The organism is Candidatus Hydrogenedentota bacterium, from assembly GCA_016791475.1.
Taxonomy (GTDB): domain Bacteria; phylum Hydrogenedentota; class Hydrogenedentia; order Hydrogenedentales; family JAEUWI01; genus JAEUWI01.
On the sequence record JAEUWI010000031.1, the window covers coordinates 1 to 48,775 of the forward strand.

35 protein-coding genes and 1 pseudogene are annotated in these 48,775 nt (G+C 60.9%); 21 read left to right on the forward strand and 15 right to left on the reverse strand.

Annotated elements, in window-relative coordinates; all coding sequences use genetic code 11:
* The first annotated feature begins 1,348 nt into the window (after positions 1 to 1,348).
* Entirely contained in the window at positions 1,349 to 3,235 is a 1,887-nt protein-coding gene (gene thiC, locus JNK74_16605; GenBank protein MBL7647805.1) for a phosphomethylpyrimidine synthase ThiC, read from the forward strand.
* A gap of 394 nt (positions 3,236 to 3,629) precedes the next feature.
* On the opposite strand, the gene JNK74_16610 is transcribed toward thiC, so the two are convergent.
* The 4 genes and pseudogenes from JNK74_16610 to JNK74_16625 form a co-directional block, all read right to left on the reverse strand.
* Complete coding sequence (locus JNK74_16610) at positions 3,630 to 3,902, reverse strand: hypothetical protein (GenBank protein MBL7647806.1); 273 nt, start codon at positions 3,900 to 3,902, stop codon at positions 3,630 to 3,632.
* Between the two features lie 172 nt (positions 3,903 to 4,074).
* Positions 4,075 to 4,452: a hypothetical protein gene (locus JNK74_16615; GenBank protein MBL7647807.1), complete on the reverse strand. Its 378-nt coding sequence runs from the start codon at positions 4,450 to 4,452 to the stop codon at positions 4,075 to 4,077.
* Between the two features lie 232 nt (positions 4,453 to 4,684).
* Positions 4,685 to 5,293 carry a hypothetical protein gene (locus JNK74_16620; GenBank protein ID MBL7647808.1) on the reverse strand — a complete coding sequence of 203 codons (609 nt, stop codon included), beginning with the start codon at positions 5,291 to 5,293 and terminating at the stop codon, positions 4,685 to 4,687.
* A gap of 150 nt (positions 5,294 to 5,443) precedes the next feature.
* Positions 5,444 to 5,617 (reverse strand): annotated as a pseudogene (locus JNK74_16625) (type II secretion system protein).
* A gap of 251 nt (positions 5,618 to 5,868) precedes the next feature.
* Between JNK74_16625 and JNK74_16630 the strand changes: the two are divergent.
* The 7 genes from JNK74_16630 (at position 5,869) to JNK74_16660 (ending at position 12,171) form a co-directional block, all read left to right on the forward strand.
* Positions 5,869 to 6,618 carry a biotin--[acetyl-CoA-carboxylase] ligase gene (locus JNK74_16630; protein MBL7647809.1) on the forward strand — a complete coding sequence of 250 codons (750 nt, stop codon included), beginning with the start codon at positions 5,869 to 5,871 and terminating at the stop codon, positions 6,616 to 6,618.
* Positions 6,619 to 6,710: 92 nt separating this feature from the next.
* On the forward strand, positions 6,711 to 7,178 hold the full coding sequence (locus JNK74_16635; protein MBL7647810.1) for a DUF1569 domain-containing protein: 468 nt from the start codon (positions 6,711 to 6,713) through the stop codon (positions 7,176 to 7,178).
* A gap of 83 nt (positions 7,179 to 7,261) precedes the next feature.
* Positions 7,262 to 7,879: a L,D-transpeptidase family protein gene (locus JNK74_16640; GenBank protein ID MBL7647811.1), complete on the forward strand. Its 618-nt coding sequence runs from the start codon at positions 7,262 to 7,264 to the stop codon at positions 7,877 to 7,879.
* A gap of 86 nt (positions 7,880 to 7,965) precedes the next feature.
* Complete coding sequence (gene serB / locus JNK74_16645) at positions 7,966 to 9,189, forward strand: phosphoserine phosphatase SerB (protein MBL7647812.1); 1,224 nt, start codon at positions 7,966 to 7,968, stop codon at positions 9,187 to 9,189.
* Between the two features lie 74 nt (positions 9,190 to 9,263).
* On the forward strand, positions 9,264 to 10,118 hold the full coding sequence (locus JNK74_16650) for a hypothetical protein (GenBank protein ID MBL7647813.1): 855 nt from the start codon (positions 9,264 to 9,266) through the stop codon (positions 10,116 to 10,118).
* Positions 10,119 to 10,274: 156 nt separating this feature from the next.
* A complete protein-coding gene (gene dusB, locus JNK74_16655; protein MBL7647814.1) occupies positions 10,275 to 11,255 on the forward strand; it encodes a tRNA dihydrouridine synthase DusB in 981 nt (326 codons plus the stop codon).
* A gap of 85 nt (positions 11,256 to 11,340) precedes the next feature.
* Positions 11,341 to 12,171, forward strand: coding sequence for an alpha/beta hydrolase (locus JNK74_16660; protein ID MBL7647815.1), 831 nt, complete (start codon positions 11,341 to 11,343; stop codon positions 12,169 to 12,171).
* Between the two features lie 31 nt (positions 12,172 to 12,202).
* On the opposite strand, the gene JNK74_16665 is transcribed toward JNK74_16660, so the two are convergent.
* The 4 genes from JNK74_16665 to JNK74_16680 form a co-directional block, all read right to left on the reverse strand.
* Positions 12,203 to 13,411, reverse strand: a complete 1,209-nt coding sequence (locus tag JNK74_16665; GenBank protein MBL7647816.1) for a glycosyltransferase — start codon at positions 13,409 to 13,411, stop codon at positions 12,203 to 12,205.
* 24 nt (positions 13,412 to 13,435) lie between these two features.
* On the reverse strand, positions 13,436 to 15,229 hold the full coding sequence (locus tag JNK74_16670; GenBank protein ID MBL7647817.1) for an SLC13 family permease: 1,794 nt from the start codon (positions 15,227 to 15,229) through the stop codon (positions 13,436 to 13,438).
* Positions 15,230 to 15,384: 155 nt separating this feature from the next.
* The gene (locus JNK74_16675; GenBank protein MBL7647818.1) at positions 15,385 to 15,843 is read right to left on the reverse strand and encodes an Rrf2 family transcriptional regulator; all 459 of its coding nucleotides are present in this window, start codon (positions 15,841 to 15,843) and stop codon (positions 15,385 to 15,387) included.
* A gap of 84 nt (positions 15,844 to 15,927) precedes the next feature.
* Complete coding sequence (locus JNK74_16680) at positions 15,928 to 17,643, reverse strand: sodium:solute symporter family protein (GenBank protein ID MBL7647819.1); 1,716 nt, start codon at positions 17,641 to 17,643, stop codon at positions 15,928 to 15,930.
* 197 nt (positions 17,644 to 17,840) lie between these two features.
* On the opposite strand from JNK74_16680, the gene JNK74_16685 reads away from it, so the two are divergent.
* Entirely contained in the window at positions 17,841 to 18,170 is a 330-nt protein-coding gene (locus JNK74_16685) for a cupin domain-containing protein (GenBank protein MBL7647820.1), read from the forward strand.
* A 9-nt stretch (positions 18,171 to 18,179) separates the two neighbouring features.
* Here the strand turns inward: JNK74_16685 and JNK74_16690 are convergent, their stop codons facing one another.
* Positions 18,180 to 18,569, reverse strand: coding sequence for a DUF423 domain-containing protein (locus JNK74_16690; protein MBL7647821.1), 390 nt, complete (start codon positions 18,567 to 18,569; stop codon positions 18,180 to 18,182).
* 113 nt (positions 18,570 to 18,682) lie between these two features.
* The gene (locus tag JNK74_16695; protein MBL7647822.1) at positions 18,683 to 19,189 is read right to left on the reverse strand and encodes a BrxA/BrxB family bacilliredoxin; all 507 of its coding nucleotides are present in this window, start codon (positions 19,187 to 19,189) and stop codon (positions 18,683 to 18,685) included.
* Positions 19,190 to 19,409: 220 nt separating this feature from the next.
* Here JNK74_16695 and JNK74_16700 point away from each other — a divergent pair, with 220 nt between their 5' ends.
* Both JNK74_16700 and JNK74_16705 read left to right on the forward strand, forming a co-directional pair.
* Entirely contained in the window at positions 19,410 to 21,794 is a 2,385-nt protein-coding gene (locus tag JNK74_16700; protein MBL7647823.1) for a response regulator, read from the forward strand.
* Between the two features lie 22 nt (positions 21,795 to 21,816).
* Entirely contained in the window at positions 21,817 to 22,530 is a 714-nt protein-coding gene (locus tag JNK74_16705) for a ComEA family DNA-binding protein (GenBank protein MBL7647824.1), read from the forward strand.
* A 103-nt stretch (positions 22,531 to 22,633) separates the two neighbouring features.
* Here JNK74_16705 and JNK74_16710 read toward each other — a convergent pair whose 3' ends face one another.
* The 3 genes from JNK74_16710 to JNK74_16720 all read right to left on the reverse strand — a co-directional run bounded on the left by JNK74_16710 (position 22,634) and on the right by JNK74_16720 (position 25,589).
* Positions 22,634 to 23,350: a hypothetical protein gene (locus JNK74_16710; protein MBL7647825.1), complete on the reverse strand. Its 717-nt coding sequence runs from the start codon at positions 23,348 to 23,350 to the stop codon at positions 22,634 to 22,636.
* Positions 23,351 to 23,475: 125 nt separating this feature from the next.
* Positions 23,476 to 24,942, reverse strand: a complete 1,467-nt coding sequence (locus tag JNK74_16715) for a radical SAM protein (protein MBL7647826.1) — start codon at positions 24,940 to 24,942, stop codon at positions 23,476 to 23,478.
* A gap of 197 nt (positions 24,943 to 25,139) precedes the next feature.
* On the reverse strand, positions 25,140 to 25,589 hold the full coding sequence (locus JNK74_16720; protein ID MBL7647827.1) for an NUDIX hydrolase: 450 nt from the start codon (positions 25,587 to 25,589) through the stop codon (positions 25,140 to 25,142).
* 151 nt (positions 25,590 to 25,740) lie between these two features.
* Between JNK74_16720 and JNK74_16725 the strand changes: the two genes are divergently transcribed.
* From JNK74_16725 to JNK74_16745, 5 genes are all read left to right on the forward strand, one after another.
* Complete coding sequence (locus JNK74_16725; protein MBL7647828.1) at positions 25,741 to 26,829, forward strand: exo-alpha-sialidase; 1,089 nt, start codon at positions 25,741 to 25,743, stop codon at positions 26,827 to 26,829.
* A gap of 83 nt (positions 26,830 to 26,912) precedes the next feature.
* Positions 26,913 to 28,406, forward strand: coding sequence for a glycosyltransferase family 39 protein (locus JNK74_16730; GenBank protein MBL7647829.1), 1,494 nt, complete (start codon positions 26,913 to 26,915; stop codon positions 28,404 to 28,406).
* A 372-nt stretch (positions 28,407 to 28,778) separates the two neighbouring features.
* On the forward strand, positions 28,779 to 31,199 hold the full coding sequence (locus JNK74_16735) for a PAS domain S-box protein (protein MBL7647830.1): 2,421 nt from the start codon (positions 28,779 to 28,781) through the stop codon (positions 31,197 to 31,199).
* Positions 31,200 to 31,360: 161 nt separating this feature from the next.
* A complete protein-coding gene (locus JNK74_16740) occupies positions 31,361 to 33,586 on the forward strand; it encodes a hypothetical protein (protein ID MBL7647831.1) in 2,226 nt (741 codons plus the stop codon).
* Between the two features lie 881 nt (positions 33,587 to 34,467).
* The gene (locus JNK74_16745) at positions 34,468 to 36,489 is read left to right on the forward strand and encodes a response regulator (protein ID MBL7647832.1); all 2,022 of its coding nucleotides are present in this window, start codon (positions 34,468 to 34,470) and stop codon (positions 36,487 to 36,489) included.
* A 5-nt stretch (positions 36,490 to 36,494) separates the two neighbouring features.
* Here JNK74_16745 and JNK74_16750 read toward each other — a convergent pair whose 3' ends face one another.
* Entirely contained in the window at positions 36,495 to 37,829 is a 1,335-nt protein-coding gene (locus JNK74_16750) for a response regulator (GenBank protein ID MBL7647833.1), read from the reverse strand.
* Positions 37,830 to 38,148: 319 nt separating this feature from the next.
* Between JNK74_16750 and JNK74_16755 the strand changes: the two genes are divergently transcribed.
* The 4 genes from JNK74_16755 to JNK74_16770 all read left to right on the forward strand — a co-directional run bounded on the left by JNK74_16755 (position 38,149) and on the right by JNK74_16770 (position 42,815).
* Positions 38,149 to 39,615, forward strand: coding sequence for a sulfatase (locus tag JNK74_16755; protein MBL7647834.1), 1,467 nt, complete (start codon positions 38,149 to 38,151; stop codon positions 39,613 to 39,615).
* 64 nt (positions 39,616 to 39,679) lie between these two features.
* A complete protein-coding gene (locus JNK74_16760; protein ID MBL7647835.1) occupies positions 39,680 to 41,062 on the forward strand; it encodes a serine/threonine protein kinase in 1,383 nt (460 codons plus the stop codon).
* A 44-nt stretch (positions 41,063 to 41,106) separates the two neighbouring features.
* Positions 41,107 to 41,430: a rhodanese-like domain-containing protein gene (locus JNK74_16765; GenBank protein MBL7647836.1), complete on the forward strand. Its 324-nt coding sequence runs from the start codon at positions 41,107 to 41,109 to the stop codon at positions 41,428 to 41,430.
* A 146-nt stretch (positions 41,431 to 41,576) separates the two neighbouring features.
* The gene (locus JNK74_16770) at positions 41,577 to 42,815 is read left to right on the forward strand and encodes an ATP-binding protein (GenBank protein ID MBL7647837.1); all 1,239 of its coding nucleotides are present in this window, start codon (positions 41,577 to 41,579) and stop codon (positions 42,813 to 42,815) included.
* Between the two features lie 15 nt (positions 42,816 to 42,830).
* Here the strand turns inward: JNK74_16770 and JNK74_16775 are convergent, their stop codons facing one another.
* A complete protein-coding gene (locus JNK74_16775; protein MBL7647838.1) occupies positions 42,831 to 44,087 on the reverse strand; it encodes a GNAT family N-acetyltransferase in 1,257 nt (418 codons plus the stop codon).
* Positions 44,088 to 44,756: 669 nt separating this feature from the next.
* Here JNK74_16775 and JNK74_16780 point away from each other — a divergent pair.
* The coding region (locus JNK74_16780; protein MBL7647839.1) for a leucine-rich repeat domain-containing protein at positions 44,757 to 48,775 on the forward strand (4,019 nt) is incomplete at its 3' end.

Consider the following 48,775-nt stretch of genomic DNA (forward strand, 5'->3'; position numbering starts at 1 on the left):
TCGCTCCACCCTGGGCTACGATATGCCGCCACTTCGTGGCTAAGAAGAGAGCTTCTATAAACTCTTTCAGACTGCTATCGTTTGCAACTTAAGGGTAAAGACAAGAGTTCCGCTTGGGAATGCAGTGCCCGAAGCTCTGCTTCGAAATCGGGGCGGCGGATCCCATGGTCGTTTTCATGCTGCTTGTGGGACGGGTCGTGAACCCGAGGCGTGTGCTGCGTAACGGCGCGGCTGTGGAGCTCCGGTATATACAAGGTGTTGGACATCATCATGACCCCTCGCGTGGAATCTGGTCGACGCTACGCACCTGAAACACTAAACGCACCCCTTTGAAAGTACTATATTCGCGGGCGGAGAGTCTTCAAGGGTATCGTCAAGCGTTACGCTCTGTGGTCCAATTCCGGCGACTGCTTCGTCTTGCCAGGACGCCACCGGCGATACAGTCCGACGATCAGGAATGCTATGAGTACTCCTAAGAAGCCCCCCAACGCAGAAGAACTCCAGTGTCGGATTGACTCAGTCAGTGTCTTGCCCAGCCATATATAGTCGAGGCCCAAGGCGAGTAGCAGTGGGCCCAACGGTGCGGCCAATATCATCAGGATTGCGTGTCGCACATAGCTTCGATTCTGGTCCATGTTCCCTACCTCCGCGTAATGCCCGATTCAGTTGAATTTCCCTCAGACCCCCTATGATTGCATCCAGTCCGTTTGAGGTCAAGTCCTTACAATGGTCCCTGGATATTGAAGTTTCTGTCGTTTTAGGCTCGTTCCCAAGCTGAGCTCTTGTCTTTGCCCATATGTTTCGCGAGATAGGAGTCTATTGTTTTAGTCCCGAAGGGACGTCATATCGTCGTTCGCCGCGGCGAATGGAGCGAGGCACGAGCGAAGCCCTGGGTATTGTGGAGAAATTTCATTAGCCCCAGCGGGGCGGCATAGAAGAAGCGGGAAATCCATCCCCGGTCTACTGTGCCATCCCTTCGGGATTCAATGTTTTGGGGTCCGGTAACCCAGGGTTCCGCTCGTACCTCGCTCCATTCGCCGCGGCGAACGACGATATGCCGCCACTTCGTGGCTAATCCGATGCACTCCTGTATTCTGCTGCAGTGTCGTATCCTTAAGACCTTGTGGATAATGACAAGAGCTCCGCTTGGGAACGAGGGGCACCCTTCAAAATCCCCATAAACATTGACTCTCCCGCCCGCCGAGTGCCATCATTAGGGTCCCAGGCTGGGCAGCGGTGGAATACCCTGTCCAGACCACCTGTTCCCTTTACACATACACACGCCCGTCGGCCGCTAACTCAGCCGCCCTGTAGCGTTTACGCATACCCGAATCCGGAGGTTCCCCCCATGGCTGTTTCGCCCACTGACTACCAGGTTTTCGCCGAAGGCCAGGAAGAAGCCCGCATCACGCGCAAGCCCTTCCCGAACTCGAAAAAGATCTATGTGGAAGGCTCCGACCCGTCGATTCGGGTGCCCATGCGCGAAATCACGCTGTCGCCCACGCAGGCGGGGCGCAACAACGGCGTGGCGGGCATCAACCCGCCCGTGACGGTCTATGACACCTCCGGGCCCTACTCCGATCCCGAGATCGACATCGACGTCCGCAAGGGCCTCGACCCCGTTCGCCTGAAGTGGATCCTGGAGCGCGGCGATGTGGAGGAGTTGCCCTCCATCACGAGCCTCTACGGCCTGAAGCGCGAACAGGACCCCGCGCTGGAGAACCTGCGCTTCCATCGCTCGCGCAAGCCGCTGCGGGCGAAGGCGGGCCAGTGCGTCACCCAGATGCACTATGCCCGGCGCGGCATCATCACGCCGGAGATGGAATACATCGCGATTCGCGAGAACGAGCGCCACGAGCTGGCGCTGGAGATGCTCAAGGAGCAGCACCCCGGCCAGAACTGGGGCGCGAACACGCCCAAGGCCATCACGCCGGAATTCGTGCGCGATGAAGTGGCCCGGGGCCGCGCCATCATCCCCGCGAACATCAACCACCCCGAGCTGGAACCCATGATCATCGGGCGCAATTTCCTGGTGAAGATCAACGCGAATATCGGCAACTCCGCCGTCACCAGCTCCATCGAAGAAGAGGTGGAGAAGATGGTGTGGTCCATCCGCTGGGGCACGGACACCGTGATGGACCTGAGCACCGGCAAGAACATCCACGAGACCCGGGAATGGATCCTGCGCAATTCGCCCGTGCCCATTGGCACCGTGCCGATCTACCAGGCCCTGGAGAAGGTTGGGGGCGTGCCGGAAGATCTCACGTGGGACCTCTTCCGCGACACGCTCATCGAGCAGGCGGAGCAGGGCGTGGACTACTTCACGATCCACGCCGGCGTGCTGCTGCGCTTCGTGCCACTCACCGCCAGGCGCATGACGGGCATCGTAAGCCGCGGTGGATCCATCATGGCAAAGTGGTGCCTGGCCCACCACAAGGAAAACTTCCTCTACACCCACTGGGACGACATCTGCGACATCATGGCGGCCTACGACATCAGCTTCTCCATTGGCGACGGACTCCGTCCGGGTTCGCTCTATGACGCGAACGACGAAGCTCAGTTTGGCGAGCTCAAGGTGCAGGGCGAATTGACACAGCGCGCCTGGGCGAAGGATGTGCAGGTGATGAACGAAGGCCCCGGCCACGTCCCCATGCACATGATCAAGGAAAACATGGAAAAGCAGTTGGAGTGGTGCGGCGAAGCGCCTTTCTACACCCTCGGACCGCTTACCACCGATATCGCGCCGGGCTACGACCACATCACCTCCGGCATTGGCGCAGCCATGATCGGCTGGTACGGCACCGCCATGCTCTGCTACGTCACGCCGAAGGAACACCTCGGCCTGCCGAACAAAGACGACGTCCGCGAGGGCGTGGTGACCTACAAGATCGCCGCCCACGCCGCCGACCTGGCCAAGGGCCACCCCGGCGCGCAAATTCGCGACAATGCCCTGAGCAAGGCCCGCTTCGAGTTCCGCTGGGAGGACCAGTTCAACCTGTCGCTGGACCCGGAGAAGGCCAAGAGCTTCCACGACGAAACCCTGCCCGCCGAAGGCGCGAAAATCGCTCACTTCTGCTCCATGTGCGGACCCAAGTTCTGCTCCATGGAGATTACCCAGCAGGTGCGTGATTACGCCGCCAAACTCGGCCTGGCGGACGAGACGGCGGCCATTGAAGAAGGCATGCAGTCCAAGGCGGCGGAGTTCAAGGAAAAGGGCGGCGAGATTTACGCGTAAGGGTGTAAGGAATCGTCGCGATTGGCGCCTCACACTTGGGTCTCGTTACCGCGGTCGCTTCATACTCAACATTCGAACTCAGTCCGGCGTATGTCGCTCAGTCTGCTCTGGGAATATACGAATGGCGGTATCAGAAAGTCGAAAAGGTCTTTGCCAACCCGGGAGCTTACCCCCCTGGCCCCCCGCAAGCGGGGGGAACCCTACTCACCGAAGTGAACCTCTTGGCCCCCCCCGCTTGCGGGGGGGTAGGGGGGGTAGGAACCCGACACTATTTTCAACCACTTCGGGTGAGGCGAAGCCTCATGAATGACTGTCCCGCGAAGCGGAACGGTATGCATTCCCACGGCGGACCGTGGGAACGAGGCGTCGTTTTCACCACACTCGGGACGGCGTCTCAAGTCCATAGCGACACGATACTCCGCAGCACCACGAAGAGGCCCCTGCCCAACCAGAACAGCACCTCGACCAAATCGCCAAGCAGCCAGGTATTCCACCACCAATCCCACAGACACCCTTGTGCTTCGTTCCGCTCCCGCCGCTTGCCCTCCCGCTCCCAGCCGAGGGACGCTTCGGAGCGATAACCGCAGACGTCGCAATCGTCCACCACCCAGACATGGCGCGCGCCGCACTGGGGACAGCGGAATCCTTGACTGCTGCTCAGTGCCATTACAAGCTCTTACTCGTTCGAAGCAAAAAGGGCGCCCTTTCGGGCACCCGATGAACTTCTGAACTGGGTACAACGGCCTGGTTGGTGTAGTTGATGCGGCTCATGGGATGACGTTCCTCCACCGCGTATACCGCACACCTGCGTCGTTTATTCGACGAGATCGATGAGAAACTCAGTCTTCTGAAACCGTCTTGGCGGCTTTCTTCTTCGCGGGTTTTGCCGGCGCGTCGCTTTCTGCCTTGGGTTCCTTGGGCGCCTTCGGTGCCTTGGCGGGCTTGTCCGCCTTCTCCGCCTTGGCGGGTTTCTCGGTCTTGGGCTTCTTTTCCGCTTTAACGGGCGCGACTTCCTCTACGGAGCAATAGATGCTCTTCGTCGCTTCCAGCAGCGCGCCCAGCTTCACCAGACCGAGTTCGCTTGTGTCCACGCCCGCCTTGCCGGCCTTCTTCACGAAGCTCTCCCAGGCTTCGTGGTCCCACTCACCCTTGCGCTTGATAACAAAGTCCCCGGCAAGCGCCAGCACGTCGCGCACGATGTCTTTCTTTCCAGCCATGGTGTATTCTCCTCAAAATGGGGCGTGCCCGGTCCTTTTGCACGCGGTGTGGGGCGCGGCCCCTCGGCATATCGAAGCGGCCACGGGCGGACCCGGCGCCTGCACATCGTGTCCCCAACAACACCCCTTCAGGCACCGGAATCATAATAGCACGATAGGCCAGTCTTCTGACAAGCCTGTCAATAGATTACCGGGGACGGTCCGCGAAGGACCGTCCCCGGTGTTGCGCGGTTTACTGCAGCCAGCCGAAGGGTCCGGCCGTTTCGTCGTAGTTGTACTGAAATTCCGTATACGCCTTGGAAAGGGGGGATTTGCCGGGATACTTGATGAACTCCACATGGCCGTCCAGGTAGAGCACGTTGCCGCCGCCCGGCTTGTGGTTCATGTTGTTGGAGTTTTCAGAGTCGTCCCACATCACAAAAATGGTGCTCGCCGCCTCGGCGCTGCCGCCGGGATTGTTGATGTCCGTGATGAAGAAGCGCTCAAAGCCCTGGCGGATCAACTTGGAGCCGCCAAATTCCTGACTGATGTAGGCAGGGTCGTTGTTCACACCCCAGTTGGTCTGGATATTGGTGAGGATGAAGTTCTTCATGGCCAGCGTGAACGCGGGATTGAAGTCGCCGGTGGTGGGACTCGCGTTGAAGTCGCCCGCGTTGACGCGGGACGGGTCATTCAGCAGCAATTCGTCCGGCCAGTACCAGGCATAGTACAGATACGATTTGTTCTCGAGATCGCAGGCGTCGATGCCCTGTTTCGGGTCGTTGTTCAGGTTGAAGCGGCCGTCATACCAGTCGTCGCCGTCGGCATCCGAGGGGCAGCGCCAGATCAGCACGTCCGTCATGTATTCGGGATAGATCGACGGGCCGTCCGGGCACTGCTGAAACTTGGAAGAGTAGCGGCGATCACATTTTGAAAGGCCCGGCACGAGCGGAGCCCCATTGCGAAATTCGTCCCAGAGGTGGTTGGGGGGATACTTCTCGCCTTTGGATTCTGAAGAGTACATGTAGAAGATCGTACTCATCTGCTTGAGGTTATTCTGGCAACTGGCGCGCCGGGCCGCTTCACGGGCCCGTGCCAGGGCAGGCAGCAGTATGGCCGCCAGGATGCCGATGATGGCGATGACCACCAGCAGCTCGATCAGGGTAAAACCCTTTTTCCGCAACATGATTACTGTCTCCTTTGGATGTATTGCACGATGAAAGTTCGCGGGGTCCGGGGGGATACAGCGTTCCTGCGATAAGAGCACAGGTGCCAGACTACCCGCACGAAAAGCATAGGGGCAGCCTGTTAGCCCCGTGTGTGCCCCCGATTCGATTTCAAATGGGAAACAGGGCAGTGCGGCGCCTTCTCCCCGTGAAATCGTGCTATGATCCCGCCCGTGCAACTGCGGTCCCGTGACGCGCGAGGAGAGTCCCCATTTTTTCATCCACCATTCAGTTCCTGCCGGTCGAGTGGCACGATTCACTGCCTTCGACGAATACGTATCTAATTGAACGCGCAAAAAACGACCCGCAGACGCCCCACGGCGCCGTGGTCGCCGCGCGGGCCCAGACGGCGGGACGGGGACGGCAGCAGCGAAGCTGGATTGCCGCGCCAAACGAGAACATCACCGTGTCGTTCTTGTGGAACGCGCCGGTTGCCCAGGAATATGTGCCCTCCATGGCCCAGGCGATTTCGGTGGGCATCTGCGCGGCGCTGGAAGCCCATGCAGCACCCACCATCAAGTGGCCCAACGATGTGCTGGTCGGCGCTAAGAAGATCGCGGGCATTTTGTGCGAACGCGTGGTGGTCGACGGAAAAACCGTCATTGTCGCGGGAATAGGGCTGAACGTCAATATGGGCCGGGAAGGGGCGGAAGCCATCGAGCAGCCGGCCACCTCGATGGCACTGGAGACCGGGTCTGCGTTTGACACCGAGGCGGTGTTGCAGCGGCTGCTCGATGCACTCGTCGGGCCCCTGAACGCCTGGGCGGGCCAGGGATTTGCCGGTATTCGCGACGCCTACCTGCGGCGCAGCGCGGCGGTGGGAACGCCCTTGCGTGTTCGCGACGGAGAGAAGCACACGGCGGGAATTTTCCTGGGCTATTCGGAGCAGGGAGCCCTTGTGCTTCGACTGGACAACGGGGAGGAGCGTGTCTTCTATTCGGGCGATGTTTCGGGCTTATGATGTCGCGAGCTGTCGCGTGTAGTTTTTCCATGCACACCCGGACCTGATACCATGCCGACCAAGAGGCCCATTGCCCGCAAGGAGCTTTCCCTATGAAGACTTTTGATCGCCCATTCTCCGAGGCGCTGTTGTCTCGTCTTGAATCGCTGCGGGACGATGCCGAACCCCGATGGGGCAGCCTGACACGCGGTCAGCTTATCGCCCACCTCGCCAATGCACTGCGCTACACGATGGGCGAAGGCCCGGAGTTGCCCTTCAAGGGAAGCCTGATGTCCCGGACAGTTATCAAGTTCCTCATATTGAACGGTATCAAGGAGATTCCCCAGAATATCCGCCTGCCACGCCCCAAAGAGATTCCGAAGGAGCAGTGGTTTCAGGAAGGGGCGATGGAGACCCTGCGGGAGGCAGTCGACGCCTATTTCGCCGCCGAAACTGCGGGCAAACTGGTCACCCGGATTCATCCATTCTTCGGTCCGCTTAGCCCGGAGGAATGGCGCAAGCTTCACTACCGGCATTTCGTCCACCACCTGAAGCAATTTGGTATCGATGGAGGCCTGTAGTTTAGGCGGGGACACGTGACTATCATCGGATTATCAGTCGGTGCGCTCACGTCGGGGTTCTACTTCAACACAGGGAAAGCATCGTGCAACATATGTCGGGTAGAAAGACCGTCGGCGATCACCAGGCGGAGTTTGGCGATGCAGCGCGGGCGCGGATGAGACCCGCCTTCGAAGCGGCGGGTGTTGCGTATCCGCCAAACGCCGTGGTGCTGGTGGCCTATAAAGACGTCCATACGCTCACCCTTCACGGCGCCGATGCGTCCGGCGTGCAGCGGGTTATCGCCACCTATCCGGTGCTGGGGCTGAGCGGCGAATTGGGGCCCAAGTTGCGCGAGGGGGACCGCCAGGTGCCCGAGGGTGTCTATCGGATCGAGGGCGTCAACCCCAACAGCAACTACCACGTATCCCTGCGCCTGAACTACCCCAACAACTTCGACCTCCAGAAAGCCGCCGCCGATGGACGACGGGACGCGGGCAGCGACATCTACATTCACGGCGGAACGGCGTCCGTCGGGTGCCTGGCGATGGGGGACACCGCCATTGAAGAGTTATTCATCCTCGCGCTGGATTGTGGCATAGAAAAGTTTCGCGTGATAATCGCCCCATGCGATCTCCGCCTCAACCAGCCGCAAGTGGCGGGCGCTCCCGCATGGCTTCCGGAATTGTACAGGCAGCTCCAGGCCGCCATGAAAGGGCTCTAATCGCCCAGATTCTTGCAATATTCGGGCCTTCCCGCGTAGCATAGGGGTTGCAACCCACCTCCAAATCTCCAGCGCGAAGGCAACGCATGCACGAAATATTCCTGATCAGCGTCAACGGCGTGGATCGTCCCGGCGTAACCCATTCCCTCAGCACCATTCTCGCGGCCTATGACGTGACCATCCTCGACATTGGCCAGGCGGTCATCCACAAGATGCTCTCCCTGGGTATGCTCGTGCGCGTTCCGGAGGCGGCCCATTCGTCACCCATTCTCAAGGATCTTCTCTTCAAGGCCCATGAGCTGGGCATTCACATTCAGTTCGACCCTATCTCCCCCGAGGAATACGAACACTGGGTCAAGCAGCAGGGCAAGGCGCGCCACATCATCACGCTCCTCGGCGAGCGCCTCGAAGCGTCGCACATCGCGGCGGTCACCGAGGTGCTCGCGGCGCACGGCCTCAATATCGACATCATCCACCGCCTCTCGGGCCGTATCCCCCTTGAAGTGCAGGCCGAAACGCCCTATGCCTGCGTCGAAATGTCCGTACGCGGTATCGCCGACGACGCCGACGCGCTCCGCGCACGATTCCTCGAGCTTTCTCACGATACGGGCATCGACATTGCCTTCCAGGCCGACGACCTCTACCGTCGCCATCGCCGTCTGGTGGCCTTCGATATGGACTCGACCTTGATTCAGACGGAGGTTATCGACGAGCTCGCCCGGGCGGCCGGCGTGGGGGAGGAGGTCTCCGCGATCACCGAGTCGGCCATGCGCGGCGAGATGGACTTCAAGGAAAGCCTGCGCAAGCGACTGGCGCTGCTCAAGGGGCTGGACGTTTCCGTCATGGCGGAGATCGCCGAGCGCCTGCCCCTCTCCGACGGCGCGGAACGCCTCCTGAAGATGCTCAACCAACTCGGCTACAAGACCGCCATTATCTCCGGCGGCTTCACCTACTTCGGTGAGTACCTCCAGAAGAAACTTGGCGTGGACTATGTCTTCGCGAATGAACTGGAAATCGTGGACGGCAAACTCACCGGCGGCGTCGTCGGTGCGATTGTGGATGGCGAGAAGAAAGCCGAGTGCCTTCAGGCGCTCGCCGCCCGGGAGGGTATCAGTCTCCGGCAGGTGGTTGCCGTGGGCGACGGGGCGAATGACCTGCCCATGCTGCGCCTTGCCGGTCTGGGCATCGCATTCCGGGCTAAGCCGTTGGTGGTCCAGAGCGCGAAACACGCCCTGAGCACGGTGGGGCTCGACGGAATTCTCTACCTGATTGGCGTGCGCGATCGAGAAGCCACGACTATGGACAACTGACAACGAATTCGAAGGATTGCTCCGATCCGTCTGATCGGTCTGATCCGTCCGATTAGCCTTTCCAGGAGCCTGCCGTGATTGAGATTCCACTCTGGCTAAGCCTGCTGGCCATGGCGGCGGGGAGCTTGCCGGGCTTCTTCTACGGAAAGCGCCTGCACGCCCGCGGCTTCGACATTGCCGCACGAATCAGAGTTCGTGACTGTCCGCTGATTCCTGTCGCCCTCCTGCTTTTTGTGGTGGTTCACGTAGTCACTTCCACCGTGCTCGGAAAGCCCCAGATCGGCTGGCCCCTTCCCGTGTTCATAGAGTACCACCTCACCGCGACGCTGTGGGTGCTCAAGCTAACCTTTGTGACCTTCGGAATGAGTTCGGTGACCGTGGCAGGCATCCTTCAGGGACACGGCTCCCGCTGGACCCTCCTGATTTTCAGCATCGCGGCCATCGTGGCCGTGGAAGGTCTGGCGCGTTTCAGCGCTCGACCCAATCTTGAAGAAATGACCGTTCGCGAGTCGGACGGCGTCGTACTGCAGTCGAATCCCTCCACCTGCGCCGCCGCGGCCTCCGCCAACATCGCGCGTCACTTTGGCATCGACGCCACCGAGGCCCGCATGGTGGAGTTGCTCCATACCACCTGGGCGGGCACTTCACCCGCACAGATGGTCTATGGTTTCCGCGCTCTGGGACTGTACGCTACCAAAGTCCAGCACCTCGACCGCGATCTGGCGAAGGTCAACCCACCCGCCGTGCTGCTCGTCGATGTAGGCGATGAACCCGATGCCCACGCCGTGGCCTACATGGGGCGCAAGGGGGACCTATTCGAGATTTGGGACCCTGGCTCCGGTCGCGGCGAAGTGCCGCTGGGCACGATCCAGCAACGCTGGCGAGGGAGGGCGATTGAGGTGAGCCAGCCCGCCGGCAAGGCAAAGTAGGACAGATACGACGGATAGGACCGATAGAGCAAATCGGTCCTATCGGACCTATCCGTCGTATCGATCCAATTTGCCCACTGTCAACTTCGCCGGGCTTTCTGCTATAATTTCCTCACGCAGCCGCCAGCAAACCGCACTTAACCCCAAGTAATCGCCATGAAAATCGGTCCCATCGACATCGACAAGCCCCTTTGCCTCGCGCCCATGGAGGACGTCTCCGACGTGCCCTTCCGCCGAATCTGCAAGGAACAGGGCGCGGACCTTGTTTTTACCGAGTTCGCCAATTGCGAAGCGATTATTCGCAATGTGAAGTCGACCATGGAGAAAATGGAAGTGCATGAGGGCGAGCGCCCCGTAGCGATCCAGCTCTATGGCAGCGGGGAAGAGTCCCTGGAGCAGGCGGCGGCCATCGCCCAGGCGGCCGGTCCCGACTGGATCGATATCAACTGCGGTTGCTGGGTGAAGAAGATCGCCATGCGCGGCGACGGCGCGGGACTCCTGCGTGACCTGAAGAAGTTTCAGGCCGTCGTCGAATCCGTCATGCGCGGCACCGATCTGCCCGTCACCGTTAAGACCCGCCTCGGCTGGGACGAGAACAGCTTCGTCATTCTCGAAGTCGCCCAGATGCTCGAAGCCGTCGGGGTGCAGGCCCTTACCGTGCACTGCCGTACCCGGAAGCAGGGCTATACCGGCAGCGCCGACTGGGCCTGGCTCCCGCGCATCAAGGAAGCGAGCAAGATTCAGCTTATCGCGAACGGAGACATCGCCACGCCCGAAGATGCGAAGGCCTGCTTCGACCTCGGAGTCGATGGCGTGATGATTGGCCGCGGCGCCATCCACAGCCCCTGGATCTTTCGCTACATGCGCCACTATCTCAATACTGGTCAACACTTGCCCGAGCCCACGCTGGAGGAACGCATCACCATGTGCATCCGCCACCTGAAAGATTCCGTGGACTATCGCGGCGCGCGGGGTGTGCCGGCCTTCCGCCGCCACTATGCCGGTTACCTCAAGAACGTGCCCAATATCGCCAACCTCCGCAAGGACCTAATGGGACTGATGGAAGTAGAGCCCATCGTGGATCGACTCAATCGCTTTCTTGATGAGCACAACGCCGATACCGATCGGGCCGCGTGAAGAGGCCCATTGACGCGCCTGCATTTTGCAGGATCCCGCGTGGAACAGGGAGCGCTGATCCGCCATGGCTTTCGGACATCGTCGCATGATTCTCCTGCTCGCAAAGCTGATTTACCTTGCGCTCATTGCCCTGGTGCTGTTCAGCGCTGGACTGTACTTCGCCCAGGGGAAAATCATCTTCCTCGGCACGCGCGAGGTGGAGCGCGACCCCGGCGATGCGGGACTGGATTTTGAAGAGATCCGGCTGCCGGTGTCGGGCTATGAGACCCACGCCTGGTACGTCCCACTGCAGAATCATCGGGGGGTGGTTCTTTTTTCTCATGGCAACGCGGGCAATCTCTCCGGGCGACTCGAATCCATCGGCCTCCTTCGCAGCATGGGATTTTCTGTACTCGCCTACGACTACGGCGGCTATGGTTACAGCACCGGCACCCCGTCTGAAACTCGTTGCTATGCCGATATCCGGGCCATGTGGAACTATCTCGTCACAGCTAAACACATTCCCGAAAAAGAGATAGTGCTCTTCGGCCGATCACTCGGAGCCGCGCCTACGGCGGAATTGGCCCAGTCCGTCACGCCCGGCGCCGTCGTCCTCGAAAGCGCCTTTCTCTCTGTGCCCGATGTGGCAAAGAAGATGGCCATAGTCGGTCGCCTCACCTGGCTCATTCGCCATCGCTTTGAAAACAAAAACAAGATGGCGAAGTTCACCAGCCCCCTGTTGGTCATTCACAGCCCGGATGACGAGGTCATCCCGTTTGAGCATGGTCAACGCCTGTTTGAGCTGGCCCCTGAGCCCAAGACCTTTCTCGAAATCAGGGGCGACCACAATCTGGGCTTCGTCATATCAGAGTCCGTGTATCGACCGGGATGGGAAGCTTTCCTGGCCAGCGCGGGATTCCCGGCGGCGAAGAGCTAAATCCATAAGAACGCGACCAGCTACGGCGCTCTTACTCCCCATAGATGCCCTTAAGCAAGCCCGCTATCTCCTCCAGCCGATGCCGGTACGTATGCTCCCCGAGAATCCGCTTTCTCGCCCGCGCCACAATCTCTTTTCGCGCCTCGGGCCGCCCGGCAAACCATCGCAACTGCTCCCGGGCCTCCTCCAGCGTGTTGTACACCGCCACCTCGCTTTCCACATCAAACAGCTCCGCCAGTGACGCCTGATTGTCGGTCAGCAGGAACCCACCGGCACCAGGACAGTCAAAGACGCGCTGATTGACTGCCGAGGTCATCTGGATGCTCGTGGAATTCAGATTGACCCTGCAGTCGCGATAGAAGGGGGCCAGCTCCTCGTTGTAGCCAAGTCCCGGACCCCAGTTCATCGTGACGGCCCGCCAATCCTCGTCACCGCGCACCACCAGGCCCTCGGGAGCAAGTGCCTGTACCAAGTCTCTCCGAAGTCGGCGGGTCCCTTCGATGAAGAACACCAGTTCCGCGCGACGCAGGTCTTCCGCGTCAAAAGACGCCGCATGAGGGCCCAGCACAGCCTCCACACCCGCGGCAAAAAACGTGCGATTCACCCGCTCCTCAGCGAAGGCCTGATTTACCGCAGCCAGAAGGGCGGGACGCGCCCGCACCGCCTCCCACTCGCGTTCCGCGTAGTCCACCATGGAATGGGCGACAAAAGCCGGGGGATGACTCGACTCCGCTGCCGACGGAATCAGAAACACGCTCTCGTCCAGCGCCAGGGGCAGGGTCTTTACGGCGGCAAAGCCACACTTCGACAGATAGTCGCTATACGCGGCCTCCCAGGTCAGCGCCACGGCATAGTCCGACGCAAAATCCGAACGGCCCATCAGGATGGTCCGCGGATCATCCACAAACCAGGTGGCGTGCGGCACCTTAAGGTCCGCAAAAAAGCGCGCCAGCATACCATCGACATCCATGCCGCTGAGGTTGATGGAGAGAATGAAATCGGGACGCACTTCCACGAGCGTTTGAAAGAAGCCCTGAAGCAGCTCACGCGACATATGCCCCTGCATCGTGACCTGCGCCTTTGCCACCTGCCACCCGAGTCGCTCCGCCGCCGAAGCGCAGGCCTGGTCGATCCAGTAGTGGCTCTCCAGAATCAGTACCCGTACGGGCCGCCGGGCAAATTTGGCATAGGCCATGTGCTCGGCGAGAAAGGGGGAGATGTTCAGGCGCGGTGCGTTCATGGCGCTTATCTTAGCAGAGGCCCGCTAGAAACCCCATACCAGCGGGGCAATCGCCGTGACTACAATCAGCACCAGAAGGTTCAGCGGAACACCCAGCTTCAGATAATCCGAAAAGCAGTAGCCGCCGGGGCCATAGACCATGAGGTTCGTCTGATAGCCAAAGGGAGTCGCGAAGCTGGCCGAGGCCGCCAGCATGATGGCCACGATGAAAGGGGTCGGATTGACGTCCAGCGTTTCCACTGCGGACATCGTAATTGGGAAAACCAGCACGGCGGCGGCGTTGTTGGTGATCAATTCCGTGATGACGGACGTTACGGCAACGACAATGAAGAGCACCATCCAGGGGGAGCCGCCCGCCAGTCCGATCAGATACTCGGCCATGGTCCGGGCCGCGCCGCTCTGTTCAAGGGCCAGCCCCAGTCCCAACGCCGCGCCGATTACCAGCAGCACCGACCACTCAATGCTCCGCCGGGCTTCCTCTCCCGTGCAGCACCCGGTGAAGAGCATCAGTCCCGCCGCGATCAAGGATGCGTTCAACATGGACATGAGCTCGAAGGAGGCAAGTCCAATCATGCCTATCAGTATGGCGATGGCGATCCACGCCCGATGGTGGCGGCGCGGCACGGAGTCTTCAATGCTGCTGACAAGATAGAAATCGCGTGTGTTGCCGTGGCGCTCGGGGAAAGACGCATGGCTCTCCAGCAACAGGGTATCCCCCGCCTCCAGCACAATATCGCCCAGCCGGCCCTGAAGCCGGTCGCCGCCACGGGCCACCGCCAGCACCGCCGCCTCATAGTGTTCGCGAAATCGCCCCTCTCGAATGCTCTTGCCGACCAGCGGGCATGAAGGCGCGATCACCGCCTCCACGAGGCAGCGCTGGTCGCGCGGCGCCTGGAGCTTGAAGATTTCCTTGGTCGCAGGGAGGATTCCCGGCATCCGGTGGAGATCCGTTACGGAATCGAGAATGCCGACAAATACGAGGCCGTCATTGGCCTCCAGCACCTCCTCCGGGCCCACGGCCGGGAGAATTCGACCGCCCCGTTGAATCTCCGCCAGATAAAGTCCCGGCAGATGGCGCAGTCCCGCCTTTTCAATCGTCTTCCCAACCATCGGGCCGCCCGCCGCAACCATCACCTCCGCCGTGTAGCGTCTTGATTCGTCGCTCACGTTGATCACCGATTCTCGGGCGGGGAGCATCCGATCCGACACAAAGAAAACGTAGATGAGTCCGACTACCGCCACCGGCACGCCCACCCAGCCTATTTCGAAAAAGCCGATGGGGGTAAGATCGCCGGGGTACGCGGCCACCAGGCCATTGACTACCAGGTTTGTGCTCGTTCCAATGATTGTGCAGGTGCCGCCGAAGATTGTGGCATAGGAAAGGGGAAGTAGCAGCTTGGAGGCGGGGATTCCCGTGCGCTTGCTCAAGTCCTTTACGATGGGGATGAACATCGCCACCAGCGGCGTGTTGTTTAGAAAGCCGCTCAGTCCGGAAACCATGGGGAGGAGGCGCAGTTGCGCCTGCAGCACGGTGCGGGGATGGCCGAGCAAGGGACTCACCAGCCGGTCCAGCGCCCCGGTCGCGACCAGGCCCGCAACCACCACAAAGAGAAAGCCAACGGTCATCAGGCCCGAATTGCCAAAGCCCGCCACGGCGTCATCCGCCGTCGGAAGTTTATCCGTGCCCGTGAGCGCCTGCGCCGTCATCAGCACGCCGATGGCGGAGAACATCACCACCACCGGCGACGCGGTATTCCGGATCAGGGCCGTGAGCACACCGATCACCACAACAACCGTAAGCAGAGCTTCCCATCCCATGGCTCAGTTCCTCCCCAAAGTCTTCGAGGAAGAAGTAAACGGGACCGGCGGCCCATCGAAGAAAGGGTTCGGGAAATTCATTATGCCTGGATACCCTCGTGGGTTTTCCAATCGACCCCATCGGGGTCACGGAGACTCGGTTGATAAAAGCGGACCTAGATTCCCGCGGTGCCGCGGGCGGATTGGCCTTTGTGGGCCTCGTCCATTGCAAGATCATTGATCGTTTGTCCCTCCAGCACCTTCGCCATCTCATCGCGCACGCGCCGGGCAAAGGGACGTATCGCGCAGCTTTCCATGTCCACGCAACCTTCGCAGCACACCGGATTGCGCAGCCGTGCGCAGGTCGTCGGAGCGAAGGCGCCGTCCAGCGTGCGTACGACCGCCGCCAGCGAGATTGCCTCGGGTGCACGGGCCAGCCGGTAGCCACCCGCCGGGCCCCGCCGACTCAACAACAGCCCTTCCTTCCGAAGCTCCGTCAATATGCTCTCGAGAAACTTCGGTGGAATTGGCTCCACCGCGACAATATCGTCCACGGTGACGTAGGTGTCTTCGGCAAAGTGTTGTGCAAGTACGGCCATCGCCCGGAGTCCATAGCGCGCTTTGGAAGAGAACATGGCATAGTTTTCCTACCGGGATTATAGGGAAATGCCGCCACCGAAAGCAAATGCGAATAGATCACGCCGAAAAGGCGGCTCGAATCACTGCCACATGTACCAGAAGCCCAGGATCATGGCGCCCACGCAGGCCCACCCCACAACAAAGCCCACCACCGACTCCCGACTCGGCACGGGCAGATCGAAGCCGTAACCGCGATACAGCACGGCACGCTCGCCGCCTTCCGACTCGACCGGAACCGCGCACGCGGTCAAAATTCGTTCCCCCGGTTGCACGGGGGTTCGTATCAAGCGGTGGAAGCGATCAAGGCGCTCGGGATCGACGGGGGTTGAAAGTGCGCTCGCAACGAACCCGACGGCTGTTGCGGCGGACATATACGCCAGAATCTGCCACGGCAGATAGATGCCGGCCTTGCCATTCTCCACCCAGATAATGCGCCAGCCCTCGGCCTGTGGCAGGGCTTCCGCCCAGGCGACCACCCCCGGCAGGGTGGTGAGCCACCAGACCGTAAAGCCCGTGAGCGTGCTGGCCCAGGCGCCCGCCGCGGTGAAGGGACGCCAGACCAGGCCTATCCAGAAGGCAATGCCCATCATGGGCGCGATCATGAACCAGATTTCCAGCGCCTTGATGACGTTGGGCACCCAGAAGGCGAACAATATGCCGCCAACGACCACGATGACGCTGGTGATGCGACCGACGAGGAGATAGTGTGCGTCGTCGCGCCCCGTAACAAGTGGCCGGTAGATGTTTTGTGTGAAGAGCGCCGCGCTGGAGAGCATATAGGCATCGCAGGAACTCATGACCCCCGCCAGCATTGCCGCGACAAAGAGTCCCAACGCGCCCGGCAGCAACTCCGGCAGAAAAGCCTGGGCCAGATTGCCGTAGAGCTTGTCCGCATCGATGTCTTTCAGCGCCGTGCCATTGTTCATGTACCAGGCCACGCCCGCGATGGCCGTAACGCACCAAGCGATGGTGCAGGCGCGTTTCAGGAAGTTGCCGAACATCATACCGACGCGGCCTTCATATTCCGTCTTTCCCGAGCCGCAGATACCCATGATAAACGGTTGCGCCACGATTCCGACCAAGGCCTGGATTCCCATCATCACAACGAAAAAGAGGGTTACCTTGCCGGGGGCCACGAGGGAAAGCATGTTCGGGTCGTTGATGGTGGTCTTGATGCCTTCGATTCCTCCCGCCGCGTGCATCACAAAGGGCAGGAGCATGAAAGAGAAAATAACCGTCAGGGTCCCCTGAACCGCGTCGGTGACGATAGCGCCCGCCAATCCGCCCGCCGTGCCATAGAGCACAAACAGAAAGGCCGTGATCAGAATCGCCGCGTCGGCGTTGACCGCCTCCCCTGTGCACGCCTCAATCAGTGCCCCGGTTCCCTTGAGCAGCACGCCCGTTTTCACGGTCAGGCTGAAAATGCCCACCACAGCGAAGAGGCCCGCAACGCCGCGGTCGAAGCGCAGCGCGTAAACGTCCGCCGTGGTTACCGCGCGAAAGCGGCGAAAAAGCGGTGCGATAAGCCAGTAGAAAGGGGTTACGAAAAGCCAGGCCCACTGGTACCAGATGCCCGAGAGGCCGGTGCGCGCCGTGCCCGAGGCCACGCTCACCGCCTGATCCGAGGCGGTGCCGGTGCCGAAAGCATTCATCAGCATCATCGCCTTGCCGAACTTACGCGGCATGAAAAACTCGCCCGTCGATTTGCTCCCACGGCCCGCCCAGATTCCGAGCACGGTAACACCGACCAGATAGACCACCAAAACCGCCAGATCCGCTGGATGCAATCCCGACATGCCCGATTCCTCTCTCATCCCAGGGCCCGCACTTCACAGGCACGGCGCTGAATATACCACAGGGTGCGAGAAAGGTCTACCAGGCCGGGATGGACGCCGGGAATAAGCGCTGGTTGCGCGGGGTTAGTAAAGATGTATAATAAATGAATCAAAACAGCCGGAAGCGTCCGGCAGGCACACCGGAAGGAGCAAGGACCATGAACGAACCCTACACCCTGATCAAATCGCTGGCCGCGCAGGTCACCATTCCCGAAGACGGCATCCTCAGCAAACCCGTCTCCACCGACGAACACCTCCGCGCCACGCTCTTTGGGTTGAGCGCGGGACAGGAAATGTCCGAGCACACCACCACCATGGAGGCACTGCTTCAGATACTGGAAGGGGAGGCCGACATCACCTTGAACGATGATGCCCACCATGTTGGAGCGGGGGACTGGATCCGCATGGCGCCCAACCTGCGCCACAGCATCACGGCCACCACGCCCCTCAAGATGTTCCTGGTCGTGCTGCGCGATTCGAAAAGCTAAGGCGGGCCCTCACTCCGCGCTGAGCTGGCGCGCGCCCAGCATGGCGAAAATCCACCCCAGGATAAACGCAACGCCGCCGATGGGCGTGATCGCGCCGAGCCACTTAACCCCGGTTACCGAAAGCAGGTAGAGGCTCCCGGAGAACACCGCGATACCCACGATCCAGGCCCAGGCGGCGCGCCCGGCCCAGGGGCCGCCCCAGAGTCGTCCGGGGGCCAGGGTCAGGGCCAGCAGCGCCAGCCCATGGTAGAACTGGTAGCGCACGCCCACCTCAAAAATGGCCAGCATTTCCGGTGTAAGCCGTTCCTTAAGTCCATGGGCGCCAAAGGCGCCCAGCGCAACGGCCAGGCCACACAAAATACAGGCGGCCCGAAACAGATTCGCGGAACTCGATTTCATATTGGGTACTTCCCGTGGAGCGTTGATGGCGGGGCAACAAAAATGCGCGGTTGTGAGCAAGCCACAACCGCGCGAATACTTTCAGGCGTATGCACCGGCTGGGGCCGGGGGGATTAGTTGCCCTGATAGGGGCTGATGGAGGAGCCGCAGATTTCCACGTGCTCATTGGCGTCGAATACTTCCGGCGGCACGGATGGTCCCTTGCGGGTGCAGGTCTGCTTGAACACCTCGGTCAGGTTGTTCACGATGTCCATGGCGTTCATGCGTTCGATGTGGCGGCGTTCCAGCACGTGTATCGGGGCGCCATCCTTGAAAAGGGCGATGCAGGGCGAGGACGGGGCGATGCCCGTCATGTAGCCGCGCGCCTGGGCCACCGCTTCCTGGTCCATGCCGGCAAAGACCGTGACGAGCTCGTCGGGAATCAGATCGCCCTGGAGCGCCAGGGTCACCCCCGGACGGGCACCGCCCGCGGCACAGCCACACACGGAATTCACAACACACAGAACCGTGCCGGTCGGCTTTGTAAGCACTTCGTCAACCGCTTCGGGCGTGGTCAGGGGGCGTACACCCACATTGGCCAGTTCTTCCCACATCGGACGGACTTGTTCGGGATCATATATCGGGGGCATCGATTTACTCCTTAAGGTGAAATGCACGTTGCGCACGTTTCGACTCAGCTTCTGCCTGACGCATTATAGCACAGGCGCGGCGGCAACATCACGACCCCCGCGCGGTGGCAAAAACTGAAATCCGGGTGCCGGCGTTGCTACACTAGCGCTTCAGGTTCAGCGTCGGCCCGCGCAATAGCGCGTGGAGGCCGGGCAGGTCTCGGGAGTGTCCATGGAACAGCCAGCCGTCATTGTCGCCGAAGGAAAAGGGGGGCGGCGAAACAGCCTCCAGCGCATTCTGGAGGCCCAATTGCCCGACACCCTCGTCCTGGCGGTCACCTCGACGGAGGCGCTGCTGGCGCGCGCGCAAAGCGATGCGCGCCAGTGTCTGGTTATCGACGAGGACTTCTATGGGGCCCCCCATTCACCGGAATCACTGGCGGAAAAGCTCCGCGAGGCCCGATCAACCCATCCCGTGCTCTGGGTACTTGGGCGCGGGTCCGATCCCGGTGCCCGGGACGCCCTGTTCGGGAATGCCCGCGACGATTTTATTCTTCGGCCCATTCGCCCGGCGGAACTTTCCAGGCGTGTCGCCCGTATGCTGGCCATGACGAGCCGCGCCCCGGAATTGCAGCAGGCCAATCGCGTGCTGGCGGCCGTCGTGGAGGAGCGGAGCCACGATCTCTACGAAAGCGATGAGCGCTTCCGCCTGCTCTTCAACGCCTGCATCGACGGAGTTTGCACGGTCGCCCTGGGCGGCGACAAAGAGGGCGACCAGATCATTGAGGTGAACAGCCAACTCTGCCACGCCCTGAACTATCCGCGCGAAGAGATACTCGCCATGCTCCCCAAAGATCTAGTGGACCCCCATCATATCAAGGCGATGAACGCGCGTCTGCGCACGCTGGCGGTGGAGAAGCAATTCTACATCGAAACCATTCTGGTCACCCGCGACGGACAGAAGCTCCCCGCCGCAATCACAGCGCGGCACTTCTCCTTTTCCCGCCAGCCCTACATCATTTTTGTGGTGCATTTCCGGGCGCGGGGCGAAGCCGGCGCGCCCGGCAGCGATCTCGACGATGTCTACCGCACCTACGCCATGCAGACCGGTCAAGTCATGTACGAGTACACGATCCCGACGGACAAACTCCGCCTGAGCGGGGCCAGTCTCCAGATAACCGGGCTGTCTATTGACGTCATGGAATCCATGAACCGGGAAGCCTGTCTCGCGCTCATACACCCCGACGATCGAAAAGAACTGCTCCATCGCATCGCGAAGGCCGCATCCACCCTCGGTGAGTTCCACATGCAGTACCGGATTCGCCACACCTCGGGCGAATACCGCCATGTGGAGGACCTCGGCATTGTGGTGCCGGGGGAGTCCGGCGAGCCCATGAGCATCTGCGGCACCGTTAAGGATGTAACCGACCGCGTGCGGGCCGAGCAGGAGGAACGGATCATGGAGCAGGAGCTCCAGCATTCCAAACGGCTGGAGAGTCTCGGCGTGCTCGCCGGCGGCATCGCCCACGACTTCAATAACATCCTCGCCGCCATTATCGGCCTCACCGACATGTCGATTCAGGAGCTGACCGGGCCGCCCGATGTTGTCGAAGACCTGGAGGAGTCCCTCCGCGCCGCCCACCGCGCAAAGGATCTGGTCAAGCAGATCCTCGCCTTCAGTCGGCAGACCGGGGAGGAGCATACCCCCGTGTACCTTCACGCCGTGGTGCGCGAAGCCCTGGGACTCCTGCGCGCGTCCATTCCCACATCGATCAATATTATCGACAATGTGGATACCGACACCGGCATGGTGCGGGCCAATCCCACCCAGATGCATCAGGTCGTCATGAACTATTGCACCAACGGTGTTCAGGCCATGTCCGAGAAGGGCGGCACCCTGGAGGTCCGGCTCGAAAATGTGGAAATCACCCGCCGCTTCGCCGCCGCCCACCCCAAACTGCACCCCGGCCCCTATGTGAAGCTTACCGTGGCCGACAAGGGGCGGGGTATTGAGCCCGTCCATATGCGCCGGATATTCGATCCCTTCTACACGACCAAGGGGCCCGGCGAGGGCACCGGGATGGGACTCGCCATGGTCTACGGCATTGTGGCCGACCATGGTGGCGCGGTCTTCGTCGACAGCGTTCTCGGCCACGGCACCGAGTTCCACACGTACCTTCCCCGCATTGCCACCACCGATCACGCCGAGGCGGACTCGGTTGATTCGCCGGCCACCGGGCGGGAGTCCATTCTGGTGGTGGACGATGAACGGGCCATCCGCCGTTTTTGCCAGCGGTCCCTGACGCCGCTGGGATACCGGGTCCACAGTACGGGCGAGCCACAGGTGGCGCTGGCGGATTTCAAGCGCGATCCATCGGCCTACGATCTGGTAATCACCGACCAGCACATGCCCGGCATGACGGGGGATTCCCTGGCCCGGCGTCTGCGTAAAGTTCGGCCCGATATCCCCATTATTCTTTTTACGGGATTCAGCAGCGAAATCAGTGAAGAGACCGCGCGCGAGGCGGGCATCGAGGAAATCGTGCCCAAGCCCGTGCTGGCCTCTCAATTGACCATGGCCATCCGGCGAGTGCTGGAGACGGCGCACCGCGATTGACGACACATCGAGAGGGCGGATAGTGAACAAAAAAATGGTGGCCATGGTGGTAGCGACCATCGGGCTGACGCTTGTGGGCATCGCCGCATGGTGGCGCGCGCGGGGGGAGGAGTCCGTCCCGGATTCCGCGTCCGCGCAAGGTGAATCAGGCGAGTCCCTTTCGCCGCTCCCGGGGGAATCCCCGACGCCCCCGGCGGCTGCGCCCGCGAACGCGCCGCGCCTGCCCGCGGCGCTGGTTCTGGTCGAGATACAGGGTGCCGTTGCCGCGCCTGGCGTCTACAGCTTTCCGGGGGACGGAAGGGTTTTCGATGCGCTGCAGAAGGCCGGGGGCGCCCTGAACGGCGCGGAAATCAGGGATATCAATATCGCGGCCCGACTCGTGGATGGAAGCGTCCTTTCCATACCCTACCAGCAGCCGAGTGGCACCGCCTCATTGCCAACCGCATCGGATCTAAATCCCCCGGCCTACACACGTTCCGGATGGACGGGAATGGTCGAAGCCACCGCCACACCCGTCGGGGGAGTCGCTCCCGCATCGCCCTCCGCAAAAATAAATATCAACACGGCCTCCCAGGCCGAGTTGGAAACCTTGCCGGGTGTGGGGGAGAAAACCGCGGAGAAAATCATGCGACACCGGGAGTCTCAGCCCTTTACACAGGTGGATGACCTGGGTTACGTGCAGGGCATCGGCGAGAAACGTCTGGAGACCTTGCGCCCACACGTGACTGTGGAGTAGGTGGAGGGGAAGAAGCTTTTCCTCGGCCCGCGACTGTCCCCAAATAAAGCGCGCGGCCTTCGAAGGTCGAAGGCCGCGCGAAAAGAAGCTATCGTGTGGTGGCTTAGCGCCCCAGTTTCATCAGGTTGCCCCGGCCCATCTTGGTCTTCGGTGTGCCATAGTCAGCGCGGTCGCCAATGTAGTCCCGCTGCGCACTCTCCACCGCGGACTCGCGCGAATCGGCTTTCATTCGGGCCTTGGCGGCCTCATCCCGTGCCTGGCGCGTCTCTTTCGCGTCTTTCAGCCGAATAGCCACCTTCGTGTCGCCCTCAGGCGGATTGTTGTCAATCGCCTTCTGTACGGGGAAGAAATACCAACTGAAGAGGAAATCGCTCCCGTTCCGCGTGAACATATCCGCTTCGATCGCCTCGTTCAAGGCGCCGAGCGACTTGTAATGATTGCGGGGGGGGACGGGTGCGAAGACCAGACCGCGATAGGTGCTTTCACCCAGGGACATGGTGCCTCGGCGCACGCCACGGAGGCCCTGAACACTGCCGACCACCGGGGCGTGGAGATTGCCTTCCACGAACTGGTCGCCGGTATGGTAGAAGAGCGACTTGATGCCCTGATACACCCACTTGTAGGGGCGCAGCGCGGGTTCTTCCTCGTTGCCGAGCGGTCCGCGATAGTTGGACTTGGCGCCGCTCAGCTTGCGGTTCATGTGATAGTAGTCTCGAATAAACGCTGGATCAATCGGGCTGCCGATTCTCGTTTCGTCCGCATAACTCGCGGACGCGGAAAACGCGGCTGCAGCCAGTGCAATGATCGTAAGTACTCTCATGATCTACCTTCCTTGTTCCGTCACTTCTTCCCCAGGCTAAGTTATTTAACCATAGCGCTTATGGTACCCGATAGGCCCGCCAAAAGCAATGGGTTTTAGCATCTTCTGTTAACAGTTTAGGGGCGCTAGTTGTTGCCCGTAAATCCGACGAAGTTTTTACGACCATTTCCAAGAAAATACCCGAAAAAGCTCAATAGTCCGTGGTACTTCGCCTTCACATCGGACCAGGAACTGATATTGACGAACATCCGCCACATCTGCTCGGGGCGCAGATAGAACTTCCTCAGGCCCAGATCGACCAGCTCATTGATCTCGTCCTTGTCGAGCTGGGCCAGGCTGATCGTCGGGGCCTGCTCGTAGTCCGCCGTTACCCAGTCGCGCCAGTCCTCGGGAATCAGTGAGCCCGAGTCCCTGGCCCATTCGTAGTACGAAGTTCCCGGGTAGGCCACCACGCCGGTGAACTGGGCCGTGTCGATTTTCAGCTCTTGAGACATCTTGATCGTTCGCATCGCCGTTTCCCGGGTCTCTTCCGGGCCGCCGATCATGAAGCAGCCGTGGATCCGCAGCTTGGCCTTGGCGGCGTTTTCCGCGAAGGTGTACATCTGGTCCACCGTGGTGCCCTTCTTGACGTTGTTCAGGATCTTCTGGTCACCAAACTCGAAGCCTACACAAAGCATCCGGCAGCCGGAACGCTTCATGAGCCGCAGGGTCTCCAGATCGTTCAAGTCCACCCGGGCATTCGCGCTCCAGGAAAGCTTCAGGTCGCGGCGGATGATTTCCTCGCACAATTCAATCAATCGGTCCCGGGCAATCCGCATCGTCAGGGTGTCGTCTTCAAACATGACTTCCCGCAGTCCCGGAATGATTTTCTTGGCGTGCTCCATCTCGTCCACGACCCGCTTCACGCTGTGGGTGCGGTAGCGGTGGCCGTTCATCACCTGGGGGATCTGGCAGTAGGAGCATCGATAGCGACAGCCCCGGCCGGTGATCGCGGTCACAAAAGGGAACAGCTTCGCGCCGTCGATATAGTCTTTCATGTCCAGGTGATGCCAGGCGGGAAAGGGGAGCTCGTCCAGGTCCTCGATATAGGGCATATCGGGGTTTTCTTTATACGCGCCCCCGTCCATATACGAGACCCCTCTGCACTCCGTCACGGGAACACCATTGGCCAAGTCGCGCAGAATATAGTCGAACTCGTGGCGCGCCACGGCGTCCACGGCCCCCCTGGCCGCGCGCAGGGTCGACTCCGCCTCGGCGGACACGTGGGGGCCCACCATGACGTGCAAGCCACCCACCGCTTCTTTACACAGGCGGGCGGACTCAATATCGGCATAGATGGATGGGGTTGTGGCCTGGTAGACCGTCATGTCGGGCTGGAATGCCCTTAGATGCTTCTCGATGACCTCCGGTGTGGGCATGTTCTTGGCCTGGCTGTCGAGAAAGAGCAGCTCGTGGCCCGCTTGTTCCAGCACCGCCACCGCAGTGGCCAGATAATCGGGATGGCGCTGCACCCGGCCCCGCGAACGGGCGAACCAGCGTGCGGACTTGGTGAAGTCCTTGCCAAACATAGGGTTTAAGACCGCTACCCGCATGTACATGCACTCCTTGCGTGAATTCCCTCAATGAGGATCCGTGTTGCCGTAACGGTAACAATCCCTTGGGGTTAAGTATTTCCGGATCCGTCCGGAAGTCTGACTGCATTGCCCGCGCCAGTATAGCACATATTCCGCAACCGTACAGGCGAAATTAATGCCCACGCCGACGCCCGGGCCCGACCGGCGAGCGGGGCTCAATCTGTCCAGAGGTTCCCCAGGTATCCACTGTTCGGAGTGTTCCCTTCCGCAAGCACACCCCGCAGTACCGTGTGAATGACCGGCAGGAGGGCGATATGATCCAGACATTCCAGCGGGTGAAAGGCCGCCTCCACCACCCGTTCGTCTTCGCCCACGCGGGGACGGCCCCCAACGATTCGCGCGGCAAAGTAGAGGTTCACAATGTGGCGATGGCGGTCTTCCGGGATGCTGTCGTTAACCAGCAGGAGTGCGCCAATCTCGCAATCGATGCAGAGTTCTTCCCGAAGCTCTCGCCGCAGGGCCTCGGCGAGCGTTTCGCCGAAGTCCACGCCGCCGCCGGGCAACATCCAGTAGGTCTCGCCATCTTTCTCGTGCCGAACCAGCAGGAGTTGATGTTCTTCGACGATGACGGCGGCGACACGGATGCGGGGCAGGGGGTGGGTCATGGGGCAATCTCGGGGTCACACCCTTGGCTGTCGAGACGGTTGAATGTTTTTGAACTGGGCGCGGGGCCTACGTACTATAGGCGTATATCACGAGCCTAATTGAATAAATTCACGAAAAGCAACCTACCCAATGAGGATATCATTCATGCCAATGAAGCGACTGAAACGAATCCTGACGACGTCACTGGCCCTGTCCGTGCTGGCAGTGCCTCTGGCCGCCGACGCGGCGCCGAAAGGCCCCCTTGAATTTGCGGACGAGATCCGCGCCCACGGCGGCAACGTGAGTTTCGTATTTGGGGCCAAGCGGCCCTTCCCGCAGTGCCACGCCTCCACCGTGGCGGAAACGCCGGACGGCGGCCTCGTTGCGGCCTGGTTTGGCGGTACGGCGGAGAAGGATGACGACGTGGGCATCTGGATCTCCAATTACGACGGGGAAAGCTGGTCGCCCCCGGTGGCGGCGGCCAAGATCAACAACACGCCCCACTGGAACCCTGTGCTCTTTAAGGATGAAAACGGTGAAATTCACCTCTTCTTCAAGGTGGGCCCCGAAATTCCGACCTGGCAGACCTACTGGATGCACGGCAAGGATGGCAAAACCTGGAGCGCGGCGGAAGAGCTGGTGCCGGGCGATCACGGTGGTCGCGGTCCGGTGAAGAACAAGGCCATCATCCTTTCAGACGGAAGCTGGCTGGCACCCGCCTCCACCGAGCCCGGGAAATGGCTGGCCTTCGCTGATCGGTCGATTGATCACGGCAAAACCTGGGAGCGCTCGGCTGACTTCGTCTACAAATCGGAGTCGGAGAGGGACAAAGGGATTATTCAGCCGACATTCTGGGAATCGAAACCCGGTGTGGTTCACGCCCTGCTTCGCTCCACGAGCGGGAAGATCTGGCGTACCGATTCGGAGGACGGCGGCAAGACCTGGGTTCCGGTCTATGATTCGGGCCTCCCGAACAACAACAGCGGTATCGATGCCGTCCGCCTGAAGGACGGCCGGGTGCTCCTGGTCTACAATCATGTCGCCGGCAACTGGAAGGCCCGTACCCCATTGAATCTGGCGATTTCCAAGAACAACGGCAAGACCTGGAAGACCGTCGCCTATCTGGAGGCCGATCCGGACCTCAAGAGCGAATTCTCCTACCCCGCGATCATCCAGAAAGAGTCCGGAGACGTGGTCATCACCTATACGTATCAGCGCGAGCGGGTGCGCTGCTGGCAGGTGCCCCTCGCAGCCCTGTAAAATGTTGTCCCGAATCGAGTGAATCCCGAGAGGGGTGCTCCGGCATCCCTCTCGTACCTTTTTTTGAGAGACCACGTCCCGACATGTCCAGCCGAGTGCTTCAGAATCACGGCCCCTTCCTGCTCCTCCTGCTCACGGTCACCACCCTGCGCTTCGGGCTCATGGCGACGCTGGAATTGAATGAAGACGAAGCCTACTATTGGGAGTGGTCTCGCAACCTGGCCCTTTCCTATTACGATCAGGGGCCGGGCGTGGCCCTGGCCACGGTCCTCGGAACCTCGCTGTTGGGTCATACGGAGTTCGGCGTCCGTTTCGCATCCTTTCTGATCGGTATCGTAACCCTGTGCCTGGGATACGGGTTGACCGCTCGCGTGAGCCACGCTCCCAGGGCGGCCTTCTTCGCCGCACTGCTCCTCGCCTTTGTACCGATCCATTTCATCACCGGTCTGCTCATGCTGCACGACACGGTCATGTACTTCGGGTGGGTCGGCTTCGTTTACGCCTTCTGCCGCCACCTCGAATCCCGCCAGTGCCGGTGGCTCTACATCTGCGGGGTCTTTCTCGGCCTGGGCGTGCTGGCCAAACACACCATGGTGCTTGTCGTGCCTCCCGTATTCATTCTCGCCGCCTTGCGAGGTGAAGAGCGCGCCCTGCTTCGTACGCGGCACTTCTGGCTGGCCTCCGCACTGGCCGCCGCCATCGCCCTGCCCATCGTAGTCTGGAACGTGCAACACGATTGGGCCGGGCTGCGGGCGATTCTCCACCTGCCATCCGCCAACGATCACGGCCGGCCCTTCTACCAAACCCTCGGGGATTTTATCGGCGGCCAGCTACTGGTCCTCAATCCCTTTATCGCCATCTCCGTGGCCGCGACGGTCTGGCGCGGGCTCCGCGGTAGACGGGACGACGCGCGTATCCTTTTTCTGGCCCTGAGCACCCTCTTCATGTTTGGCTTCTTTTTCATCATGAGCTTTGGAAAGATGGTACAAGCCAACTGGCCACTTTGCGGTTACTTCGGTGGCCTGCTGCTGCTCGGCATTGACCTGGCAAAGCGGTGGGAGGGGGGGCGCCGGCGTCTGGCCCGGGCCTGCATCGTGTCGACGGCGATCATGCTCATCCCCGTAGTCTTTCCGTCCTCGATTGCTTTCCCGGCGAAACGGTTGGGAATCTCATTGCATCCCGGCGCGATCATGACCAATCGGCTCTACGGCGGCCGAGAAATTGCCGCGAAACTCGACCTCGTGCGGCGGCGGCATCCCGGCATACAGGTCTGTGGGAATCGCTATCAGGAGACGGCGCTGATGGCCTTTTACCTGCCCGATCAGCCCCGAACCTTCAGCCTCAATGTGGACGCGCGTCCGAATCAGTATGACTTCTGGACGCCTCCCGAACGTCACCTCGGGGAAGATTTCATTCTGGTGTGTTTGACCCATGACGAGCCCCCTGCGGGTATCACAGGCCTCTTCCAGTCCTGGCAGGCGCTGCCGCCGGGCGTTGTGGAGAACCAGGGCACCATCGCCAAAGAGTATCGCTTCGTACTCCTGCGGAATTTCCAGGGACGCACGAAGCCTTCCTGACGGGAATTGCGGAGCCAGCAGATCAATTAAGGCGGGTTGGCGTGGGGGAGGGACGCGCATTTCTTGGGGGCTGGGGGTCTTGTGGCCGTCGAGAATTTCGGGCGGTTTCCCGCCCATGAAGGCCCCGAGGGGGGCGTTCCACTGGACCGGGATTTATCCGGATCTTCCTGTGCCATATAAAGTTATCTCACGTTGTGCCGATAGACCAAGTGGTTGGATTGGATTCGGCGGAGGGCCAGGTAAGCGCGCATGCGGGCGTGGTTACGATTATTTTCTCTTGACAAGAGCCCTCCTCAGGCATAATGCTGAATTTGAGTCGTTTTCCGATCTGTTGTACGGAGACTCTTCTCATTCTCACGTGAAGGGCTGTTCATGAAGCGCACGGGTACCCTGACTGTTCCCTACACCTTTTGCCTGTTTTGCGGGGTAATCGGCCTTGTCCTGTTGATGACGGGCACGTTTGCGTGGCAGGCGTGGCGGGACATTCGCGAAGCCGAGCCCGATCTGGCCACGCGCGCGCTCCACGCCGCCATCGCTCCCGTCACCCAGGCCCTCGCTCAGCACTTCGATGAGCCCGTTCAACAACTTGGTCTGATCCGCCAGTGGTCGAAAAGCGGACTCATCCCTGAGTCCAGTCCAGCCCAGTGGCCTTCCCTGCTGATTCCCGCCCTTACCGCAACGAATGGCCTGAATGCCATTTATCTGGTACGCGAGAATGGCGCCGCATGTGAAGTCGTCCGCACAGCGGCGGGTTGGACAGGGCGTGCGGCGGACCCTGGCAATCTCGACGCCGCATTGACGGGGATGGCCTGGGACCCCGAGGGACAGCGCGTTTCCGATGGGGAGCGTGGAGAGGCCCTGGCCGACTTTCGCCGGGCGGACTGGTATCAACAGGCAATGGCGATGCGAGACGAAGGGGCGACGTCCTCTTTGGCGGCGGAACTCGGGGCCACGTCGATGACACTTGCCGCCCCGTTGATTTTTCCCGGTGGCCATCGCGGATGCGTAGCGCTGGATTTGGACACCACCTTCCTCGCAGGCGCGACCGGCAGTGTGGGGAGTGCCTTCGAATTGACCATAGACCCGGGGGGGACGCGTCTGGGCCAAATTCAGGATGAACAGGTCCTTGCGCTGCTTCAGGAACGGGCGGTGCCGGGAGCCAGCAGTCCGGCGCTCACGCAGCTTTTTCCCTTTCAGGCAAGGGAGGCCTCCTACTGGTACGCGGCCCGATCCTACGCCCTGGATGAGTCCCAGGTATGGTGGGTAATCGCCCGGGTGGAACCATCGGCACTGCCCCTTCCCACCTTGCCCGTGTTCGCGTATGTGCTCTGGGCGCTCGCGGCGGGAGTCGCGGGTGCGATTCCGCTGGCGCTCGCTTTCGGGCGTCACATCACCCGACCGCTGCGCCAGGTGGCGGCGCGGGCGCGGGGCATTCATGTGATCGATGAACACTACCTTCCCTGGCCCCGCTCCCGTTTCACGGAGGTTAACGTCCTCACCTCCGCGCTCGAAGAGATCTACGATGCGGCGGTTGAGCACCTGGACTATCACGACGCGCCTCTGGTGGCCTGGGCGGAACCGGAATTGTCCGCCGAGGACGGTATGATCGACGCGGACGCCGTCCGCCACGTTTTCCAGTTTCCCCGGGGCAACGTTGCACCGGTATCGCCCCTCCAGCCCGATGGCGCCGTCATCGATGTGACCGGCGATATCGAACGGGTCGCGCTGCCCGAAGCCATTCCCGCCGCCCAGCTTCAGGTGCTGCACGGCACGCGGAAGGAGCTTCGCCGGCTTCAGAGCCAGCTTGCCGGCGCAAGCGAAGAGCTACGCACGGCCGACAACCACCACCAGCAGGATCGGGCCCGTATCAAGCGGCAGCGAAATTGCCTCCGCAGTCTGGAGCACCTGCTGCTTGCGGAAGGAGCCGCCTCACCCGCCATGCTGGCCCAGGTACAGGAGGTCCTGGGGGCGACACGGATCTCGCTCTGGACCGCGGGGCGCGAAGCCGCGCATTTCCACCTGACGGCCTCCCGTGGCGGTTCCCGGGGCGGCGCACCGGCGCTCGTGGCCTCTTTCAACCTCATGGCCCTGCTTCAGTCGGAAAGCCTCGTTGCGGTGCAGGACCCCGCCCGTGATCCGCGCCTGGCGCCGCTTTCCTCCCATCCCGGCTTCCGGTCGTCGGACGGGCCACGGTTGCTTGTGCCGATCCGGCTCGCGGGCAAGCTGCTCGCATTTCTGGTCGCGGAGCGCCCCGCCTCCCACGGACGCTGGAAAGTCGACGAAGAGCTCTTTGCCCTGGGCGTCGCGAACGCGTGCGCCGGGGTTCTCTGGCACCAGATGCGCAATCGTACGGCGGCCGCGTCTCCCGCCTTCGCCGCCCAGATCGTTGTACAGGGCCAGGGCCCCCGCAGGGAGAACGGCAAGGCCCGAAAAAATGGCGCCGCCCATCGTTCCACGTCTTCGGCCGCCGTGCTGTACTGGGCGATTGATCGCGCGGGGTGTATCAAGTCTCTGGATGGCGACGTGGAAGGCCTCTATGGCCGCAGCCGGGATCAGTTGATTGGACAGCCCATCACATTCCTGAGCGGTCGGCCCCAGGGGCAGCGGGACATGGAGCGCCTCGCCGCACTGCTTGCGGGCCAGCGCTGCGGCGGCTATGAGACCTGCCACGTCGCGGCCGACGGGACGGCGATCCAGTTGGCGGTTCACGCAAAGGTGTGGCGGGATGCGGGCGATCGCATTGTGGGCGCGCGGGGCACCCTGACGCCCGTATCCGCGGCGGTGAGCGGCTGATACCCCCGCGCCTCTCCGGGGGCCGGCTTTCATGGGGTGTGGGTAATATGCTATAACCGCTGGACCTCACGTCACACGGGCCAGGCGCCGCCGCCCTCCATTCGGGCTGAAAACGTGCTCCACGCGCCCTCCCCGCAAAACAGAATAGGAGTTGTTTCCCGATGACCTCAAGAATGTTTCCCGCCCTCGTCCGCGCCCTCGGGCTGAGCGCGCTCCTGATCGGCCCCCCGGCGATGGCGGACTCCCCGCCGGTCAAGGTGGGCAAGTTCGGCCAGGAAGTCGCCCAGAAATTCACCACGGAGCAAGGACTTCCCTCGAATGACGTCCTCCGGCTGGACGTGGTGGACGGTGCGATTGTGGCGGTGACCGCCGCCGGAAGCGCGCGCTTCAACGGCGCCACCTGGCAGGTGGAAGCGGCCCCGGCGGAAAACGCCATCAGCGACCTCCTGGTCCGGGAAGGCCACTGCGTAGTGGCATCGGACAAGGGCCTGTTTTGTCGCCCCGAAAACAGTCCGGAAATTCAGCTTGGCGATGCGCCGGTGCGGCAATTGGCCCTCTCCCCGGAGGGGAGCGTGGTGGCCGCGACGGCCGCCGGACTGGTGCGCGAAGAGAACGGCGCCCTGGTGCCCTTCGAGGTGAAAGATACGCTCGGCAGGACCTGGGCGACCCACGACGTACGGGGCGTGGCCTATGATCCCCAGGGCCGGCTCTGGGTGGCGACCCTGGCCGGCGTGGCCTGTCTGAACGGCGCGGAGTGGAGCTTCTATACCGGCGCCGAAGGTCTGCCCTACAATGACTTCACCGCCGTCGCCGCTTCGGCCAACGGCGAGGTCTGGTTTGCCACCCATATCGGCGCGGTGCGCTTCGACGGTGAAACCTGGTCGTATCGCCAGGGCCTGCGCTGGCTGCCCGATGACGACGTGCGCGATGTCGCCGTGGACGCCGAAGGTACCGCCTGGTTTGCCACCGCCAAAGGCGTGGGCGCGATCCGACGGGTCCCCATGACCCTCGCGGAGAAAGCCGATTTTTACGAAGAGCAGATGGAGAAGTTCATCCGCCGCACACCCTTCGGCTATGTCTCCGAGGTGAGCACCGGCGCCCCGGGGGACACCAGCGTCATCAACTACAGCGACAGCGACAACGACGGTCTCTGGACCAGCATGTACGGCGCGGGCGAGTGCTTCGCCTACGGCGCGACCAAAGATCCCAAGGCGAAAGATCGCGCGACCCGCGCCTTTGAAGCCCTGCGCTTCCTCCAGAAGGTGACCCAGACCGGCGATATCCGCCCGCCCAAGGGTTATGTGGCCCGCACGATTCTTTCCACCGAACTGCCCGACCCGAATATCGGCCGGGTTGAGAAGGACCGCGAAGAGAAGGCCAACAGCGACTCCGCCTGGAAGGTCTACGAGCCCCGTTGGCCCAAGAGCGGCGACGGCAAGTGGTACTGGAAGAGCGACACGAGCTCCGACGAGCTTGACGGGCACTTTTTCTTCTACCCCCTCTACTATGATCTTGTGGCGGAAACCCCCGAAGAGAAAGAGCGCGTGAAGGAAGTGGTGCGCGACCTGATCGACCATATCATCGACCATAACTACACCCTGACCGATCACGATGGCCTGCCCACCCGCTGGTCGGTCTATGGCCCCGACGCCCTCAATCACGACTGGGTGTGGTGGTCCGAGCGCGGCTTGAAGTCCCTGAGCATGCTTTCCTACCTCACTGTGGCCGAGCACATGCTGGGCGATCAGAAATATACCGACCACATCAACAAGCTTATGGCCGATCACGCCTACGACACCAACGCCATGGTCGCGAAGATTCAGCGCGGTGTCGGTTCCGGCAATCAGTCGGACGACGAAATGGCCGTCATGAGCTATTACAACCTGGTGAAGTATACGAAGAATGAAGAGTTGAAGCACGATATGCTTTACTCATTCTACTCCTACTACCTGCTCGAAGCGCCGGAGATGAACCCCTTCTTCAACTTTGCCTATGCCGCCTACGGCCAGGACGTCAAGTACCGCAATCCCTTCGGCCACCATACCATCGGCCCCTGGGACGGCTGGCTCATGGACAGTGTGGACACGCTGCTGGACTTCCCGCTGGACCGTTTTGACTGGGCCCAGAAGAACAGCCACCGCATCGACATCGTGAAGCTTACCCGCCAGGCCGCCTTTGAGCCGGCGGAGAAGTTTCGTCCGATTCGCCGCGGCCTTCGCACCAACGGCAAAGTGCTTTCCGTGTCGGAACGTCACTTCAACCACTGGAACACCGATCCCTTTGCCCTGGATTACGGCGGCAATGGTACCGGCCTGGCCAGCGGCACGGTGTACCTGCTGCCCTACTACATGGGCCTGTACCACGGGTTCATTCAAGAAACAGAATAGGGAATCGCATCCGTCCGGCCCGCGACGACACGGTTGATACCACATCGTTGGGCCAGGGGGAGTTGAATGGAACGATTTTGTCGCGAGTCTGCCCTGTGCAGACTCGCGACTTTCCTATTGGGTACCGCCTTCGATGCCGGCAACCACGTGATTGCGTGTGTTCGGTGCATGATTCGGCACGAGCAGGCCATCGCAAAGGGCGGATTGCGTTCGATGAAGTCGGCGTGGCGCTGCCACCTGCTTCGGGCGCGGTCGGGTTAGTCCTCAGGTAGGTCTGTTTCTTTCTGAGAGAGTCACCCTTGAGGGAGAGTCTTTGGGCGTTGCGCGCCAGTCTGTCGAGGATGACATCGCCCACGGTGGGGGCGTCAAAGTTGTCGGTGTGGGGCACGCGCCTGGTCAGGAGATTGTCGCCATTGTGCCGAAGGTCCGCCGCAGGAGGATCGGTCTCGACGGGCAAATCCAGATCGTTGTCCGTCAGACCTTATTATAGGTGGCTGTCCCCTATTGTTCGTCCCTTATTTTGCGCGAATTGACAGGGGAATGGAGCGGGGGCTTTCCGGTCCCCGTGCGGTGCAACGCCGTTGTACGAAGAAAGAAGGGGAGCGGGAATGCCCCCTCTCCCTGTCTTCGCCAACCTTTGAAGTAATACAGCGGCGCTCTCAATGCGATTGCCCTGGCACGGTGCGGCGGCATCGTAACTGTCGTCTTATGTCACTTTCATAGAAACTAACTTGCACATTTAGGACATCAGACCATACAATAACGGTGGATCTAAGCGACGGCAAAGAATTTCAATGCCCTTACACCGCCGCAATACCTTCCCGTGAAGGAACGGGCGCGCAGGGCCGCGGCGGCACAGCCAGAATGGAGCGGCGGTGGAAATGAACACTATCAGCACTTTGCTCGTCAACGACAATCTCGACGAGTCGGAACGTGTCCTCAGCGCCCTTGGGTCCATATCGGAGCGTGCCTTTGGGATCCTTCGCGCGCAGAACTTGCGCGAAGCACGTTACGCAATGCGGCGCCAATCCTTTGACCTGATTCTGCTTAACTTGTCTCTGGCGGACAGTCATGGCCACGACACGCTCGTCGCGGTTCGCGCGTGCGTACCCGAGACCCCGCTCATCGTCCTGACGCCGCATATCGACCCCGAACTCAGCGCCGCATCGATTCAGCATGGCGCGGTGAATTGCCTGGTCCACCGTGAGCAGGAGCCGGGTTCTCTGGCTCGGTCAATTCGTATGGCGCTGAACACCGCGGGATTTCAGTCCGTTGACGACACCGATGTCGCTTTGCGCGATCGGTTTATCGACGGCGGTAACGCGGCGGGTGATACTCCCGATGAAGAGGCCGCATTGCGCGGGCGGATGAAAGAGCGCGCGCTGTTTGCGGCGGCCGTCTCCAGCGCAAAGGACCCGGTGATCATAACCGACCGTCACAGTGCGATACTCTATGTGAATCCGGCATTCGCTCGCGTCACCGGATTTACGGCGCGGGAGGTGCTCGGCCAGAACCCCAGGATACTTCAAAGCGGGGAGCATGACCGGGCGTTTTACACGGAGATGTACCGCGTTGCCGCGGGAGACGGCTCCTGGAGCGGACACCTGATCAACCACAAGAAAGACGGTGAGGTCTTTCATATGGACGCTACAATGACCTGCCTGCGGGACGAAGCCGGGGAGATCGAGTTTTATGTGATGGTATCCCGTGACGTTACGGACTTCACGGAGCTTCAGCGGCAACTCAATCAGAGCATGCGGTTGAAGGCCATCGGACAACTGGCGGGCGGCATTGCCCATGATTTCAACAATGTGCTCCAGGTCATCCTGTCCTATGCGAGCTTCATGTTGGACGAGACCGGATCCGAGGGGGATCAGCGACTGAATACGTACGCTCGAGGCATCTGTGACGCCGCCAGGCGCGCCTCCGATTTGACCCGCCAGTTGCTGGCCTTCGGTCGCCGTCAGCCCCTCCACACGGAAACGGTGGACATGAACCTTCTCGTAAAGAGCGCCACAACACTTGTGGAGCGCCTCATCGGCGAGAATATCATTCTGAAGCTGGCGCTCAATCCGGACATTCCTCCGATTCATGTGGACCCGGCGCAGATCGAGCAGATTGTGATGAATCTATGCGTGAATGCCCGCGACGCCATGCCCGACGGCGGCGAAATAGCCATCTCGACCACCCGGGTCGAACTTGGGCGCGATTTCTGCCGGCAGAACGCCTGGGCCAGTCCCGGCGACTACGTCCGTCTCGTCGTGCGCGATACGGGAAGCGGCATGCCGCCCCATGTGCTGGAACACATCTTCGAGCCCTTCTTCACCACGAAGGACGAATCAGCGGGGACCGGCATGGGCCTGGCCTCGGTTTATGGAATTGTGATGCAGCAGAAAGGCCTGGTACATTGCGAGTCCGCGCCAGGCAAGGGGACTGCCCTCTCCATCTACTTTCCCGCCGCGCGCGAAGAGAAGCGAAGAGGGCCCGGCAACCTGTCGGTCATGGACGACGCGGGTAAAGAGCAGAGGGCGCGCATACTCGTCGCGGAGGATGATCAACTCGTTGCCGCGCTGGCGCGAACCTTGCTCGAAGGCGCCGGGTATGAGGTGACCGTGGCGGCGGATGGTCAATCCGCGTTTCAGGAACTCAGGGTATCCACCGAGCCATACGCTCTTGTGCTCAGTGACGTCATCATGCCCCGGACCACCGGGGTTGAATTGATGGAACTCGTCATGAGCACCGGTGAAATCGCCCCCAAACCCAAATTTCTTCTTTGCAGTGGATACAGCCCCCAGGTACTGGAGAGGACCGGGGCCCTTCGTTCTTCCTTCGAGTTCCTCCAGAAACCCTATTCGCCCGCCGAACTCTTGATGCGGGTGCGGAAAATGTTGAGCAGCGGATAGACCCCTCAGACGGGATCGCCGCGACGTACCCGGATGCTGATGTCGCCCATGATCCGCCGCACATAGTTTCGCATGGTTTCGTTGACGGTGGCGCCACGCCGGGCGACGATGTGGCCCTGGGGCGAGAGGAGATCCTCGTCCAGGACATCCCCGATTTCCAGTTCGCCCGCGGTGCAGGAGATCTGGTTCGCCTGGATCAGACTGTCGAGAAGGAACTCGAAGGATGCATCAACCAGTTCCGGGTCGTACATGGTCCCGCGCGCTTCCAGGAGGTGGGTGGCCAGCCGCTCGTTCATGTCGGGGCCCTTGTTGTACATCATGAACGAATCGACGCCGTCGGCAAGCCGGATAACACGGGCGCCCAGCGGTATTCCCCGACCCCGAAGCCCTTTGGGAAAACCGGTGCCGTCATAGCACTCCGCATGAGCGACCACCAGACCCACCGCCGGCGCGCATCCGGGTACCTCGCTCAGCAGGGTGGCGCCGATTTCGGGGTAGCGGCGATAGGCGTCCAACTGACTTTCGTTCATCGTCTCGGGCGCGGTAATCCGAACGGAGTCGGGCATCCCGAACATTCCAAGATCGTGGAGGAGGGAGGCCAGTCGAATATTTCGCAAGTCTTCCCGCCCCACGCGGGCGCGCTCGCAAATTCCTTCGGCGAGGCGTTCCACCCGCGCGGCATGGGTGCTCTCGGCGCCATCGAACTGCCGCATCAATTGGGTGAGAAGGCGCACCGAACCCAGGAAGCCCGCAGTCAGATTTTCGTGTTTCGTTTCCAGGTCTTGAATCGTCTCTTCAAAACTGGATGTGATCTGCCGAAGTTGGTGGCGGAGGGTCTCCGTAGCCTCCGCGATTTGAACCGTAACCGCCTGATGCGCCGAAGCGTCGCCGCCGTCCGGTGTGTTGTACGTTTCCCCGTCGGCCAGCTCCGGATGGCCCGCGAAGGCGCTTCCCAGGCGTTCGCGATACCGGAGCATGGCCAGCCATTTTGCGGCGCAGACCTGGGCGTCGAAGGGTTTCAGAACCAGATCCGCCACGCCCCGAAGGACGAGATCCGATGCAATCGCAGGCTCCACAAGCCCCGTCACGACCACCACCATGGGCGGGGACTTTCGGTCGAACACGTCCACCACCAGCCGGTGTCCGTGCCGGATGGGCATCCGCAGATCGGTCACGAGCAAGTCTGGACTCTGAACGACCAGCATCTTCCGGGCGTGCTCGCCATCCGACGCGGTGTCACATTGAAAGCCAACCGACTTGAGCGCTGTCGAGAGCGTTCGCCGTACCTCGGGATCGTCGTCGACGATCAGCGCGCTGTATCGCTTATCCTTTGGGGGCATGGACACACTCCTGTTACGCTGCGTAGGTTCGCCAGTTCAGGTCCACACCGGAAACCCGCGAACATTTTTCCTGCCCGGAAAACGCCGCCCGCTGCGGGCCTGTAGACCACAGTAACAGATCCCGCGAGAAAAACCCAGTACTTTTGCAGGATATTCCCGGTGTTCAGGGTATCAGCCTCCTCTTGCGCATGAATTACACGTTCTGAACCGCCGCCCGGCATTTCGGTAGCGCACCCAGGCGCGAACCCCTTTATTGACTTCTTGTTTCGACCTGTAGTTCCATGCAGCGGCAACAGGAAAGCTTTGGAGCGATTGAACCATGTCTACCCGCCGCGATTTTCTTCAGCATCTCGCCCTGGCCGCCACCCTCACCTGTGGCGGATCCAGAATCGCCACGGCGCGATCTACACCGCCGGATATTCTGTTTGTCCTTGCGGACGATCTCGGCTGGACCGATCTGGGCTGCTACGGTTCCTCGTTTTACGAGACGCCCCATCTGGATGCCCTGGCGTCCGAAGGGCTCCGCTTCACCCAGGCGTATGCGGCCTGCCCGGTCTGCAGCCCCACCCGCGCCAGCATCATGACCGGCAAGTACCCCGCGCGCATGGCGACGACGGACTGGTTTGGGGCTCCCCAGCCCGAGGCCGTGCCCGGGCACGAGCGGATGAGAAATCTGCCGTTGCTTCCCGCACACTACAACGAGCAGATGCCGCTGGAGGAATTCACCCTTGCCGAGGCCTTCAAGGAGAACGGCTACGCCACCTTTTTCGCGGGCAAGTGGCATCTGGGCGGAGAGGGATTCTTTCCTGAGGATCAGGGCTTCGACATCAACAAAGGCGGCAATCACCGCGGGAGTCCGCCGAGCTATTTTTCGCCCTACAATAACCCGCAACTGGCCGATGGCCCCGAGGGCGAGCATCTGCCGGACCGGCTGGCTGCGGAGACGATCCGTTTCATCGACCAGCAGAAGGGAAAGCCATACCTGGCCTTTCTGTCCCTCTTCTCCGTCCACACACCGTTGCGCGGACGGGCGGACCTGGTGGAAAAATACGAGAAGAAGGCCGCGGCCCTATCGCCATCCGGGGCCGAGTGGGGGAGGGAGGGGGAGCGCGACGTCCGGCGGATTCAGAATCATGCGGTCTACGCCGCCATGGTCGAAGCGATGGACAGCGCCTTGGGCAAAGTCATTGACCACTTGAAGGCGGCCAACCGATACGACAACACCATCATCGTATTTACATCGGACAACGGCGGGCTTTCCACTTCGGAGGGGCATCCCACGTCAAACCTGCCCCTGCGCGCGGGAAAAGGCTGGCTCTACGAGGGCGGCATCCGGGTACCTCTGATCGTGAAATGCCCAGGTCAAATCCGAGCGGCGGTTCTGGACTCGCCCGTGTGCAGTACGGACTATTACCCGACGCTCCTGGAACTGGCCGGGCTTCCGCCCCGTCCCGAACAGCACGTGGACGGGCTCAGCTTCGCCCCGAGTCTGCGAGGACTCGGTTCGAGCGAACGAGATACCCTGTTCTGGCACTACCCGCACTACGGCAATCAGGGGGGAGCCCCCGGCGCCGCCATTCGGGAGGGCGACTGGAAGCTCATCGTTCACTTCGAGGATCGCCCCGCCGAGTTGTACAACATTGCCGCCGACCCCTCCGAATCCCACGACCAGGCCCGGGAGCAACCCGAGCGCGTGGCGCAACTTCGAGGCCGGCTGGAAGCCTGGCAGGCCTCCGTAGGTGCGCGGTTCCCCACGCCCAACCCCGGCGCCGGAGCTACAGGGTGAACCGGGCGGTGTGCTAGACTCTCTCCCATCATGGCAGTAAACCGGACACGAGCACAGGGATTTCATGCATAGTCGCGGCGAGGCGTCAATTCTGGGCCAGAAACTCGGCCCCTACTACGTGAGCGACCGCCTGGGTCAGGGCGGAATGGGCGCGGTGTATCTCGCCCGCGATCTTGCCCTGGACCGGCCCGCCGCCCTTAAGGTGCTCCTGCCACGTTATGCCGACGACCCGGAGTTTGTGGCGCGATTCCAGCGCGAAGCCCGGGCCTCCGCCAAGTTGAGCCATCCCAATATTGTCCAGATTTATGCGGTGGACATCGAGTCCGATCCCGCTTACATGGCCATGGAATACGTTGATGGCGAAACACTCGAAGCGCGGATCCAGCGGAGCGGCGCGCTTCCCTGGCGGCATGCCCTCAACGTCGTGTCGCAAGTGGCCTCGGCCCTGGCCTGCGCCCATGCCGCCGGGATCATTCACCGCGACATCAAGCCCGCCAATGTCCTCATCGACAAGGCGAATCGCACCCGCGTGGCGGACTTCGGCATTGCCAAGGTGATGGGTTCCCATACCCAGCTAACCAGCGCCCAGCACACCGTGGGCAGTCCCTGCTATATGTCGCCGGAGCAGTGTGGCGTGGGGGAGGTGTCGCCCGCGAGCGACCTGTTCTCCCTGGGCATCATGCTTTTTGAAATGCTCACCGGCACGGTTCCATTCAAGGGGGAAAGCGGTCTCGCGGTCATGCGCCAGATTACCACCGACGATATCCCGTCGGTCAGCCAGCAGGTGACCGGCCTTCCCCACGCGGTACAGGAACTGCTGGACGGACTCGCCGCCCGGGACCCCGGATTCAGGTACGGCTCGGCACAGCAGGTGATCGAAGATCTTCGCGCCTTCCAGGCCGGTCAGCCCATGGCGCACGCCCATGCGCTGGCCCTGAAGCGCGCGGCCACCGCGCCCCCAACCGCTTCCGCGGCCCATCTTACGCGGAGCCCCACCGGCCCCAGTCCCGCGCTCAAGACTTCCCTGGTCTCCGACCTGCTGGACGATGGGCCGCGCCCTGTCATCAAGCCCCGGTCCCGCTTCGATTACGATATCCCCTGGAGCGGGATACTCATGGCCGTCGTGGCGCTGATGGTCGGGGTCCTGGCAACGTTGTATTTCAAAGGCGCGCGCGAATTCCGCCCCGCGCCCCCCCAGGGCGTTCAGCCCGTCGCTCCACCCGAACCGCCCCCTATCGGCCAACGCCCCTCGGGCGAAAGAAGCACAATTCAGGCTCCGAGGATCCCTCCTGGACAGCCCTTCCCCGAAGGCCGCGATCCCCGTCGCATGGACCGTCAGGGACCCGGTGGAGTGAACGCCCCACGCGAGGGCGAGCGGCCGCGGGACATCAACCGACCCCATCCACCCTTGAATGGCGGACGGGCGACGCCACCTCCCGCACCCTGATGACGATGCACGAGCGCTCACCCCTTACCCAGGAATGGAAATCCATGAATACCTGCACCGTTCAAGAATTGAAAGAAAAACGCGACCGCGGCGATGAATTCGTGCTCCTCGACGTCCGAGAGGCGGAAGAGCTCACCATCGCCGCCATTGCGGGCGCCAGCCACGTGCCTCTCGGCGATCTGCCCATGCGCGCCCCTGAATTGTCCGCCTGGAAAGACCGGGAGGTCATTTGCATGTGTCACCACGGCATGCGCTCCGCACGGGCGCAGCAGATACTCCAGAACGCCGGTTTTACCAACGTGCGGAACCTCACCGGCGGGATTCACGCCTGGTCCGTACTCATCGATCCCGCCGTCGCCCAGTACTGACTCCGGGAAATTGTCCCCAAGGCGGCCCGGATGCTATGATCCCGGCTTCCACCCGCCGCCCGATTTCGGGCCTGTTTCGGGTGGCTCCATCCCAATAGCCGTGCCGTGGCCGATCCGTGCCCGTGTTGACCGAAGGAATTGTTCGTTTGAAGACTATTACCGTTCAGGTTCGGGAAGACCACCTCGAAACCGTCGCCAAGTCCAAGCCCATGACCGCCATCGCCGAACTCATCTGGAATGCGCTGGACGCCGAGGCCACCGAGGTGAATGTGCGCTTCCAATTGAATGAGCTGGACGGGCTGGAAGCCATCCAGATTGCGGACAACGGCACCGGCCTTCACTATGACGACGGTATCATGGTGTTCCAGAGCCTCGGCGGCTCCTGGAAGCGACCCAACGGAAAGACCCACGAGCTCAAGCGCGAACTCCACGGCAAGTACGGCAAGGGTCGATTCCGCGCCTTCACCCTCGGCCAGAGCGTGACCTGGTACTCGGTGTATGAAGAGGCGGGGGACCGCTACTACTTCGCCATCAGCGGCACCGCCGACCGCCTGGGACAGTTCCAGGTCAGCAACCCCAAGGGCGCGGGGGAAAAGCAGCGCGGAATGACCGTGGAGATGATCAATCCGCCTCTGGCCTGCGGCGTGCTCCTGGGCGTCAAGGCCCTGCAGGAAGTCACCGACATCTTCGCCCTCTACCTGCGCCAATATCCCGGCGTGCGCATTACCTACGACAACGTCGTGCTCGACCCCGCCAACGCGGAGCACGGCTTCGCCCGTTATACGCTGGACGAAATGGTGATGGAGAATGGCGAGCGGGTTCAGGCCGAGCTGGAAGTGGTGGAGTGGAATCTGCCCGGCAAGCGCGGCGTTTACCTCTGCGATGAGCACGGCTTCATGCGCCATAACGCCCTGCCCCGCCTTCACTACCGCGGCTTCAGCTACACCGCCTACGTCAAGACCAGCCACGTGACCACCCTGGATCGCGAAGGCCTCCTTCAGGCGGGCGACCTCGTATCCGACGTGCGCCAACTCCTGGACGCCGCGCGCACCAAACTGCGCGAGCACTTCAATCTCCAGGAAGCGAAGCGCGCCATGGACACCCTGGAGAAATGGCAGGCCGACGAGATCTACCCCTACCTCAGCGCGCCGCGCGACGAGCACGAGGCCAACGAGCGGCGCATCTTCGATATCTATGCGACGCACCTCCACCAGATCTTCCCCGACTTCGCCACGGCAAGCCTCCGGAGCAAACGGCTTACCCTGTCCCTGCTGAAGGAACTCGTGGCCGCGGAGCCGACCCGCGTCGCGCGGGTCCTCGATCAAGTCCTCGACTTCCCGGAAGAAAAGGAAGAAGCGATTCTGGAGTTGATGGCCGCGCACTGAACGGCCGCTATCGAATCAGAGCGGCAGCGGCGTCGCCTGCTCGCCGTAGGGCGCGTGGGACAGCGTGTCCAGGAGTGGCGCTACGGGCGCTTCCAGTCCGGAGCGGGTCTCGTATACCCAAAGCTCGGCGGCCTCGGGCTGGGCCCCCATCTGGGCCTTTGCCCGAAGCGCCGTCCGCCCGAAATTCACCTGCCGGCAGCCCAGGTTCAGCGCGTCGCGAATGACGGCGTGCAGCAACGACGGCAGCATGGGACTCTGCTGGCCCACCTCCGTGTCCCAGCCCAGGCAATAACACAGGGCCGTGTCCCGATCTTTGAGCGTGAAGGAAAAGCCGACCATCGCCCCATCTTTCATCAGCGCCGTGCAGCGGAACTGCTCCGTACTCAACATCGCCGCCAGCCCGGGCAGAAAGTCCTGCGGCAGGGGAATAAAGTTGGAGATGGAGCGTCGCTGCACGCTCAGGTACAGCGCGTGCATCCGCGACGCCCACGGCGCCAGGTCGCTCAGCGGCTCGGCGACTATGCCCTGCCGGAGCAAATCCCGCGCCGCCCGCACCGCGCTCAGGCGGTAGCGCACATTCAAGTGGGCGAGATAGTCCTCATAGCTCTTCCATCGCGCGGCGAGGGAAAGCACCATGTTGGGTGAGGACTCCACACGACGATACTGGCTGTGGCGAAGCAGACGCGTCTCCGATGTCGCACTGCCGGGAATATCCTTAATGAGGATGAAATCATGCTCGGGATCGAGCCCCTCCTGCAGGGCGATCCGCTGCAACACCGTTGCAATCGCCGGCCAGAGTCGGCCCAGCGCGCTTTCATCGCGAAGCAGCACCCCGTGAAAGCCGCCCACATAATAATCTCCGCAGATCAACACGCTGCGCGAAGGGACTTCGGGCCTCAGGTTCATCGTTCCATCGGAAGGGCGGACCGAAGCGCGAAAGTTGCCTGTGCGGCGGGGCTGGGCGGTGTCCGGCACTGCGGGCGGCTCGCCCATCGACACAATCCGCACCACCAGCGCCGCAACCGGAACCGCGTCGTGAAAGATCATCCCGTAGCGCGTGCGAATGGATTGGGGACCCGATTCCTCGAAATGTCCCAGGCTCGCCCGCGAAAGAAGCAGTGAATTGCCCTCGGCCAATTCATCCCAGTGCGCGGGATTCATGCAGGCGATGCGATCCCCGAGTACAAAATTGAATTCCAGATCGCTCTTCACCAACGGTCGGCCAAGTCGGCGATGGGTGGCTGAATTCCGAAGCAAACGTTCCGTGCGCATAACTACCTCACGAATCTGTCCGCCAGCCGTGAATCAAGCCAGCGCCGCCGCCCGAAAAGGACAACAAACGCCGACCTCGCCCACGAACCTGGCAAGGGGTTCAAATCATATCAACTGTAACCCCGACAACAAACGATTTACTTCGCACGTATTAATAGAATCTTAACCGAGAGGCGGGAATTATGCAAGGTAAACGGCGAACGAAACCGGTGATAAAACTGCGCTAAACGTAGTAAAGTGAGGGTATTTTTGCGAATTCGCAAAAATTAATCCGCCGCAGGACATCCCCAAGAGGCACGACGGGGAGCTGCATCGCCATTGACAGCTTTTTGGCAGTTTCGCTATAGTCTCCCCGCGGCAATCTCAAGAAGAGCCCATCCAGTCTCGGCAGACCGTCGCGCGTAAACACATCGACTATTCAGGGAGGTTCCATTGGTGTTTCGGGCTGTACTATTCCTTGTCACTTTTCTTCCGCTCTTCGCGACCGCGCAGACTGTCGTTACCTTTCCGGACCCCAATCTGGAGGCGGCGATTCGGGCAAAAATTTCCAAGCCGACCGGGGATATTCTGGACACGGATCTATCCGCAGCGACGTTCACGAGTCTATCTGCGTCCGCCAAGGGGATAACGAATCTGTCCGGGTTGGAGTATTGCACGAAACTCCGAAGGTTGGAACTGGCCAGCAATAAGATTGCCGATTTGTCGCCAATATCAGGTTTGACGGAATTGTACAAATTAGACCTGAATTCGAACGAAATCCAAGACTTGGCGCATCTTGCAAACTTGCATACGCTGGCTGATCTTTCCATCGAAGACAACAAGATCACAAGCCTGGCTCCCTTGAGCGACCTAACCGAGATGCTCTGGCTGAGCGTGGACAATAACTTGATCTCCGACCTCTCTCACATAGCCAAGCTTGAAAAAATGTTGTACCTGGGAATCTCCAATAACGCTATTCAGGATTTGAGTCCGGTGGCATCCTTCGTCAACCTTGGGGGCCTGAACGCCAACGACAACCTGATTCAGGATTTAAGCCCGCTCAGCGGACTCATGGAATTGGGATTTCTTGATGTACACACGAACTTGATTTCAGATCTATCGCCCCTATCCGGCCTGATCGAACTTTATGAGCTCCTGATCTATGAGAATTCGATCGAAGATCTTTCCCCTATTGCAGGCTTAAAAAACATGCTGTGGTTATCGGCTTCTCACAATCCGATAACGGATATTGGGGTAGTTTCCGAACTGCCTTTGCTTCAGGTCCTCGCTTTGGATGGGATTGAATTCGGCTCGCTCTCGCCATTGACCAATCTGGTCCATCTGACGGACTTATTTGCAGGTTCCGCGGGGATAACGGATCTCTCGCCACTGTCAGGGTTGACCAAACTCACTTGGTTATCCATTTCGAACAATGCGATTACCGATCTCACCCCGGTTTCCGGGATGACCGCGCTGACGATTCTATCCATCGGAAACAATCAAATTTCAGACTTGAGTCCGTTGAGCGAACTTACTTCTTTGGATTCCCTTTCCTTTTTTGTCAATCATGTCAGCGACATTGGTGTCCTTTCTGGAATGGAGAATCTTAGAAAGGTCTCGATGGGCGCCAACAATGTTTCCAACCTTGAACCCCTGCGACACCTTGAAGCGTTGCAGGAGATATGGATTTACGACAATCCCGTTTTCGATCTGGAACCACTATATGAAAACGCGGGAATCGGCAACGGTGATATCATTTACGCTTGGCAGACCCCTTTTACACAGGAATCACTCTGTACCGCAATTCCTGGACTGCTTGGCCGCGGGGTCACCATACAGTACACCGGAGCGTGTGGAGACGACGCGGATGGCGATGGTTTGGCTGCAGCCTATGAACGCTCAATTCAAACCAAGCCAGATATCGCGGATACCGATGGTGATGGCGTGAACGATGGAGATGAAGTTCGCGCGGGAACAAATCCGCGAGTATCCGATGCGTCTGGAGAAGGCGAGGGCGAAGGCGAAGGAGAAGGTGAAGGAGAAGGCGAAGGAGAAGGCGAAGGCGAAGGAGAGGGAGAGGGAGAGGGAGAGGGAGAAGGCGAGGGAGAAGGCGAAGGCGAAGGCGAAGGCGAAGGCGAGGGAGAAGGCGAGGGAGAAGGCGAGGGAGAAGGTGAGGGAGAAGGTGAGGGAGAAGGTGAGGGAGAGGGTGAAGGCGAGTCTCCAGTAACCATAGCCGACCCTGCCTTGGAGGCATGGATTCGCGTCGACTTGAATATCCCCAGCGCACCGTTGTATCCAAGTGATATGGCGCGTTTGGACATGATCCAGGTGGCCGGGCTGGGCATAAGTGACTTAAGCGGTCTTGAGTATGCAACAGGCATGTGGCACCTCGACCTGGAAGGCAACAATATCGCCGACCTCGGACCACTCAGCAACCTGACCGGTCTGCAGTCATTGGTTCTGGACGACAACGATGTGCCAGACATCGGACCCATCAGCGGCTTGACAGAGTTGCGATATCTGAAGATGAGAAATAACCAGGTGTCGGATTTGAGTCCGCTCCTCGGCCTCTCAAATCTTACGCTGCTGGACGTCTCTGCCAACCCGATTCAAAGCATCGAGCCGCTGTCCATATTGACCACCATCGACACACTCTCCATGGCCGATCTCGGGTTGGAGAGTGAAGACTTGAGGGCGATAGCCCTGCTGTCTGCGCTGGATTTTCTGGACGTTTCGTCGAATGAGATCGACGACCTATCGGTCGTTGAAAACTTCCCGAATCTTCGCTGGCTTGTGGCCTATGAAAATGTGATCGAGAGTCTCTCGCCGGTGTCCGGCCTGGAAGGGCTTCAGTATCTTTACGCGGGCATCAATCCTATAAAGACACTCGCTCCGGTATCCGGTTTGTTGTTGAGTCATTTGAATCTTCACCAATGTCAGATCGAAGATCTGGCTCCACTCGCCGGCATGACGAGTCTGCAGTTGCTGAACGTCACCGGCGGAACCTTCACGGATCTCTCGCCACTGGCGGGGCTGACCAATCTCGACGAATTGTATGTGGGCCATAGCGACGCGTCGGACCTGACGCCCCTGGCCGGTTTGACCGGACTCGATGTGCTCGAAATCGAATGGATGACCAACCTCTCCGATCTGGGGCCCCTGGCCACCTTGCAGGCCCTGCGCCAGCTCTACGCCGACGGCAATGAAATCAGCGACCTGAGCCCAATCGGGTTGTTGCCCGCACTGGATGTGCTCTATCTTCGCGAGAATGACATCAGCGATCTCAGCCCCCTCGCGGACGCGCCGAAACTGCGCTCCCTCTATCTTGATGGGAATCAGGTCGGCAATCCTGAGGTCCTCACCGGTGTGGATACCCTGCGTACCCTGGATCTGGGGCACAATGGACTAACGAATGTGACCGCATTTGAATCGTTGCCGCAATTGACGAGAATTTTCTTGGCTGGCAACAACATACAGGATGCATTGCCACTTGCGGCGGCAACGGGTCTTCATAAGTTGGATCTCTCGTCCAACAGATTTACCGACGTTGGCACGCTTCCCGCCATGGCGCAGAACGGTGGACTCCTGCTCCTGGGAGACAACGGTATCGCCGATTTGGGCCCGCTGGCCACCTACCTCGAATCCGCGCCCGATCTGCTCGTCGAGCTGGGGAAGAATCCGCTTCCCTCAGCGGCTTTCTGCACAAGCATACCTGGTATCGAAAGTGCCGGTCACCAGGTGTATTTCGATATCGACTGGCAGGACGACATATTTACCCCCTTTGGTAACCGGGAACTGGCGTGTTTCGAACCGGAAGGGGATCCCGATGGGGACCACATCACCAATCTTGACGAGGTCAATCAGGGCACTAACCCAGCCGTTGCTGATGGCGCGGGTGAAGGTGAAGGGGAAGGGGAAGGGGAAGGGGAAATCTCCGTCACCGAAATGACCCCGGCCCAATTGTATTCGGGGATTGCCAGCGATATAACGATCCTTGGCGACTTCGACCTCGAAAGTCCGTTGTCAGTAGAACAGGCGGAAGCGGCGTTTGAAGTTACCTTGAATGGTGTCGCGGCGTCCTTCCGCGTGGGCGCTACGGAGGAAGGTCAGGGAAATGGCATCGCCGCGACCGACGGGGCACTCTATTTGACCGCGCCCGGGTTGAGCGTCTCATCGCAAGATGGAGACGAGATCCCATTGGAAGTTTCGGTGCGTGAGCGCATCCAGCCCGCCCGCGTGGCGGTGCTGGAAGAGGGCCTCTCCCTTGTTCGAACCGTCTTGCTTACGGTTGGACAAGTTGGCAGCGGCACGGTGACAGTTTTGGACCCATCGTTGGATGATCACGGTCGTTATCCTGCGGGTAGTGAGGTAAGGATCTCTGTTCAAGCGTCCAGCGGACAGTCTTTCCTGGAGCGAATTCTCGTGAATGGAGATCTGAACGAAGCGGTCGTCGTCGCTAACGTTCTGAGGCTTACCCTGACGGAAGATACGACCGTGTCGGTTCGGTTCAAAGACATTGCGCAAGGCGGCGAAGGCGAAGGCGAGGGAGAAGGCGAGGGAGAAGGCGAGGGTGAGGGAGAAGGCGAGGGAGAAGGCGAGGGAGAAGGCGAGGGAGAAGGCGAGGGAGAAGGTGAGGGAGAAGGCGAGGGAGAAGGCGAGGGAGAAGGCGAGGGAGAAGGCGAGGGAGAAGGCGAGGGAGAAGGCGAGGG

Coding starts and splice junctions, on each gene's coding strand:
- JNK74_16750 (MBL7647833.1), bottom strand. CDS start 37,829: ATGCCCCCAAAGGATAAGCGATACAGCGCGCTGATCGTCGACGACGAT.
- dusB (MBL7647814.1), top strand. CDS start 10,275: ATGAAAATCGGTCCCATCGACATCGACAAGCCCCTTTGCCTCGCGCCC.
- thiC (MBL7647805.1), top strand. CDS start 1,349: ATGGCTGTTTCGCCCACTGACTACCAGGTTTTCGCCGAAGGCCAGGAA.
- JNK74_16665 (MBL7647816.1), bottom strand. CDS start 13,411: ATGAACGCACCGCGCCTGAACATCTCCCCCTTTCTCGCCGAGCACATG.
- JNK74_16730 (MBL7647829.1), top strand. CDS start 26,913: ATGTCCAGCCGAGTGCTTCAGAATCACGGCCCCTTCCTGCTCCTCCTG.
- JNK74_16765 (MBL7647836.1), top strand. CDS start 41,107: ATGAATACCTGCACCGTTCAAGAATTGAAAGAAAAACGCGACCGCGGC.
- JNK74_16670 (MBL7647817.1), bottom strand. CDS start 15,229: ATGGGATGGGAAGCTCTGCTTACGGTTGTTGTGGTGATCGGTGTGCTC.
- JNK74_16710 (MBL7647825.1), bottom strand. CDS start 23,350: ATGAGAGTACTTACGATCATTGCACTGGCTGCAGCCGCGTTTTCCGCG.
- JNK74_16690 (MBL7647821.1), bottom strand. CDS start 18,569: ATGAAATCGAGTTCCGCGAATCTGTTTCGGGCCGCCTGTATTTTGTGT.
- JNK74_16635 (MBL7647810.1), top strand. CDS start 6,711: ATGAAGACTTTTGATCGCCCATTCTCCGAGGCGCTGTTGTCTCGTCTT.
- JNK74_16735 (MBL7647830.1), top strand. CDS start 28,779: ATGAAGCGCACGGGTACCCTGACTGTTCCCTACACCTTTTGCCTGTTT.
- JNK74_16615 (MBL7647807.1), bottom strand. CDS start 4,452: ATGGCTGGAAAGAAAGACATCGTGCGCGACGTGCTGGCGCTTGCCGGG.
- JNK74_16745 (MBL7647832.1), top strand. CDS start 34,468: ATGAACACTATCAGCACTTTGCTCGTCAACGACAATCTCGACGAGTCG.
- JNK74_16720 (MBL7647827.1), bottom strand. CDS start 25,589: ATGACCCACCCCCTGCCCCGCATCCGTGTCGCCGCCGTCATCGTCGAA.
- JNK74_16660 (MBL7647815.1), top strand. CDS start 11,341: ATGATTCTCCTGCTCGCAAAGCTGATTTACCTTGCGCTCATTGCCCTG.
- JNK74_16675 (MBL7647818.1), bottom strand. CDS start 15,843: ATGTTCTCTTCCAAAGCGCGCTATGGACTCCGGGCGATGGCCGTACTT.
- JNK74_16700 (MBL7647823.1), top strand. CDS start 19,410: ATGGAACAGCCAGCCGTCATTGTCGCCGAAGGAAAAGGGGGGCGGCGA.
- JNK74_16755 (MBL7647834.1), top strand. CDS start 38,149: ATGTCTACCCGCCGCGATTTTCTTCAGCATCTCGCCCTGGCCGCCACC.
- serB (MBL7647812.1), top strand. CDS start 7,966: ATGCACGAAATATTCCTGATCAGCGTCAACGGCGTGGATCGTCCCGGC.
- JNK74_16760 (MBL7647835.1), top strand. CDS start 39,680: ATGCATAGTCGCGGCGAGGCGTCAATTCTGGGCCAGAAACTCGGCCCC.
- JNK74_16620 (MBL7647808.1), bottom strand. CDS start 5,293: ATGACGGACGTGCTGATCTGGCGCTGCCCCTCGGATGCCGACGGCGAC.
- JNK74_16775 (MBL7647838.1), bottom strand. CDS start 44,087: ATGCGCACGGAACGTTTGCTTCGGAATTCAGCCACCCATCGCCGACTT.
- JNK74_16725 (MBL7647828.1), top strand. CDS start 25,741: ATGAAGCGACTGAAACGAATCCTGACGACGTCACTGGCCCTGTCCGTG.
- JNK74_16715 (MBL7647826.1), bottom strand. CDS start 24,942: ATGCGGGTAGCGGTCTTAAACCCTATGTTTGGCAAGGACTTCACCAAG.
- JNK74_16740 (MBL7647831.1), top strand. CDS start 31,361: ATGACCTCAAGAATGTTTCCCGCCCTCGTCCGCGCCCTCGGGCTGAGC.
- JNK74_16685 (MBL7647820.1), top strand. CDS start 17,841: ATGAACGAACCCTACACCCTGATCAAATCGCTGGCCGCGCAGGTCACC.
- JNK74_16610 (MBL7647806.1), bottom strand. CDS start 3,902: ATGGCACTGAGCAGCAGTCAAGGATTCCGCTGTCCCCAGTGCGGCGCG.
- JNK74_16680 (MBL7647819.1), bottom strand. CDS start 17,643: ATGTCGGGATTGCATCCAGCGGATCTGGCGGTTTTGGTGGTCTATCTG.